The sequence below is a fragment of the Geomicrobium sp. JCM 19037 genome (assembly GCF_000698105.1).
Taxonomy (GTDB): Bacteria; Bacillota; Bacilli; order Bacillales; family Marinococcaceae; genus Geomicrobium_A.
In genome coordinates this window covers 1-46,744 of sequence record NZ_BAWZ01000033.1, presented here as the reverse complement: position 1 = coordinate 46,744, position 46,744 = coordinate 1, and the positions used below count along the sequence as shown (strand labels likewise).

The following is a 46,744-nucleotide window of genomic DNA, read 5'->3' as shown; positions in this document are numbered from 1 at the left end:
CACGACTTTTTGCCCTTCGGCAAACGTTTTTCGTGTTGCCCGCAACCCTTGCAGTGACGAACAACGATCGGCAACGAAGTTGTCCAAGTGCAACAAGATGAATTTCAACAGCCAATATGCAAGCACTCACCAGCAAAGACCCATCTCGGTCATCCGATTCAATGAATTTCTTTAGTTCAACTTATCTAGTTTGCTCTTTTCAACGATTTTTAGTGCTCATTTCTTAAAACTTGCGCGCAGTTTGTTCCAACTGGAGCGCAGATTGGACTAAACCTAACACCTTATGACCGATCGGCCGCTGGGGCCGAACCTAAATCGGTTTCGGTTCGGCGCGACTCGCGCCGACAGAATTTTGTGTTTTCAAATCAGTGTTCGGGACAAGGCGTGCGACTCAATCTTCATGGCGGTGTGATGACGAATGTGAACATCGCTTTGGAACTAGATTGCTGTTCATTGTCTTTAAAGTGCTGATTCTGATTCCATTAGCGGTTGTTTGGAAGGAGATGTCGATCGATTGGAAGCAGAACGACGCAAAACGATCACCTATGAGTGATTCTGATTCCAATCGGTAAACTTTGGGAACCCTTTCTGGGGTTCGGGCAACTAGCGGGTTGGGAGTGCACCAAATCCCATCATAAAAACGTTGAATAGTACGAGTATTCGCCTTACAACCTCCCCTTTTCAGCGCCCAGCCATCATCCATGCTACGCACCGTGCAAGGTGTAGGTTTAAAATCTTACCATAGAATCTACTATGGTAAGATTTGAGCTAAGCAGCTTCATAAATGGAAAATCATACCACATCCAGGAGCCACTCCCAAGTGTGCTACGTAAAAGCGCCAAGTCACTAAAAAAGCGTATCACTTTCTACACGACCCAACCTACTTCGGTTATTCAATTTCCAAATTCTCATTGTCCTCGTCGTTAGACCGAGGAGGCTCATCCGGCTCTCCCCGCTCTAGAAAACACGGTGGGCGTCTCTTGACCACTCATGTTGCACTTGTATCTGGAGTACATAGAAAAATGGCTGTGCCCAATGTCCATTCTAAGACCTTGGGCACAGCCCCGTTCTTTCATTCAAAAATCCAATCAAACACGGACCATCCTAGGCCTCCGATGATAGCGACAATTAAAGAACCAAGTAAGTTTTCAGCTGTTATTTTTTTTATGTTTAGACAAATCAATTAACGTCCACCCAATAAAGATGGCAATTCCAAAAAATATAGCTCCCATGTTGCCTCCCACCTACAAATATTACACTAGCTTCTCTTCAACTTCTTTTACTAACAACACCCCTTCACGCACATATTTTTGGTCTACAAAAGCATCTTTCTCTTCTGGTGAAGAGAATTGGTTGAACACAGCACTGTAAGCTGTAATCCCATCATGCTCGATACCAGACTCATAACGATGTGCGAGAAGAAAGGGCGTACCGATGACGACTTCAGCGTGTCCGCTACCGATTTCACCTACAACTGCCGAAAAAGGAATCCTTAAAAATGTGTACCCTTGACCATCGTCGTCCATTTGGTAATCCATGTAGCCATGGTCATACTCCCAATTCCCACCCATTGAAAACCCGAGGGGCTCGATTTTCTTTTCAAGCTCACTTAATGATAGTTCGACACCGGAAATGCGCGATTGCAATTCGAGCACGATATTCGCCTCCTTTAGGCTTTACCGTGCCTCATTCACACCAATTCATGCAACGTTCCCCTCGGAAGTTATTGGCAGATTACGTGAGCAGTCGTTCCTGCAACTGTTGTCTCCGTTCTTCAAATCCTTCTTTTCCTAAAAGAGCAAACATGTTCTGTTTATAGCTTTCAACCCCCGGTTGGTCAAATGGGTTTACACCAAGCAAAGTCCCGCTGATCGCACACGCTTTCTCAAAGAAATAAATGAGCGCACCGATGTGGCTTCATCAAGTTGCTCCACTTCAATTTGCACATTTGGAACGCCACCATCGACATGTGCGAGTAACGTTCCATCCATCGCCTGCTCATTCACTTCGTTTAGCGATTTTCCAACAAGATAATCCAACCCATCTTCATTGCTGTCTGAGTATGGAATGGTCACATCCTTTGTTGCTTCTTTGACTCCAATAACGGTTTGAAACAAATGACGTCGGCCTTCTTGAACGTATTGCCCTAATGAATGTAAATCCGTCGTATAGTGTACAGAGGCTGGAAACAAACCTTTATGGTCTTTTCCTTCGCTCTCGCCAAACAACTGCTTCCACCATTCAGAAACTTGTTGGAGTTTCGGGTGATAGCTTGCGAGCAATTCAATTTGCTTTCCTTTGGCATACATTAACGTTCGAAATGCCGCATATTGATAGCTTTCGTTTTCAAGAAGGATTGGATGATCATACTGCTGCTTTGCAGAACGCGCGCCATCGAGAAGCGCATCGACGGAAAAGCCTGCAGCCGCAATCGGCAAAAGGCCTACTGGGTCAATACAGAGAATCGTCCCCCTACATCATCAGGTACGACGAAGCACGTATACCCGTTTGCATCGGCAACCGCTTTTAGTGCGCCTTTGCTTGCATCGGTCGTCGCAATGATGCGACTCGCTGCCTCACTCTGTCCGTAGCGTTGTTCCATCCAATGCTTTATGAGTCGAAAAGCAATTGCAGGCTCTGTTGTTGTCCCTGATTTTGAAATCACATTTACGTATACACTCTTTTCATGTAGCGCATCGAACATCTCTTCAATGTACTCACCGTTTAGGTGATGACCGGCAAAAATCACATCTGGCGCGTCAGATTTTTTCATGAAGGAATGAGACAAAGCCTGAATGACGGCTTTTGAACCTAAATACGAACCGCCAATGCCAATGACGATAAGCACGTCAGCGTGTTCTTTAATCTCGGAAGCTTTCTGTTTAACGCGAGACAATTCATCTTTATCTGCTGTCGGTAAGTCCAGCCACCCTAAATAATCTGCGCCCGGTCCTTTCCCAGTATGTAGTTGGTCATGTGCAGTTTTAACCGCAAGCTCCATCTGATCAAACTCATGTGTTTCAAAAAAGTCTTTTGCATAGTTTGTCGTGAACGTAATCATGTTTTCCCTCCAAAAAATATTACTGGAAACCCTTCCTTTGATTCATTGTCATAGTCCTCCTTTAATTGTATCAAGCTATATGTATTAGGAACATACCTAGATCACGAAGGAGGTGAGTTTTTCATGAGTGGTTTGCAACGAGTCGCTCTCATTGTCACGATTATTGGTGCGATCAACTGGGGTCTTATTGGTTTTTTTAGTTTTGATTTGGTTGCTGCGATTTTTGGCGGTCAAACAGCAGCATTGGCGCGTGTCATTTATGCCGTTGTTGGTCTCGCGGGTTTGTATAGCCTATCCATTTTGTTTACACCGAATGAAGAGTTAGAAGAAAGTCCGGCGCCCGAACGGCAATAAAAGAAAAACCCGGACAAAGCCAATGAGGCTACGTCCGGGTTCATTTTATTCGTGTTGGCAATTATTTACGTGCTCTCTTGTTGAGGTCTGCATGAATTTCATTTGACTGCTTTAACCAGTCCTTCAACTTGTCCTCAAGCGTATTAAACCCTTGATTCTTGTTGTTGTTGCTACTGAAATTCTTCGGTCCACGGTTACCACCGCCGCCACCGCGTGGTCCGCGATCGCTTTTTTGCTCAGACCCTTCAGGGCAGGTTGTGTCGCACGAATCGATAAAGAAATCTTGCCGGAGTCGCTGTCAACTGACTTGACTTTGACTTTCACTTCTTCACCAACGGAAAGAACTTCATTAATGTCTTTCACATATCCGTGAGCAACCTCCGAGATATGAACCAACCCTTGGTTCTTCTCATCTAATGCAACAAATGCACCGAACGGTTTAAGACCGGTAATCTTACCTTCAACAATGCTGCCAACTTCGTATTGTGTTACAGACATTCAAACATCCCCTAATCATTTATTAACTCATAAATCATACCATATGTTTTGCAAACAGGCAAAACAAAGTTCGCGGTAAATCTTGTGAATTCACGAACCGAACCATGAAAGTACCATTGACATTAAAGAAACGTCTGATTACTGTTAAACATAACACTTTACTACATATAAGAAAGCAGTTGAGAAAACGATGCAAAAAGAAAACTGGGGAACGCGTTTAGGATTTATTCTTGCAGCTGCAGGTTCTGCCATCGGACTAGGGACCGTCTGGCGTTTACCATACGTTGCTGGGGAGCAAGGCGGAGGATTGTTTTTCTTTATTTTTATCGCCCTTCTACTCACCGTCGGCACAAGCCTTTTGCTCGCTGAATTTGTTCTTGGACGCAGTACAAAAGAAGGAGCCATTGAAGCGTACCGAAAAGTCGCACCAAAAGGACAGTGGCATTGGATTGGAATCATCGGCATGGTTGCCGCGTTTTTACTCCTATCTTTTTACAGTGTTGTGGGTGGCTGGATCACAACGTACTTTGTCCGGAGTTTTACCGGCAATGTAACAAACCCACCTGACGGGGATCATGGCGCATTGTTTGAATCGATTACTGCTAATCCTTGGGAGGTTGGCCTTGCCCACCTCGCCTTTATGATTATGACGATTCTTGTCGTGCAAATGGGCATTAAAAAAGGCATCGAAAAAGCAAGTTTGTACATGATGCCTGCACTATTTATTATCTTCTTGATCTTAATGATTCGCTCGCTCACACTCGACGGCGCTTGGGAAGGTGTCGTTTACTTTTTACAACCCGATTTTAGCGCTGTTTCTAGTGAAACCTTCCTCTTTGCACTCGGTCAAGCGTTCTTCTCTCTGAGCCTAGGTGTGAGTGTAATGGTGACGTACAGTTCTTATTTAGACAATAAAGCCAGCTTGCCTGGTTCGGCCTGGTCGGTTGTGCTTTTAAGTGTTCTTATTGCCTTTATGGCAGGTCTTGCAATTTTTCCAGCGATTTACGCTTTCGGTCTACAGCCTGATGAAGGTCCAAGCCTAATCTTTGTTGTTATCCCTGCTGTTTTTCAACAGCTTGCCTTCGGCGAAGCGTTCTTTATGATCTTTATGCTACTCATGTTGTTTGCAACGCTCACTTCTGCGTTCTCACTTATTGAGATTATCGTGACCCCATTCGTACGAGGGAAGGAACACCTTAGAAAGCGCGTCACTTGGGCAGTCGGACTCTTAATTTTTGCGATGGGAATCCCATCAAACTTATCGTTCGGTTTGCTTGCAGACTTCCACATATTCGGTCTCACTTTTTTTGATGCTGTCGATTTCTTAGTAAGTAATATATTGTTACCACTTGGTGCTCTACTCATTTCTCTCTTTGTTGCGTATAAAATGAAACCAAGCATCATGCAAGAAGAACTTCTACGCGGGAGCCGATTTGGGAAAGGATTCTATTTCATTTGGCTCATTATGATTCGCGTCGTCGTCCCTCTCTCCATTATTGTAGTGTTTGTTTCACAACTCATTCTATAACGAAAACCGCCCTTTCCGGGCGGTTTTTCTTTTGTCCAATTCATGCGGTAGGCGTTGAGGGGGAGGGGAGCCAAGTTCAACGTGCCATTTTGCGCGCTAGTTTTCCTAGTTTAACGATTTTGGCACTAATCTCGCTAAACTCCTGCGCAGTTTGTTCCAACTGGAGCTCAGATAAAATGCCCATAAGCGAGCAACCTGTCTGAAGCCAAATCGGACTCGGTTCGCGCGATCCGCGCCGACGTCTTGTAGGTACTTCAGGGCGGGGATGTACACGTAACCCGGTAATCTGTTACCGAGTTTGCTCATTCTGTTACCTAGTTTATGGGGATATACCGCTTTTCCTGCGATCTTCCTAAACTTGAGGACAGTTCGATCGCAACTCGTGCAAGGTTTCCACTTTACCAAGCTATCCATTGGTTCTTAACGAACTTCTTTCGTTCAACTGATATAAATCGCGAGAGTCCAGTATACTCCAAGCACTACGTGTAGACGCTATGCGTCTCGGACAATTCTGGACTAACCGATACTTTAAACGTGTTAGGCGTGTGCTCAGTTAACAGTTTGTTGTTACTCTATTAGCATTTGAACCTTAGCTCGTCCTCCAGAGAAACACCGCCGTGTACGAGTTATTCTTTTTTATGTCGCTGAACGAAGCGAGCCATTCTCTCCATCGCTGTCTGCAGGGCATCCATTGATGTCGCATAAGAGCAACGAACATGACCTTCTCCACCTTCACCGAACACAGAGCCTGGAACGACGGCTACTTTTTCTTCTCTTAACAATCGCTCTGCAAATTCGTGATCATCCATGCCTGTAATGTCTACAGAAGGAAATGCGTAAAATGATCCGCCTGGCATCTCGCAAGATAGCCCCAACTCATTTAATGAGTTAACGATATAGTTTCTTCGACCATGGTAGCTTTTCACCATCGTTTGTACGTCATTTTGTCCGTTACGCAAAGCTTCTAATGCACCGTGCTGCGCTTGTGTCGGTGCACACATAAGTGTATACTGATGAATCTTTAACATTGCGGCTGAAATGTCAGCAGGGGCGCAAACAAAGCCTAGTCGCCACCCTGTCATTGCAAAAGCTTTGGAAAAACCAGAGATGAGAATCGTCCGATCTTTCATTTTTTCAAGTGCTGAAAAAGCAGTATGGTCTTGATCATAGCTCAACTCGGCATAGATTTCGTCTGAAAAGACGAGAAGATTATGCTGCTCTACAATGGACGCAATGTTCTCCAGCTCTTCACGACTCATCACCGCTCCTGTCGGATTGTTTGGAAACGATAGGATAACAGCTTTCGTCTTATCCGATATCGCAGCTTCTAACCGCTCGGGAGTCAGTTTAAAATCGGTCGATTTGTCCGTTAACACTGGAACAGCTGTGGCTCCTGCAAGCTCAATGAGTGGACTATAGGAAACAAAGGACGGTGTAACGACGAGCACTTCGTCACCGGGATCGATCGTCGCTCGGATCGCAAGATCAATCCCCTCACTCGCGCCGACAGTGACAATGATTTCTGAATGTGGTTGATAGCTTACCGAAAAAGATTGTTGCAAATACCCAGCGATTGCTGACCTTAATTCAATTAGACCCGCATTGGCCGTATAAGAAGTAAACCCTTGTTCTAAAGACGTCATACATGCCTCACGAACGTTCCACGGGGTAACAAAGTCAGGCTCACCTACACCTAATGAGATGCAATCGTCCATCGTTGAAGCAAGCTCGAAAAAACGGCGAATGCCTGAAGGCTCAATTCGAGTGACGGCTTTTGATAATCTTCCGGTTTGTTGCTGAACTTCCTGCACATCTTTCATGGAGAGACCACCATTCTATGGTCTTTTTCATCTTCACTAAAAACAACGCCGTCATGCTTATATTTTTTCAATCGAAAATGTGTTGTCGTTGATAACACTGCTTCGAGTGTTGATAACTTATCGGATACGAACCGAGCAATTTCTTCCATCGTTTGTCCTTCAACCATCACAGATAAATCGTAAGTTCCAGACATTAAGTATAGTGCACTCACTTCTGGAAAACGTTGGATGCGAGCAGCAACCTCATCGAAACCTACCCCACGCTGCGGAGCGACTTTCACATCGATCATTGCGGCCACATGGGCATCTTTTTCAATGCGGTTCCAATTCACAACCGCTCCATAACTAAGAATGATCTTGTCTTGCTCCAGACGCTTAATGGTTTTTTTGACGGTTTCTTCGTCTTCATTTAACATCTTCGCTAGTACTGATGTATCAATTCTGCCATTCTGCTCTAAAATACGTAATAATGCGGCTTCTTGCTCTTTACTCATCGTTCACTCCCCTTGTATCGTTAAGCTATCTTTAATTGTCATATTATCTTATCACAGTTCGGAAATGTCGTGTTTGGAGGGAATTATGAAACCACGTTTAGCACTGCTTATCATTGATATGATGAATGACTTCCAATTTGAAGAAGGGGATGAACTTGCTTCTTCTTCGGTCACGATCGCCAAAAAATAGCTACTTTAAAAAAAGCAGCTAAAGAGCAAGCCATTCCTGTAATTTACGTGAATGATAATTACGGAAGGTGGCAAAGTGATTTCAATGAAGTAATCCAACATTGTAAAAATGCCAGCTCTTCTGCAGAGCAGATTATACAGTGGCTGCAGCCAGAAACTAGCGATTACTTTGTTTTAAAACCGCAGTTCTCTGGCTTTTTCTATACACACTGGACCTATTACTACGGGAATTGGATGTCCGTTCTTTACTCATCACAGGTATTGCAGGAAACATGTGTGTGCAGTTCACAGCGAGTGACGCATACATGAGAGGGTTTGCACTGAATATTCCAGAAGACACGACCGCTTCGTCCACAGTTGACCAACATGAGCGCTCGATTGACATGTTTAAGGATGTGCTAGGGGCAGATACAACCGCTAGTGATCAATTAAATTTCATCCATCTGCTCAAACGAGCAGACGAGCACTATGCAAAAACGAATTAAAATAGCCCTGAAATAACACCGTCATCACTTAGATCAATCTGCTCGGCTGCCGGTTGTTTTGGTAAACCAGGCATGGTCATGACAGCCCCAGTAACGACGACAATAAATCCTGCACCTGCACTCAACTTCACATCTCGCACACTAATAGCAAACTGTTCCGGAGCTCCCGTTAGTGTGCGGTCATCACTAAATGAATATTGGGTTTTGGCAATGCAGACAGGTAGTTCACCAAAACCTGCGCTTTCAAATTGCTCAATCTTTTTCAAGACTTGTGCCGACCATTTTACGTCTTTGCCCCGATAAACACTCTCAACAATGGCCTGCACTTTTTCGGTCATCCGGTCTTCATTTTTGTATGTGTACGTCAGTTTCGACGTTTCTGTTTCCACAAGATTAATGACAGCTTGTGCCAATGGTTCTACACCTTTTCCTCCTTCTGCCCAACCATTTGATATTTCGACTGCGTACCCGTGATGCTTACAAAGACTGCTAACCTTCTCAAGCTCTTCATCCGTGTCGGTTGGAAAACGGTTGATTGAGACAACCGTAGGAATGCCATACACGTGCGTCATATTATCCAAATGGCGGAGAAGGTTTGGCATGCCTCGTTCAAGAGCAGAGACATCTTCTCGGTCTAAGTCAACCTTTTCTACTCCACCGTGCATCTTCAGGCTCTGACTGTAGCGACAACCACTGCCGCTGCAGGTGTAATGCCAGACGTCCGACATTTAATATTCACAAATTTCTCTGCGCCAAGATCGGCACCAAACCCTGCTTCTGTCACCGCATAATCCCCGAGCTGCATCGCTGTCTTTGTAGCAATTACAGAGTTGCACCCATGTGCAATATTCGCAAACGGCCCTCCGTGAATAATGGCTGGGTTATTCTCAAGCGTTTGGACGAGGTTCGGTTTAAATGCATCCTTCAAAATTGCAGCCATTGCACCTGCAGCACGTAAATCACCTGCCGTCACCGGTTTACGGTCATAAGAAAAGCCAATTACAATACGTTCTAACCTCGTTTTTAAATCGTTTCGATCTGATGCTAAACAGAGAATCGCCATAATTTCTGATGCTACCGTAATTTCAAAACCGTCTTCTCTAGGGATACCATTCGTTCTGCCTTGCAACCCACTGACAACATGGCGTAGTTGCCGATCGTTCATATCTACACATCGTTTCCATGAAATTGATTGGGGTTGTATGTCCAATTCATTTCCTTGGTAAATGTGATTGTCAATCATGGCAGCGAGTAAATTGTTAGCTGCACCAATCGCATGTAAATCACCTGTAAAATGGAGATTGATATCTTCCATAGGAACCACTTGACTGTGCCCTCCGCCAGCTGCCCCACCTTTCATTCCAAAAACAGGACCAAACGATGGTTCTCTTAGCGTAATGACTGTTTTTTGCCTAGACGATTCAGCGCATCACCTAGCCCAACTGTTGTCGTTGTTTTTCCTTCCCCTGCAGGTGTTGGCGTGAGCGCGCTGACAAGAATCAACTTGCCCGCTTTGCCTTTATGTACAAGACGATCATTAATCTTTGCTTTATGTTTTCCATATAACTCAATGTCTTCTTCTTGAAGCTGCAATTTTGCAGCAATGTTTAAAATGTTTTCCATCTTAGCATTGTAAGCGATTTCAATATCTGAGTTCCCCATCGTATCATCCTTTCTTATTGGTGTACCATTTTTAGTATAACGAAGCTGTCCTCGTTCTGAAAGGTGATTTTTCATATCGCAGTTTTCACCTTAAAGCATAATTCAGCTGCACATGGTAGGCATGCCAAAAGAAAAGACATGAAGTGAACACTTCATGTCTGCGAACTAAAATACCGTTTCTAATGTTTGACGATCTTGTTGTAACCAGTAATTCATCCACTTCTTCGCTTCGTCCAAGTCATGTAGCTTTGCTTGACCGCACTCCAGCTCCGTTGCAGCTGGAACGTAATCATATTCTAGACCCTTTTGAATCGTCTTCTCCAAAATATCAATGATTTCTGGCACCGTCGCTTTGCCGTCAACAATAAGATAAAAACCTGTCTGACAACCCATTGGTGACAAGTCAATGATCTCAATATGATCGTAGGGCTCTGCAAATTCGCGAATGTGGATAGCTAACAAATGTTCCAACGTGTGGATTTCTGGTGGATTGAGGTTGGTAATATTCGGTTGAGCGAAGCGAATATCAAATTTGTGAACAACACCATCGGTACCGACGTGCTGTACGCCTGCCTGACGGACATACGGCGCTTTCACTTTTGTATGATCAAGCTCAAAGCTTTCGACTCGTGAACTCATATTGATCATCCCTCCATAAAGTAATACGTACTTTTCATTCTACGTAACTGCACGGTCTTGCGCAATCATAAAACATTACCATAAAACAGAAGGAAGCTCTTCTTCAACTGCTAATTCTACACCGATGGCTCCGAGTACACTACCGAGTGCCTGTGTCCAAGCACCAAACGTATCCAAGCGTGACCCATCCCCACCTGCCAACTCTTTTTTTGAAGAAATAATTTGGATGACATTCCCCGTAATTTCAATTAATAAGCCGTAAAACACAAGAATGTCCGGTTTGGTTTTCTCTAAAGGCACAAGGTCAGTTAGTATAAGGCTACCGCCTAATGCTTGCAGACCATTACCTTGAATGTTGAAGACAAGATTATCTTCTTCAGACACGTCACGTAACAATCCTTGAAGAATTGTCAAGTTCCCGATGGTTAACAGTGTCGATCCTACTTTTTCGGCCGGTTCATCTTCACTTATTAGTTCCACAGCGAGCGCATCTCCACCCGCTTGTAATGATACGCCCACCAATTCAAGTTGTTCGCGCCGCTCATCCGTTAAATCAAATCTTTCCGTACTTGCCACAGCTTCTATAATTGTACCAACTGCCACCGTCCACGCAGCAAAAACTTCAGACCTGCTAGACATTGCGAACCCCTTTTGAATCGTTTTGCCAATAGCCTATGCTCGGGACAGGATTTCCGGTGACGATTATTTCTTAAAATACTGCTGGTCTTGAATGATATTTTTGGCTAAAACGACATCGTCAGTAATGAGGCCATCCACATTTAAGTCGAGCATTTGTCGAATCGTCTTCTTTTGGTTCACCGTCCAAATGTATAATGGCACGTTGAGATGATGAAGCTTTTTAACGTAGCGATAGTGACTACATACTACATCTACATCGACTGTTTGAAGTTTCTTTATTCGCCTTCGATCTCGAAGCCAGTGCCGCTTACTCCCAACAATTAGACCGGTAGTCACCCGAGCACTAGCAAGCCTCACCTTTTTCAAAACGGATAACTGGAACGAGGATACTAGCGTGCTTTCCATCACGCCATGTGTAGCGAGCACATTGACTACCTCATGTTCCATTTTTGTTTCTTTTAATTCAAGGTTCAATCGAATTCGGCCTTTACAGAGCACAACGGTGTCTTCTAACGTCGGAACGTCAAAGCCCTCTTCCTTTGCCAATTTACGCAATGCTGAGTACGTAAGGTGACGGATTTTCTTACCTTTAAATACCCGGTCATGAAAACATACCAAATGCCCGTCCGCAGTCATCTGTATATCTGTTTCGATATAATCCGCACCAACGACAATCGCTCGTTCGAATGCAAGAAGAGTATTTTCTTTAATTGTACCTTCACTGGCACCGCGATGAGCAATCACAATGGGACATTTTCCTTTCACCGATCGTGTCTCCCCTTCCATCCTTCTATAGCATACGTGTGAATTTCTTTATCGAGAAGAGTAATTCACAGTTTATACAAAAAAAGCTGTTGAATTTCAAGTAAAATCGTTGAGCAATATCTTTGACGCATTCAAAAATTAACGGTAATATTTAGATATACGAAATAAAGTGCAATCCCTCTGTTTTCTTCCTGATCGATTCTTCTTAACTCCTCACGAACGTGCACGGTTATTTTTTATGTACGACAAACGAAGGTGATCTCATTAAAACTGAAAAAAGAAATTTATTGATTATGTGGTTTGCCAACCTATTCGTTGGTGCCAGCATGACGATGGTTCTGCCATTTCTGTCTTTATACATTGATTCCTTTGGCGGATACACTCAAGAAGAGGTGCAACGTTGGGCTGGGCTTGTTTTTGGTGTCTCATTTCTTGTTGCTTTTTTAGTCTCTCCACTCTGGGGGAGGATTGGAGATCGATTTGGAAGAAAGAAGATTTTAATTGGTACAGGGTTCGGGATTGCTCTGTCAGTCTTTCTAATGGGGTATGTTCAGTCTGTTGAATCCCTCTTCATACTGCGCATCTTCATGGGGCTTGCGACTGGTTTTATTCCTGCCTCTATGGCGTTAATCTCTGCGCAAAGCGATAAGCGAACCGCTGGTCAAACGCTAGGCACACTCCAAACGGGTACTGTATCTGGCGGGTTGCTCGGCCCACTTATGGGTGGATTCATTGCCGATACTGTTGGAATGGAACTGACGTTTATTATTACTTCAACCGTACTCGCATTTGCAACATTGCTCGTCATTGTCGGTGTGAAGGAAGTTCTCTATCAGGAAAAAGGCGAATCGAACCGCAAGTACCATTGGAAAGAAGTGATTCGCCATATTAGTACGTCGCCGATGCTCATTGTCATTATGGTCGTTGCCCTGCTCGTTCAGCTCGTCAATTTTAGTGTGCAACCGCTTCTTGCCTTGTACGTTGATGCGCTAACCCAGACGGAGAACCTTGCTTTTATGGCAGGTATGGCTTTCTCTGTAACTGGCCTTGGTAACCTCGTCGCCACAAGAAAATGGGGACAAATTGGAGATCGTATTGGGCACGAAAAGATTATGTTGCTTCTCTTAATCTTATCGGGAATATTCTTCATTCCACAAGCTTTTGTTAGTGAACTATGGCATCTGATTGCGCTCCGTTTTCTCTTTGGTATTGCTGTTGGTGGCTTAATTCCTTGTACAACTGCTTACATTAGGCAAGTGTGTCCTCTTTCAATGCAAGGAGAAGTACTCGGATACAACCAAAGCTTCCGTTTTCTCGGTAACGTCATCGGCCCCGTGTCCGGTGGTTTTATCGCTGGTACCCTTGGCATTCCAGCAGTATTCATCATTACAGGCGCGCTGTTTTTCGTAGCCGCTCTTTGCTTAAAAGTTGTACTTTCCCAAAACAAAAAATCTGTCGATATGAATGTGAAACCGTCCGGTCCAGAAAAAACGACGTAGACGCTTGCCGCACAACAGTGAAGAGCTCTCATTGTTGTGCGGCTTTTCGCCTCTCGATTGTTAACCTTTTATAAATGATGGTTGACAATTAACTTTCTACTCGCTAAGCTGAAAACAGAAAGGGAGGTTGAGTATGCGCGCATATGACATGATTTTGGTCAGCATGTTTGTTGCCTTAATGAGCGTCGGTGCGAATATTACGAGTATGTTTCCATTTTTAGTCATATTTGGCGTTCCATTAACGTTTCAATCGTTCATTGCAATACTTACCGGTGCAATTCTAGGTAGCAAACGCGGCGCCTTAGCTATGGGCCTCTATGCACTTGTTGGACTTGCAGGCGCTCCAATATTCACACAATTCCACGGGGGGATGGGCATGCTCGTCCGCCCAACATTCGGGTTCGTACTATCCTTTATTGTGCTTGCATTTGTAGTTGGCAAGATAATTGAACGTAAGCAACATCCATCATTTCTTACATATCTCGTTGCGAGCATGGTTGGGCTTCTCATCAACTATATCATAGGAACAAACTGGATGTATGGGATGTATTCATTAGGCTTTCAAGCCCCGGACAACTTCACCTATTCCCTCGTTTGGTTATGGATGTTGTTGCCGTTTGTAAAAGACATTATTTTGACAATCATGGCCGCTTCAATTGCTTATAAGCTCGTAGCCATTCTTCCGCAAAGGACGGCATCAACCGCCAATTAATGTTTTTGATTTCCAACTTCTTTCTCATGTGTAGATGGGCATTGACTGTGTTATAATATGTAAATGCTCACCATCCAAACATTTACTTTGGCGGAGGCCGTCCATTTGTTTGAACTGGAGAAAGGACGTTGGCAAGAGTATGGAAATATTTATGAATTATCCTCTTTGGATGGCGATTTCTGCAATTGTGCTTGCACAGCTTGTTAAAGTCCCCATTGCCTTTATAGCCACTAGAAAAGTCGATCTCTCACTCATTACGAGTACGGGTGGCATGCCAAGTTCCCACTCCGCTGCCGTTACTGCACTGGCAACGACGATTGGGATTGAATATGGGTTTCATTCCAGCATGTTCGCACTATCAGCGATGTTTGCGATTATTGTGATGTACGATGCTACTGGTGTGAGACGACATGCAGGCTATCATGCCACGATGTTAAATCAACTCATGAATGACTTTAATAAACTGATCACCGAAGCAAAGAACTGGCAGAATAAAGAAGAAGTTGAGAAACGAGAAGAACTAAAAGAATTGCTCGGACACAAACCAATTGAAGTATTCTTTGGTGCCCTGCTCGGAATTATTTTAGCAATTACTGCATACAATTTCATAAATCCAACATTGTATTAAGAAAACACCCCGAAGCGAAAACCGCTTCGGGGTGTTTGTGTTAGATCGGGGGTGTGAAAACTTCTAATGCTCGATTTTCGTTAAGCGAATCAAACTCTTCTTCTGAAAGTGACCCTTCTCCGTATTGCATAATGTAGACATTAATGTCTTTTTTCCCCACTCATTATAGACGTCATTAACGGTTTCATAATAAAGATCAATAATTTCTCCTTGGATCGCAGATCCTGTATCTGCGACAACTCCGTACCCATACCCTGGGACAAATAGAATCGTACCAATTGGAAACACATCCGGATCAGCAGCAATTGTAGAATAGACATCCCGCGAAACAGGAACACCAGAAAACGTAATGCCGTATGCCGGATGACCAGGCTCTTTTCCAGTCGATTCGCTACCTGCGGTATAGCCCGTTGCGGTTACGTTCACCGCTGGAAACTCGTCCAGGTCAATATTGGCTTCAATTTGTGCAGCTGCTTCTTGTACCGTAGCATCGTCATCAAGGACTTCAGCGGCTTGGACTTGAGATCGTATCGCCCATTGATGAATCTCATCGTCACTCGCATTCACCTGTTTTCCTTGCTCGTCTGTCCAATCTTTTGTGGATATGCCCGTTAATTGTGTATACGTTACATATAGCGCACACAATACGAGAAAGGCCATGAGAATCCTTTTTAACCCCGTAGCATACTTGGACATGCAATCACCTGCTTTCTACTTACGACAGCATGCCCAATCTAGTCTTTCGTTATTCGCTGCTTGAAACAAAAATGACCTCACGGTCTTTAAAAACCGTGAAGTCATTCCTTATCCATGCCATGATGTTTAATCTAAAACATTTGATAGCCTCGCACGCGTAACATACGGATCGCAACACCAGCAATAATGGCCCCGATAAAACCTGACAATAAAATCACGATATCAGCAATTCTAAGCGCTGCAAATTCAGCAGGAATTGCAGAAAATGACTGAATCGGAGCAGTGAAATACTCTGTAAATGTGGCAGAATTAACGATCCAAATGACAATCACCGGGTAGATGACCGCCATCATCCACGTGGATCTTAATACCATGTTTAATAGGAATCCAATTCCAAAAAACAGAATTAAAAACAACATCATGGAAATGATTAATTGCGGCAAGCTCGTTATGCCCAAGCCGCTCACCTCCAACCTTCTTTCTTAGTGTACAAAAGCCCTCGATGATCGTCAATTTGCACACTGCCTGTTCATAAATTGTGCACAAATTAGCCAAGAATAAATCCGGAAGAGATCAATTCTCCTCCGGATGAATGAGTCCTAGAATGGGTTTCTCCCTTTTGTAAGAACAAGACCGATGCCACCAAGTTTCATGAGGTAGCGATTGTCACTCATATGTTTCATGAAATAGGCAGACCTACCGTATAGTTTCTTCCCTTTTAGGAAGGAAACATTCACAGTGCCCATCGCTTCTTTTCCGCCTAATGATGCAAGTGTCCCGAGAATTTCTGGCTTGAATGCGGAAGCCGATCCTCCCTTAATGAGAGACAAAATGTTCTCGGCAACTGCACTACCTTGTTGCATAGCAATTTGAGCGGTTGGTGGGAATGGTCTTTCTGTTTCTTCGTTAATCATTAACGAGCAATCTCCAATAATAAAGACGCTTTCTTCACCAGGTGCACGAAGATCTGGGTCGACTTTCACACGACCTCTCATCGCTTCAAATCCAGCTTCTTCGATGAGTGGATTTCCACGAACTCCCGTTGCCCAAACGATCGTGCTTGCTGGGATTTCCTCACCATCTTTAAGGATGACGAGGCTATCTTTCACTTCAGAAATTGGTGTGTTAATCTTAAATTCCACGCCCCGGTGCTCAAGCAAGTTCATAGCGTATTCGACCAGCTCTGGATCAAACCCTGGAAGCGCTGTTGGTGCTGCTTCTATCACGTACATCTTAACTTTTTCACGAGGTACATCATAAAACTCACAAAGTTTTGGCACGCGCTCGCTTAATTCTCCGATAAATTCAATACCAGTAAACCCTGCACCTGCAACAACAAATGTGAGGTCTTTATCATGATGAATGGATTCGTTTCGATATTTAGAGAATTGGAACTCAATATGATCTTTGACTTCCCGTACACCATCAATTGTCCACTTGTGGTAAGAGTGATCAAACACGCCTTCAACACCAAACGTTTCGGCTTTGGCTCCAACCGCAATGACGAGATAGTCATAATCAAACACTTGACCATCTTGGAGTGTGACTTTCTTTGCTTCTTTATCAATGCTTGAAACTGTGCCTTGGACGAACGATGAACGATTCGAGTTTAACACCTTTTCAATTTCAATTCTTGCGTCATCTGGCTTCATTGTGCCTGCAGCCGGCTCATGCAACCACGTCGTTTGGTAATGATACTTATGCTTACTAATTAGCGTAATGTGCGCCTCTCCAGACCCCATCTTCTTCTGAAGCTGACTTACTGCCATCATTCCACCGTAACCTGCTCCGAGAACAACAATTTGTGGTTTTTTCGCCACGGTACTCACGTCTCCAATCCATTGGTATGTCCAGTTGTTTTTGAGTATGTGATTACTTTCACATACTCAAACAAATTAATGTCGTTAAACGTTCACATTTCTACACTCTTTATTATAGCCAGTTGCCGCACACATTTCAATACACAAATCACTTTTTTGCAGAACTTGTCGCAAAATGTCTCGTATGCTTTTATTTCCCGACACACCGATGCAATGTTATAATGGTAAAGTTGTTTCGTGTAATCATATTCTTGGAGGTGTACGCTCGTGGAAGACCATTCTGTCGAACTTTACGACATTACAATAATAGGCGGAGGCCCAGCAGGTCTTTTCGCTGCTTTTTACGGAGGTATGCGTCAAGCAAAAGTAAAGATCATTGAAAGCATGCCTCAGTTAGGCGGTCAACTGTCCGCATTGTATCCAGAAAAATACATCTATGATGTTGCCGGCTTTCCTAAAGTGGGTGCACAGGAATTAGTGGACAATTTGCTAGAGCAAATGCAAATGTTTGATCAAACCATTGTGTTAGACCAAACGGTTAACATGGTCGACAAGCTAGCAGATGAATCATTTCGCATTGAAACCGACAAAGATGTCCATTACTCCAAAACCATAATCATTACCGGTGGTGTCGGTGCATTCCAACCGAGAAAACTTGCCGTTGAAGAAGCCACTCAGTATGAAGGTAGCAATTTGCACTATTTTGTGAACAATTTAAGTGCTTTTAAAGACAGAAACGTTTTAATCTGTGGGGGTGGAGATTCTGCTGTTGACTGGTCACTCATGCTTGAAAAACAAGCGAATGTGACCCTCACGCATAGACGAGATAAGTTCCGAGCACACGAACATAGTGTTTCTGAACTTCAAGACTCCAATGTAAATTTACTCACCCCTTTTGATATTCAAGAGTTGCGCGGTGATGGAAGGCGAATTGAGCAAGTCGTATTGCAAGAAGTCAAAGGTGAACGTCAAGAAATTATTGATGTAGATGATGTAATTGTTAATTACGGGTTTGTCTCTTCGCTTGGTCCAATTAAAAACTGGGGACTCGATATTACGAAAAACTCGATTCTTGTTAACACAAGAATGGAAACAAACATCCCAGGGATCTATGCTGCAGGTGACATTACTTCTTACGAAGGAAAAGTAAAGTTAATTGCCTCAGGTTTTGGTGAAGCTCCTACAGCCGTGAGCAATGCAAAAGCCTATATTGATCCAAAAGCAAGACTTCAACCTGGACATAGTTCACATATGTTTTAACACCAAACGCTCGAAAATTATTTTCGAGGCGTTTTTTCATGACAAAATACAAATTTCGGTTTATATTATTAGTACATTTGATCGATTCCTTAAGTCACCATAGATTGGAGGAGCTTCGCATCCAACACGATGATAACCATAAGCTAACATTTGTTCACACAGCACAAGCGTATTTACGTATTAGCTCAATTCAAGATGAACCGACTACGACAAGAGAAACTGTCATTTGGATTTCTTCGTTTAACTGGGACCGATTAGAATTCACCTCATCACTTCATCTTCCAGAAAGAAGTGATGTCCACTATGCCATCACCGTTCGTTTTATTGAATTGTTCACCTTGTTTGGCCATATTGAAAAGCGTTCCTTATCCAGCCCAACATACACATACACCTTTCAGTTAAAAGCCAGTACCTCACAAGCACTACTAACGAAACACCTATTAGATATTAAAAATGACCCTATCTTTAAAGCCGTTGGGTTCCACCCAGGAATTGATTGCATTGTTAACTGACCGTTTCATACCCAATACAAACAACGGCAAGATCATACCTTTTAACCTAGCATGTGGAATGAGGGGAGTACCGACAAACAGTTTCTATACATATAGTGCGCCAGCTCATTTGTTGCAAAAAAACTGTCCACACCACAATGTGTAAACAGTTTTTTTATCCTTCATTTTCGGTAATAATCTTCCGAATAAATTCCTCTTGTTCATCCTCTGTGTGCGACTCATCGAAAAAGGTCACCAAATAGCTATAACCATTAAGCGTCCATTGATAACTTCCGCGAGGATTCGTTGTACTTTCATACACTGTGTGATCAGCAATTGTATGTTCGATACGATCGGATTCATCTGACATTTGTACGTCTTGATTAAACACTTGAAGATCAATGATCGTATCGCCTTCATACGTACCGTAAATCGTCTCTGTTGCAAGCTCAATGCCCTCTTCTTCTGCTAAATCTTCAAGTTCCGTCGATGGTGTGTCCGATGTAGCAATTCCATAACTCATATATAGAATTTCTAAACCTTCAGATTCCTCTATATAAATCGATAGTAAGTCGTAGTCGTTATGCTCAGGAATTGTCATCGTAAAGGCTGTCTCGTCAAGACGTTCTTGGGCTTCACTTCCTCCACTATTAGAAGTGGAGGAGCAGCCCACTGCTAATAAACTCATCAATACAATAAGCGAAAATTTCATTTGTACACTCCTCAAAAAAAAGAGGCGAGTCACTCGCCTCTTTACATCGGTTTAGCAATTCTCTGGGTTGCCGGCATTTTGCGCCGTTCTAAACGAGGCTCCGCAACCGCAATTTGCAATCGCATTCGGATTATCAATCGTAAACCCGCCACCCATCATATTTTCTTTATAATCAATGAGTAAACCTTCGACAATCGGTTTGCTCTCTTCATCGACAATGACATCAATGCCAGATTGTTGGAAATGAACGTCGTCATCATTCGGATTAGCATCAAAACCAAGTCCGTACGAAAGACCACTACATCCGCCACCTTTTACTCCAACCCGCAGTAAAAGCTGGGTTTCCTTCTTCTTCTTTCATTGACTTAATTCTTGAAGCTGCCGCTTCTGTAATCGTGATCATGTGTCTTCCTCCTTCCAAGGCTCACAAATCATGAGATTACATGTATTGTAACAAAAGACGAGCATTCAATCCAACAGACGTCTTCTCGATTAACATGTTACCCAATCGGAGCGACGTCGGGGTTGTCTGGTTTCGTCTTCATCATATTGGAATGACGTGTGTCTATTTGGCGGCTATAATGCATAACGAGAGGATGGGCAAGTCCATGCTGTTCGGCAGCAGTGACCATCTTCGCACGCAACATCTCCAGCTGTTCATAGTCGGCATGTTTCTCTTGAGCCATGCGATACTCCTTCCTGCTCAATCGCCTGAGCATATCCTTCTGTGAGATGCATTTTCTTTATTTCTTCATTCTACTAAAAAAGCTAGAGAGAAGCAAAACATTCCGCAAATCTTTCGAAAATTTTCATACATATAAATTTAGGGAGACACTGTCACTTTCCAATTCTTACTGCGGAATGTATAATAGATGAGGGAAACGACCGTATTTTCCATCACCGCTGTTTTACGAAGGAGGTTTTTATATGGCTATACTGCTGAACGACCCAAAGCTATCTGCCATTAGTGAAAAAGTCAGAAACGGTGAACGATTGACAATTGAAGACGGCCTTACTTTATACAATACTCCCGACTTGTTATCTGTTGCTCAACTTGCCAATGAAGTAAATCAACAGAAAAATGGTGACAATGTATACTTCATCGAAAATATGTACATCAATCCAACGAACGTATGCGAAGCAAGCTGCTCCTTTTGTGGATTTAAGCGTAAACCTGGGGAAGAAGGCGCTTATACGATGGACTCAGATGAACTGCTTCGATACGTAAATGAACGTTGGAATGATAATATTAACGAATTTCACATCGTGGGTGGCCACAATGTGGATGTGACTTTTGATTATTACTTAGACACCATTCGCACACTGAAGAAGAATTTCCCAAATACAACGGTAAAAGCCTACACAGGCGCAGAAATAGAGTCTTTGCTCGTCATGCAGGTCTAACGATGCGTGAAGTGTTAGAAGAACTTATTAAAGCGGGTCTTGATACACTACCTGGTGGCGGTGCAGAAATTCTTACAGAGAGATATCGTGCGAAGATGAGCCTGACAAAGCTTCAACAGATGAATGGCTAGAAGCTCATGAAATTGCACATGATCTTGGACTTCGCACGCATGCAACGATGCTTTATGGCTCGATCGACACTTATGAAGAACGACTCATTCATATGGATCACTTCGTCAACTCCAAGATAAAACAAACGGGTTTATGGTATTCATTCCACTAGCCATGCAGCCCCGTAAGCAAAGTGCCGGTTTAACGAGGCGTACATCTGCATTTGATGATATGCGCACCATTGCAATCTCACGTCTTATGCTAGATAACTTTGATCACATTAAGGCGTATTGGATTAATATTGGACCTCAGCTTACTCAAATGGCGCTCACGTACGGCTCTAGTGATATCCACGGGACGTTAATTGAAGAAAGAATTTCACATTCAGTAGGTGCCTTAACATCCCAAGGCATTACGAGAAAAGAACTGATCCACATGATCAAGGGTGCAAACAAAACCCCTGTAGAGCGTGATACATTCTACAACGTCATCAAAACTTACTAATAATTGCTTTTCTAAACGACCGGGGAAATCTCGGTCGTTTATTATAATTGGCTTAACATCGAAAACAATGATATGATAAGGGGTAGCGACTTTACAGCCAACAACGTGTATACGTTTAGGATACATTCTACATTGAAAGGAAGATGACGCTTGATTACTTGTGAAAATGTCGGGCTAAGATACGGGGATAAGAAATTATTCCAAGAAGTAAACATCCAGTTCAACCCAGGCAATTGCTATGGTCTAATTGGCGCCAATGGCGCGGGGAAATCCACATTCCTCAAAATTCTCTCTGGAGAAATCGAATCCCAAGATGGGCATGTGCATTATGCGAAAGGCCAACGTCTTGCTGTACTAAAGCAAGACCACTTTGCCTATGAGGAATATGAAGTTTTAGAAACGGTCATTATGGGTCATAAACGCCTATACGAAATTATGAAAGAAAAAGATGCAATTTATATGAAGCCAGACTTTAATGATGAAGACGGCATGCGCGCTGCAGAGCTTGAAGGTGAATTTGCCGAGATGAATGGGTATGATGCTGATAATGAAGCAGCCCAACTTTTAAATGGTCTTGGCATTGGTGCAGAATATCATTATAAGAAAATGTCAGAGCTTGAAGGTGGAGAAAAGGTCAAAATTCTTCTCGCTCAAGCACTATTCGGCAGCCCTGACATTCTCCTTCTCGATGAGCCGACAAACCACTTGGACATTCAAGCGATTCATTGGCTTGAAGAATTCTTGATTAATTTCCAGAACACTGTCATTGTCGTATCTCACGATCGCCATTTCTTGAATAAAGTATGTACCCATATTGCTGACATTGATTACGGCAAGATCGAACTGTTTGTCGGAAACTATGATTTCTGGTATGAGTCTAGCCAGTTGGCAAGAAGAATGGCGAAGGATCAAAACCGTAAAAAAGAAGAGCAAGTGAAAGAACTGAAAGAATTTATTGCGCGCTTTAGCGCCAACGCTTCCAAATCAAAGCAAGCCACATCTCGAAAGAAAACGTTGGACAAAATTGAACTTAACGACATTAAACCGTCTTCCAGAAAAACACCATATGTCGCATTTAAGCCTGATCGCGACATTGGAAACGACTTGTTAACCGTTGAGAACTTGTCAAAGACGGTTGACGGGAAGAAAGTTTTGGATAATGTTAGCTTCACATTGCAGCCTAATGAGAAGGTCGCTTTTGTCGGAAGTGAAGAAACCGCAAAAACGACGCTGTTCCAAATTCTATCAGGTGAACTTGAACCGGATGAAGGAACGTACAAATGGGGTGTAACAACGAGCCAATCGTACTTCCCGAAAGACAACTCAGCGTTTTTTGAAGGTGTTGATCTAACACTTGTTGACTGGCTTCGGCAGTACTCGCCAGAAGATCAGACAGAGAGCTTTATTCGAAGCTTCCTCGGTCGCATGCTCTTTAGTGGTGAAGAAGCGTTGAAAAAAGCTAAAGTATTGTCAGGTGGAGAGAAAGTACGTTGTATGCTTTCAAAAATGATGCTTAGCGGGTCTAATGTTCTCATCTTAGATGAGCCAACGAACCACTTGGACCTTGAAGCGATCACAGCAGTGAACCACGCACTGATTGACTTCAAAGGATCCGTGCTGTTCTCCTCTCACGATCATCAGTTTATCCAAACTGTTGCAAACCGTATCATAGAGTTCACACCAAATGCGGTGCACGATAAGCAAATGTCTTACGATGAGTATTTGAAAGAAATGAACCTCATTGAACAATCCTAAAATGACGATAACGGCTGGCAAAGGGATAAAAAGCCCCTTCGCCAGTCGTTTTTTATTTCGATTTGCTAACTTTCTACGCTCGACGTAAAGAAGTTGACCTCCTTTTCCGTCCACCAATTGGCTTTACTTCACGAGAATACCGACTTAAAGCGACTGCCACTTAAGGACGATCAGAGCATTTATGTGACAATGGCAATATTCCCCCACTCGGTCTTGCACGTAACTGGAAACAGATCTCCCACCTCTCCAGTGCAGTAACCCTTCTTTATTACAATAATGTTACAACATTAATATAAATGTAATATTTCGAGTTTATACATTTGGCTACCGGGTATAGATAAGTAAGGCCAGAAAGAAAAATCATTAGAAAGGGGCAATACTGATGAAACCGCTCATGCTTGTAGCAATGGGAGTAACGGCTTTTACACCGATTGCCGCTGATGACACTAACGAAGAGACGACACCATTCACTGCCGACACATTTGAAATGCAGCCTGAGGAGCTTGTCGAAGAATTATCTCTCGTTCAAGAACATACGATGGATATTCTAATGACAGATGATTACGCGTTCCTAGATGGGAGCTTGAAAACTTCTATACACCTGAGCTTTCAGCAACGCTTCATCACCAATGGAATGAAGATGCTTATATTCAGCCGTTTCAATGGGAAGATTACACCATCGTTGACCAACTTCTTCATAATGATGTTGAAGAAGTAACTGTTACGACTCCACATTGGGTGGACGGAGAACAAGTTGCGACCGTTGACGTTACAACTTCGTCTATTGAAGATGGAGCAGGAAATCGCGCATATTTCGATGAAACGTATGAGTTTATTTATGACCAAACGACCGGGAACTTCCTTATTACTGACATTGTCATTGAACAAACGTGGTAACTAAACTTATTAAAACTAACACGATACGAAACGACCTGAACTTTATGTTCAGGTCGTTTTTACTTTTTTAACAGAGTGTTCAACATCTTATTACGAAATTTAAATCCCCTCCATTTGTACTCAACACTTGTTGTTTACAATGTAACTAGAAAACTTATTGGAGGGATGCAACGTGGTTACATTTTCAATCATTGGAGACTTACACTATTCAATTGGTGAAAGCGAATCAGAAGAAATGATGGAACTAAAGAATCGTTTTTTCCAACACTTCCTAACTGAATTTTTCTCCTTACAATCTGATTTTCACGTGTCTATTGGTGACCTCACACATCACGGGAAGCGAGAGGAAATACAAAGTATATACGCAAAAATCAATCATTTATCTGCTAGCTTTCAACATGTACTAGGAAATCATGATCTCTATGAGCTGACTAAGGATGAAATTGCACAGCTTACAGGTAAGCCACGCTATCATGCCTATTCTTGCAGTGAAGGGCGCGTTATCCGCTTGGACTCCACACGTGAGAAGCGCCCAGATAACTGGAGTGGTGTTATTGACAATGAGCAGTTTTATTGGCTGAAACAAGAAATAGACTCCCATCAAAATGAACCACTCATTATTTTCTCTCATCACCCTCTCTACAACACAACAACACGTTCAAGTGAGTTTAACGGTTCTATTATTAAAGAAGACCCCATCCACGAATTACTCCAAAATCATAAACCAGGCGGTTATTTTTTCTGTGGTCATTGCCATACCCACTCGATTTGTCGAGAAGATAATTGGTGCTACATTCAGACAGCTGCAGTTTATGATCACCCCGTTATCAGAACGGTCTCCATAAAAAATCGTACATTAAAAACCACACTCCATGAAATTGATGATATTGAACTGAAGAAAAATGCTAAGAAAATACACGATAGCTTGTATGAAAAAAATACACCTTTTGATCCTTATGGGCATTTTACAGATCGTTCCCGTAAACTCGTACTCATTTAGGAGGCATCGCGCGATGGCAAAAATCACATTTCATAATATCACGAAAAAATTTGGGGATGAAACCGTCATCCCTACTATGAACATGGAGATAAAAGATGGCTCATTTACTGTGCTCGTTGGTCCTTCAGGTTGTGGAAAATCAACGACTTTACGTATGATTGCTGGTCTTGAAAAGCAGAGCAGCGGAGATATCTTCATTGGTGACCGCTGTGTAAATGATATCTCAGCAGGAAAACGAGACGTGGCCATGGTCTTTCAAAATTACGCGCTATATCCAACAATGACTGTTTGGGGAAATATAGAATTCGGATTAAAAAACAGAAAAATACCTAAATACGAAAGAAAACAACTGATTGAGGAAATCACCGAGATCGTTGGGCTGACTCCGTATTTACACAAAAAACCACAAAAATTATCTGGTGGACAACGTCAACGTGTTGCCCTTGCACGAGCGATGGTAAAAAAACCAGAAGTATTCATACTTGATGAGCCGCTTTCAAACTTAGATGCCAAACTCCGTCATCAAATGCGGGCTGAACTTGTCCAGTTACACAAGAGGCTAGGAACGACTTTCATCTATGTTACACACGATCAAGTTGAAGCGATGTCAATGGCAGACGAAATCGTTTTGCTCGATAAAGGTGAAGTCCAGCAGATTGCTGCCCCACTTACGATGTATGACTACCCTGAAAATTTATTTACCGCACAATTTATCGGTACACCCCCCATGAATATTATTGACACAACAATGCTGCCCGCAGCGACATGGAAGAAAAGCACACCTACTAAAATTGGGTTTCGGCCTGAAAAAATAATGCTTGCACCTCAACCGAGCCCTATGCACTTCTCACTGCCCTGCACCGTCCTTACTCGTGAAACACTGGGCACAGAAATCATTTACCAACTCGACACCTTTGCCGGCATCTTATTTGCAAAAACTTTTCAACAACCAATAATCAACTCGAAAAGCCTTTACTTAACTGTGAAAGAAGAAGATATTTACTCCTTCAAGAAAAACAATTCATGCATTGCACCCCCTAAAGGAGTCGATCGAGAAATAAAAGGAATCGTCCAATGAACCACTTATGGATGGCTCTCCGGCCGTATACGATGATCGCGCCCGCATTGATTGTTTTTTGCTGTTTTTTATCTATCCAATTGGCTATATGGTATATCTAAGTTTTCATGATTGGAACTTCGTAAGTCCCGATAAAAACTTTGTAGGGATGAATAACTATCGTGAATTATACGATCATCCAGAATTTCTCCAATCTGTGGAGAACACCGTCATATTCACATTATTAAGTGTGGGGATCACTACGGTTATTGCACTTTTGCTTGCACTTTGGATCAACAAACCAACGAAGCTATATGGATTTGTACAAGGCGCAATTTTCAGCCCCCACATTATCTCTCTTGTCTCCATTGCTATGCTTTGGATGTGGTTAATGGACCCGCAATATGGGTTATTAAATTGGCTCCTTGACCTTTTTGGACTACCCCAATCAGAATGGTTAGCTTCCCCAGACACTGCACTGTATTCCTTAGTCATTGTGGCTATTTGGAAAAGCGTCGGATTTAATACACTTATTCTTATCGCCGGTCTTCAGAGCATACCTTCGTACCTTTACGAAGCTGCCGAACTTGACCAATCAAGTCCATTTACATCTTTTTTAAAGATCACATTGCCGTTAATTTCACCAACGCTCTTCTTTCTAGTAATTATTAATGTGATCAGCAGCTTTCAAGTGTTCGAAACGATCGACATTATGACGCAGGGCGGACCTTTAAATTCAACAAGCACCCTCGTTTACTTCATATATGAATATGGGTTTCGTTTCTTTCAGCTTGGCTATGCTTCTGCAGCTGGGGTCGTACTTCTTATCGTACTTTCAATCTTTACCGTTCTTTACTTCTTACTCGTTAGTCGTCGCGTTCATTATCAATAAAAGGCAGTGGTTGTCGTGAGAATCCATCAATTGTTTTTTAAACTGTTGAACGTCACTGGTCTCGTTTTGATTATTTTCATTTTCGCTACGCCCTTTGTTTGGATGGCTGTAACTTCGGTCAAGTCGCTGAGTGAAACGATTACGTTTCCACCCGTCTGGATTCCTGAAACCATTCGTTTTAAAAATTTTGCCCTAGCATGGGAGTCCGGCCCTTTTTTTAGATACTTAATCAACAGCTTAATCGTCACATTTTCCATCCTTATCCTACAATTTCTAACCATTGTCCCTGCGGCGTATGCGTTTGCTCGTTATCAATTCTTTGCAGATCGTACATTGTTCGCGCTAACAATGATTACACTTATGATTCCAACACAATTAATCTTTTTACCTGTGTATCTACAATTTAGCTCTTGGGGAATTTTAGATACTCACCTCGCACTGATTTTACCATTCGCAGCCAATGCTTTTGGAATTTTCATGCTACGGCAAAGCTTTAAACAAGTACCTGAAGAATTACTAGAAGCCGCAAGACTCGACCAAGCAAGTGAATGGAAGATTATTTATAAAATTATGGTCCCTATGGCAAAACCAACAATCATTACCCTCTTACTTTTCAGCTTCATTACGCATTGGAACGACTATTTCTGGCCACTTGTCATGACAACCTCAGATGCAAGTCGAACACTACCTGTAGGAATCTCAGCATTGACCAATGTAGAAGGGGGAGTTGCCTGGCATATTATGATGGCTGGAAATATGATTCTTGTCGTACCGATTCTAATCATGTTCTTCTTTGCTCAACGTCAAATTATTCGTGCGTTTGTCTATACGGGCGTCAAATAATACAAAAAAGGAGCTACCCTAATGTGGAAACCTAATTTTTATGTACTCGTCATTTCAATGTCAGCACTCATGCTTGCAGCTTGTGGAGAAAGCGAAGGTGAATCACCGGAGGCAACCGCATCGCTTTCAAATGATCCGATCGAGATAGAATATTGGTATGCGTTTGGCGATAAGATTGGTGAGAACAACGAAGCGCTTGTGGAACAATTTAACGAAGTCCAAGATGATATCATTGTCACTGCGCACTATCAAGGCAATTATGAAGACTTGCATTCCCAAACACAAGCAAGTATTGCAGCAGGAAATGCCCCACATGTCACCCTTAATGAAATTGCTTCAATGGGGGCCTTTGCAGAAGCTGGTATGACCGAAGACCTTACATCTTATATAGAAGAAGACAATATTGACCTTAACGACTTTGTAGAAGGATTAATGGGCAACTCTTATATTGGGGAAGGCATCTACGGGCTTCCTTATCTACGGAGTACACCAATTCTATATGTTAACAAAACGATGATGGAAGAAGCCGGACTCGACTCTTCAGGACCTGAAACGTGGGAAGAGTTTGAGGAGTATGCGCGTGCATTAACGAATGACAAAGGCGGTGTCGGAATGACCATGCCGGTAAACATTTGGTTTTACGAAGCCTTTGTCAAACAAAGCGGTGGATCGGTGTTAAATGATGATGAGACTGAAGCTACTTTCAATGAAGCTCCAGGGGTTGCAGCGGTTGAGTTTATCCAAAGAATGTACAATGAGGGTACCATTAAAGTTCCTACAGGAGACGAAGCAGGGCAAGTCGCTCTTCAAGATTTCACTAATCAAAACGCTGGCATGGTGTTCAGCTCTACAGCTGATTTAACAAACTACCTATCTATAGCTGAAGAAGCTGGCTTTGAAGTGAACACCGCGTTTATGCCTCAAAACGAACAATACGGCACACCGACAGGTGGCGCAAACCTTGTCATGGTCTCTGGACATCCTGACGAAGAAAAGAAGGCAGCTTGGGAATTTATTAAATGGATGACAGAGCCGGAACAGACGGTTACTGCTAGTACAAACACAGGTTATCTTCCAATGAGAGAGTCTGCAATTGAAAGTGAGGAAATGCAGTCCTTATACGAGCAAGTTCCTCAATATAAAGTAGCTGTTGACCAACTTGAGTATGCAGGTCCTCGTCCACTAAACGCGAATTACGCCGAAGCTCAAAATATATTGAACGATGCAATAACATCTGCATTAATTGAGTACAATCAAACACCACAAGAAGCGTTAGATGAAGCAGCAGTACGCATTAACAGCTTATTAAAGTAGGAAAAAAGGGATCATCAGCTGATGATCCCTTTTTCTACACTTTTGAACCCTTTACATCTTCATACGTTTTTCGATTGGCGACGTAGTTTTCTTCGAAGCATTTGATATCGATGAGCACGGTGCGATCTTGTTGAAGCGCTTTTTGAAAGGCCGGCAGAAACTCATCTTTCGATTTCACTTCCATGCCAATCGCGCCCATCCCTTCAGCCACTTTTGCAAAGTCTACTTCTCCTAATGCTGTACCAATCACCTTATCTGGGTAGTACATTTCTTGGTGCATGCGAATGGTTCCATAATTTTGGTTATCAAATAGCAAGATGATGATAGGAGCTTTATGCCTGACGGACGTTTCAATCTCTTGAATGGTCATCATGCCTCCACCGTCGCCGTTAAATGATACAACCGTTCGGTGTGGTTCTGCGATTTTTGCTCCAATCGCTGATGGGATGCCATAACCCATGGCTCCATTCGTTGGACCTAAAAACAGGTGTGAGTCTTTAATGACGAGTTGGTTGTGCAACCATGTGGCAAAGTTTCCAGCATCACATGTAATGACGGCATTGGGATCCAATTCCTCATTTAACGTCTCCATCACGTGGCTATAAATTGAATCATCCGTTTCTACAGCCATCAACTCACTATGAGACTTTCGACACACTTTTTGCCAATCACTCCAATCCCCCTCTACCACAACGTCAGTAAAGGCTTGCAGCGCATTGACAGCATGAGAAACAATGCCTAAATCAGGTGGATAAACTTTTCCAATTGTATTCTCGTCTATATCAATATGGATAAGCGTTTGGTCCCATCGTAACAACGTATAATCTTGAGAAGTCGCTTCTGAAAGCCTTGTTCCTATCGCAATGACAAGGTCCGCTTCTTTAAAATGATCACAAGTGTTGGCGCTGCGGCAAGGCCCATATGGCCAATGTACGCCTCATGATCATTATCAATAATTCCTTGTCTACGAAAGCCAGCAATGAGTGGTAGTTTGAATTTCTCAACAAATTGACGTAATGCCAACTCGCCTTCTGATGAACTTACCCCACCACCTGCAATGACGATCGGCTTCTTAGCTGCTCCAAACAGGCGTTTGAATGTTTCGACTTCAATCGTTGAAGGAGAAGGAGCTGGAATGGATGTCGGGGGACCAAAATTCATCGTTGTCGTTTCTGTCAGCATATCTTCAGGTAACGAAACAATAACTGGACCTGGTCTACCTGTTTGCGCGACGCGAAAGGCTTTTTGAACGAGTTCAGGAACCCGGTGACTATCTCGAATTTCTGTCGTCCATTTGGCAATTTCATTGAAGTTATGATCAAAGTTCACTTCTTGAAATCCTTCACGGCCGAGAAACTCACGCTTCACTTGACCTAAGAAAACGACCATTGGTGTGGAATCTTGAAATGCAGTATGCACAGCGATGGAGATATTCGCTGCCCCAACACCTCTTGTAGCCATAGCAACGCCGACCTTGCCTGTGGATCTTGCGTACCTTCCGCCATAAAACCGGCACCGCCTTCATGCCTGTTCACGATCAATTCAATGCTCTCTTGTCCTTCAAGTGCATCAAGTACTGCCAAAAAACTTTCCCCAGGCACTGTAAATGCCCGTGTAACATTCTCAATCTTCATACACTCTACTACGGCTTCTCCTGCAGTCATTGTTTTTTGGTAACGCATGTGGGTTCCTCCTCTTAATAATCAAGAAAGGGGGTCACTGCACATGCATGACCCCCTTTAGATTAGAGCAATTCGTATTGCTTATGAAGATCTCTAACAGCCGCAACAAGCGCGTTCGCGGCCTTGCCTTTATAATACTCCTCGACGATTTCTCCGCTTCCTCTGGGCCTTCCCTAAGGCTAATCCCTTTAAGAAGGTCGTGGATGTACTGGCGGCCATGATCAGTCGCTAATGTACAAGAAGCTTCAAGGATCACGCCATACTTATAATCAACTTCCGCGGTAATGGTTAATGTGTCGAACACGCTTTTCGCTGCCATACCTTGTGGTAACTTTGCATGTCCTGCGATAAAACGAGTATGTTGAAATGCGATCGAGACCCTCTCCTTTGCGATTCGTCTACTGATCTAACGCCATTGTTGCCAATGTACGTACCATCACGCCAGTTCCACCTTTTGGCCCCATTGGCGTGACACGATCAAGGAATGATGTACCGGCAATATCCAAGTGAACCCATGGAGTGTCTTTTACAAATGATTGTATGAAAAGACCTGCCGTAATACTTCCTGCTAATCGACCTGGAGCATTATTCAAGTCAGCAACGTCTGTTTGCTTAAGCATCTCATAATAATGAGGATGTGTCGGAAAACGCCAGATCGCTTCTCCTGATTGTTTCGCTGCTGCTTCTGCTTGAGCATAAAAATCATCGTTATTCGATACCGAACCCGTAACGACGTCACCGAGGGCAACGACACATGCACCTGTAAGGGTTGCAACATCAACAATCTTCGCTGCACCGAGATGCTTTGCATAAGACACTCCGTCCGCTAGAGCAAGTCGACCTTCAGCATCGGTATTCGTCACCTCAATCGTTTGCCCATCAAAGGAGCCAATCACGTCACCGGGACGCATAGCCTGTCCATTTACCATGTTCTCTGTAGACGGGATGACGGCCATTACATTCACGTCTGGCTGAAGGTGACCCACGACTTCCATCGCACCAAGAACGGAAGCTGCACCACCCATGTCAGACTTCATCGTTTTCATACCATCCGCTGGTTTCAATGAATACCCGCCAGTATCATAAGTTAAACCTTTTCCGACAAAAGTGAGGGGTTCACTCCACGTTTCTTGCCCTTGATATCGAAGAACAATCATTTGTGCTGGCAGATCTGAACCTTTGTTCACTGAAAGTAACGCGTCCATACCCATTTCTTCAAGTTGTTCATTGCCCAACACATCAAATGAGAAATGGTCGAAACGGCTTGCCAATGCTCTTGCTTCACCAGCAAGCGCTACTGGCGTCAAATCATTGGCCGGAATGTTTACGAGTGTTCTCGCCAGATTTACCCCTTTCGCCGTCGCTGTACCAGCTACAATAGCCGCCTCATTCGCCTCACCGTTCGTATAGAATGTGATACTTTGATCTGGCTTTTCTTGTTTATTTGTTTTGTACGCATCAAAGGTGTATGTGGACACATGGCCCATCTCTGCAGCTACTTGTGCAACATCGGAAGAATCAAAGCGATCATTCGTAAATGTATCGATTAACACCGCTACTTTCGCATCGTCTGAAGCAGCTTGGAAACCTGCGCCTAATGCCTCTTTCAAAGATGAAATTTCCGTATCGTCCCCCTTGCCAACAAAAATAAGCGTCGTCCATTCACTTCCTGATGGGACCGTAAAGCTTATCACTTTTCCTTTTTGCTTTTTTATGTGGGAATATTTCTTGTTAAGCAAATCATGTAAATCCTTCGTTCCATGCGTTAATGCGTCTGGTAATCCGGCATCTTCCGTGCCGACACCAATAATTACCGCTGATTCGTTTGTTTCTAACGACCATTCTTTTTTATACGTATACATGCTGTTTCGCCCCCAACTGAAAATTCTCTGTACGCATAAACATAAAAACAAACGAAGGCTACTCCTGCATCTTCTGCAACAGTTAGCCACGTTTGTTCAATTGCACAGAGCAAAAAGCCTCTGTCTATATGATACCCTCTTTTTTAGATCATCAATCGTTTTTTGATCAAAATTAAACCATTCCGACAAAAATGACGTTGTATGTTCTCCGAGTGTGGGCGGTGCACTGTTGACATCTAGCGCATTCCCATCAGAAAGAATCGGGTTTCTAACACCTTTGTACATTCCAAGTGATGAATGAGAATGCTCAACGACCATGTCTCGATGTTTCACTTGGTCATGCTGGAATACTTGCTCAATGTTGTTTACTGGTCCACAAGGCACTTGATTTGCGGCCAATTTCTCCGCCCATGCATCTGCTCGTTCTGTCTTAAATACTGACTCAAGAATCTCTCTTAGTTCACCTCGATGAGCGATGCGGTCGGCATTCGTACGAAAACGGGGGTCCTCGGCTAATGACTCTTGACCAATGACGTTGCACAGTGCAGCAAACATCCGGTCGTTGCCTGCAGCGATCATGAGCGGCTTATCACGACAAAGAAAGGTTTCATATGGTGTAATATTCCCATGTGCATTTCCTGCCCGCTTTGACACATGTCCGTTCATTAAGTAGCTACTAGCGATGTTGGCTAGGGAACTCACTTGAACATCTAACAAAGAGAGATCAATGTGCTGCCCTTTTCCACTCTCGTCTCGTGAACGTAATGCCGCTAGAATGCTAATGCACACATAATGGGAAGTCATAATATCTACAACTGGTGTGCCGACACGTGTCGCCTCTCCATCTGCTTCGCCAGTGACATCCATAAGTCCAGCGACTGCTTGAATGACAGGGTCATACCCTGGCTGTTTATGATAAGGACCATCTTGACCGTACCCAGTCACAGAGCAGAGAATTATTTTCGAATTTATTGAAGTGAGATGCTCATAACTTAAGCCGAGTCGTGCGAGTGTTCCGGCTTTAAAGTTCTCAACGACCACATCGGCCTTTTGGACCATATCTTCAAACAAGCTCCGCCCTCGCTCACTTTTTAAGTTCAAAGTGATGGACTTTTTGTTGCGATTTGCCGACAAGTAGTACGTGCTTTCTTCCCCAGCGAACGGCCACCAGTGCCGAATGTCGTCACTTCCTCCAGGCTGCTCAACACGCACAACTTCTGCTCCTAAATCGGCAAGCAACATCGTGCCGAGCGGTCCTGCTAATACTCTAGAAAGATCGAGGACTTTCACACCTTTTAGTGCTCCTTGCATCATCTACCTCCTGTATGAGTTAGTCTTGTGCGACTGTTGACTTTTCAAAAGGCCACGCAGGTAACATCTTTCGGAGTGGTTTATCTTCTGTATACCCTAGCGCATATCGTGCTTGCATCAGTGTATGAATTTCACGCGTTCCTTCATAGATTACTGGAGCTTTTGAGTTACGTAAATACCGCTCAACAGGGTACTCATTGGAATAACCGTATGCTCCATGTATTTGAACAGCATCATTCGCTGCTTCGTTTGCAAAGTTACACGATTGCCATTTGGCAAGCGATGTTTCCCGAGTATTCCGAACGCCTTCGTTTTTCAATTCCCCTGCCTTGAAAACGAGCAAGCGACTGATTTGTAGGTTGGCTTCCATGTTGGCAATCATCTGTTGGACGAGTTGATGCTTCCCAATCTCTGTACCAAATGTCTTTCGTTCATGGCAGTAAGACACAGATGCTTCAAGGCTTGCCATAATGAGACCACATGCGCCTGCAGCGACAGTGAAACGACCATTATCCAACGCCGACATTGCAATTTTGAACCCTTCTCCTTCTTCACCTAACAGATTTTCTTTTGGAATCTTTACGTTGTCAAAGAAGATTTCGCCTGTATTTCCTGCACGAATGCCAAGCTTGCCTTTAATCGCTTTCGAGCTGAAGCCTTCAAAATCACGTTCCACGATGAATGCCGATATGCTGGAATGCTTTTTGTCTTTCTCGCCGGTATACGCAAATACGATAAATGTGTCTGCTACATCACAAAGGGAAATCCATGTCTTTGACCCATTCAGCACATAGTGATCGCCATTTTTCTTCGCTGTTGTATTCATCGCAGCCACGTCAGAACCTGCATTCGGTTCTGTCAATCCGAACGCGCCAATCTTCTCGCCTTGCGCTAGTGGCGTTAAGTATTTTTGTTTTTGTTCTTCGTTCCCCCATTGTAAAATCGTCATGCTGTTGAGACCGATGTGTACAGACGCAGCCGTCCGAAACGCGGTATCCCCACGCTCCAACTCTTCACATACAATGGCAAGTGTGTTGTAATCCATACCGCTTCCACCATATTGCTCAGGAATACAAATGCCCATAAATCCAAGGGTGGACATTTGGTCAACTACACTGCGTTCAAAGTGCATGTTCTCATCCCACTCACCGATGTGCGGAATAATCTCTTTATCCACAAAATTGCGTACCGTTTTCTGAACCATTTTTTGTTCATCGCTTAATGTAAAATTCATCGTATACCCTCTCCATTCTCATTTGTAGACGCAAAAAAGCCAGTCTACTCCCATTAAAAGTAAACTGGCTGACAGTCTTAGAGATCACCATGGCTAGGCAGCATAAGACTTGAACAGTTCATCATTTGGTCACAATTATATGACTAGTTTGATCATTTGTCAATTCTTTCAGAATTATTCTGCGATCACATAGGCTTTTGCCATCAGCTCCAAAAACCGATGGATGCTGTCCTCCGTGTGAACCATGCTCTTTAGAATTTGATGGACTTCTTTTAAGTCTTCATCCGAAGCCATCAGAATTTCCCCGATAATATAATCGCTTTCCATCCAATGAAAAACCCCGTCTAAAAAAAAACGTATAGACACGGGGCTCTTCAGGATATTGGCTGAAAAATCGCTGAATGTATGTTACATATTTCTCTCCATCCATGCTGCGTTGCCCCTTAGCTTTGATACTTTAAACTATGCAGCAACGAAGTAAGAGTGACGCCAAATGACTGGATTTCAAAAAGTTAATGAAGATCACTAGAAATAGAACTCTCCTGAACAGATGGTCGCGGCTTTTCCACGCATCCATACATGATCATTTTCACTCGACCACGTAATGTAAAGGTCTCCACCTGGCAAATGAACGGTTACTTCCTCGTCTTTCTTACTTTTCCCATTCAAGACGGCCGCCACAACTGCAGCACATGCACCGGTGCCACAAGCTTGTGTGATGCCACTGCCCCTTTCCCATACAGCGAAATCAATCTCTTGTTCAGTTTTCATCTGAATAAATTCTACATTTGTTCCTTCTGGAAAAATTGCCGCTTGTTCAATGAGCGGACCGACGGTTTGCACATGAGCCGTGTCTAAATGGTCAGAGAAAAGAACCACGTGTGGATTGCCCATTGATACCGCTGTGAGAGCGTGCACTTGTTCGCCGAAAGAAATACGTTCATTTATGACTAGTTCATCTTCGTTTCCTCGCATAGGGATCGCCGCGCGTTCGAGTGCAGGAATGCCCATGTCGACGGTTACTTCATCCACATGACCCTTCTCTGTTGGATGCACTTCTGCAGTGACGATCCCTCCTAACGTTTCAATCGTGAATGTGTTTGACCGGACAATACTCGCTTCATACACATATTTGGAGACGCATCGCAACCCATTCCCACAGTTTTTCGCCTCTGATCCATCATTATTGAACACGCGCATACGAACATCCGCCGTATTTGAAGGCAATATTAAAATCATTCCGTCTGAGCCAATGCCTGTGTACGGATTGGCGACGCGAATCGCTGTGTTTTTTAATTGTTCTTCTTTAGGGATTTCATGATGAAATCGTCTACATAAATATAACTATTGCCCAGTCCATGCATTTTCGTAAATTTCACAAGCAGTTCCTCATTTCCTTAAACGTTCCGTCGTCCAAAAATAGTCATCATCAGCATGCATAATCACCATAGAATAGTTGCAACATGGCAAAATCAATGTCGTTTTCACACCATCAAATGCATCGCGCAATTGTTTTTGTTTCATATAGGTTAACACATTCGGCTCACTGCACTTTGGGCACTCGTCAAAATAGACGTCCCCACCGATGCGATCATACGGCCACGTGTTCTGAAACGGAAGCAACTCCATTCTCTCATCTTCTCCCTTACATTATTCAAGCAATGTTTACGTAACGTGCAGAGCATGTTGCACAAACTGCAACAACGCTCGTTTTTGTTTGACAATCTCTTCTTCTGGAGGAGCAGCGTGTAAATAAGCTTGTTCTGCACTGCTTTCAATAACCCCAATCACAAGCTCGCACTACTGCTCGGCTCAACGTGTTCCCCGATCATCTCGTTTCTTTGTGATTCTTCCAGCCGCAATGTCATCCATGCATAGAACGGCTCGTAAATCTCTTCCCACTCGCGCAAATGCTCGGTAGATGCGAGCCCTGCGTAAACGAGGGCGTGAAGCTCCCGATATTCTTTTAGATTATCATAGACCGTTGCTATAATATCTTCGAGCTGCTTCGAGAAGCGTCCCTTTTTATCGACGGTTTTTTCGAGTTTCTTCACAAGGGTGTTGACTAGCTCTTCCGCAATGGCTGGCATAACGGAGAGCTTAGAAGAAAAATACAAATAGTACGTGCCCTGTGCTATGCCTGCAGCTTTGACGATATCTGATACTTTCGTACGCTCAATCCCGTTCTCTTTGAACACGTCAATGGCAGCTTGTACGATACGCTCCTTTTTATCCAAACGGTTCACCTCTAAATAATTCATAATACATCATCATGGCTATATCCAATCATTGTCTTCAAGTTCTTTATAGATCTTCTCAAGCAGCTCATCTGCAGAGCTACCAGAAATTATTTTTCCTTCAACGATGGCGTAGTTTTTCTTGGCACAAAGGGTGCATTTCCCTAAACATCCATATTCTACCACATCTATATCTGCATCTCTTTCTAACGCCTCTAGTACGGGATGGGTACCTTCGGCAAGGTTGCTCATACAAAATTCTACAATAGGGATCAAACGTCTTCACCATCCTGCCTTTGTGTCATCGTATCCAATCCCTATAGCTACCGTCAATCTTTAGACTAGATCAACGGTTTTGAAACTACTTATAACAGTTGTTGTCAGGATTGAAGAGAATCGTTATACTTTAAGAGGTGCAATCCTTACGAAATGATTTTTACATAGATTCTGTTTTCAGCGAGCGATTTAACGAGAGCCGATCACGCGAATCGCTCAACCAGTGTCATTTTTCAACAAAAGGGGTCCTTCACTATGAAAAAACTTGTCATATTGGGCGGCGGTTACGGTGGCATGAAGATTATGCAACAGTTAAGCGCAAAAGACTTGCCTGAAGACTACGAGATTGTTCTCGTTGACAAACTTCCTTACCATTGTATAAAAACGGAGTATTATGCGCTAGCAGCAGGCACAGAATCAGATCACGATATTCGTGTTCCTTTCCCAAAACATGTGCGCAGACACTTTGGACACGTTCAACACATTGATGTTGAATCAAGAACGATAACGCTTTCTGGTGATCAGCACGACCCAGAGACTTTAAGCTATGACAAGCTCGTCATCGGTCTCGGTGCTGAAGACAAATACCACGGTGTCCCAGGGGCTAGCGAGCATACACATAGTATTCAAAGCATGGAAAGCACAAGGAAAACTTACGAAGCCATTAGTAACTTACCACCTCGCGCTACCGTTTCAGTTGTCGGAGCCGGACTTTCTGGCGTAGAGTTGGCCGCTGAATTGCGTGAGAGTCGCCACGATTTGACCATTCATCTGTTTGATCGAGGAGAAACGATTCTACCGATGTTCCCATTACGGTTAAGTACCTATGTTACTTCTTGGTTTGAAAAACATGATGTCGATATCGTTAGCAACTCCAATATTACGAAAGTGAGCGACGGTGCGCTCTACAATCACGATGAACGTGTACAGTCGGATGCCGTCATTTGGACTGCGGGCGTGCAGCCTGTTGAAGTCGTTCGGAATATGGAAGTTGAACAAGACCGTAAAGGACATATTATTTTAACAAAGCATCATCACATTCCAAATCACCCCGATGTATTTGTCGTTGGAGACTGTGCAAGTCTTCCGTATGCACCGAGTGGACAACTTGCTGAAAAACAAGGTGAGCAAATTGTGATGATCCTTAAAAAGCAATGGGCAGGAGAGCCTTTACCTGAAACGATGCCTGAAATGAAACTAAAAGGAACCCTCGGTTCTTTAGGAAAGAAAAAAGGCTTCGGTGTGATGGGCGACAAAGCTTCTGTTAAAGGACGTGTCGCGCGGATATTAAAAAGTGGCGTCCTCTGGATGTATAAATACCATAGCGGCGTTTAAAAAGGAGACGGGGCAATGTTGCCCGTCTCCTTTTTCTATACTGCTTCTCGGTTAATAATGTCGTCAACTGTACGATAAATGACTTTTAGCTTTGGATCTCCTTCAGCAACAATTTCTCCATTAATCGTCACAAGCGGATAAAACCGATCCTCTTCAATAATTTCTTCAGCCATTTGTTCATAACCTTGTTTCGGTTGCCCAATATCAATGTACTCAAACTGAAACAGTTGTTCAGGATACTTCCGGTGTAACAAGGCTTGGAGCCACTCCATCGTCTCTTTGGATGAAGGCAAGTTCACACAACTTGCGCATTTTTTTTCGGCGCCGTAAACCGCAACCTCAATTCCCATAAAGACCGTCCCCTTTCCAGTTGTGACTCCATTTTACAACGAATTAGAGAAAAAATAACCCTAAACATGGATTTTTACACCTTTGGGTATTATAATAGGTGGTAAAGAAAGGAGTGTTTATGATGACAGAAACAGTAGATATCACAGGTCAAGTACAAGAAGTACTTGAGAAACTCCGCCCGTTCCTTCTTCGCGATGGTGGCGACGTTGAGCTCGTCGATATTGAGGATGGGATTGTGAAAGTTCGTCTCATGGGCGCTTGCGGTACTTGCCCTTCATCGACAATTACGCTAAAAGCAGGCATTGAGCGTGCGCTCGTTGAAGAAGTCCCAGGTGTAGTGGAGATTGAACAAGTATTCTAAATGCCTGTTTACAGGATTTCATACAAAAAACCACGATGAGAATCGTGGTTTTTTTGATTGATGGGTACATCACTTACGAAACTTTCTTCAAACAGAAACATAGGCGGCCTTGCTCCGTCTACAGCAACCGTGGGCCTAGCAATGTGTATTTCCCCTAGCCGAGCTATGACTGGATAAGCTTATAAACCTCCATTTGTGAAAAGGAGAGGGCTGAAAAACGACTCACCCTCTACGTTACTTGTGACCGGGGCCGATCTATGTGGGAATTTCACCAACATGGAGCGTTATGATCGTAAATTATTCCATCATTAAACGGTCTATGTTGGAAGGTAGCCTTTCTACGCGGGGATCCCAGCAAAAAAGGGTATCTCATTTAAGAAAATCCCATCATAGACATAAGCTATGTGGAATTTTCTACTTATAACAACCGAAACATTGTTATATGTTTTTCAATATCCCTTTTTCAGTGAGCCGGCGAGAAGAACGTGAGTACTTCCACGAAGCGCTTCTTGGATTTATTTATTGCCCCCACTTTAATTCCATTGATAATGTACAGCAATCTGATTGTGGGTTTTGCGCAGGTAAGAATAGCTGTACAGCGATTCCAGTTGGTGTATAACTCACGTTTGTTCGTGCCGTAAACCCTGGTATCGCGTGGATAAGGTGGTCCACATGTTCATCTTGCCCTTGTTGGGCAGCGTTAATGACTTGATATGAAAACTCCTGATTTTCAAAGGCGTGAAGTAACGTTTGACTTTGTTGGAGTAACAGTTGAATTTCCTGGACGGACTCAGTCAACATCGTTGGGTCTGCAGGTGGGTAATTTCGATAAGCAGGATTGTGCTGATAAAAATGGTACGGACGATACCATCTCTGCATCCATTTTCCCCCTTTTTTACCATCGTATGTGCACTCCAATGATGATGTGCTAATGAGCAAATTTGAGCAGAAGATGGCGAACCACAGGAATCCGTTCACACCCGTGACAATTTGGAACCCTTCTATAAACGTCTGGCGAGTTGGGGGTGGGGTGCGTGAGATTAACCCTTTATAGTACGATTCTCGATGTTTTGTAACGTCTACAACTGAAAAATCGCACCATAGAAACTAAAAATCTAACCAAAGATATGTCTATGGTTAGATTCCTGCTAAATAAGAGCTCATGGTTCGTCCATTTGTCACCCTTTACTCGTATGCGCTTCGTTGATAAGTCATGGACATCGACCGTTTTCGGTTACTATACGCACTTTAAATCGAAGTTCACCGTTCAATACTCTACCGATAGCATCCACACACATACTGGGCACACGCTAAAAAGCACAAGAACGATGTGACTAGTTCTTGTGCTCGAGCTTTCCTCATGATGAAAGAGCGATATTGAATGAATTCTGTTCAACTACCACGCCTTGGGCACACGGCTTTGCCGCTGTCACTTCATATTGCGGATAATCAATTGCAATTTGTTCAGCGATTTCGATTCCTTTTCCAAAAGGCGCGAGACCTAGAATTGTAGGCCCTGCACCACTCAATGCCGCACCGTAAACACCGTATGACTTGACGTCTTCAAGCGCTTCTCCTAGCCCTGGAACGAGTCCAGTTCTATACGGATGGTGATAACGGTCTTGATTCATCATCGTCCCTGCAAGTTCGTAATTCTCAGCAAGAAGAGCGGCGACTAGCACATTGGCACATGCACTGCCCCGAATGGCTTCCTTGTAATCAAGCTGGTCTGGCAACACTTGTCGAGATTCTGACGTTAGTAATTCCTCAGAAGGGACCATAAGCACAAGGTCTAAACTTGGAATTTGCTGCAGTACGACTCGAGTAAATTGTTCAGTGTGCATACCGACAGTCAATCCCCCGTACAAACATGCACCAACGTTATCGGGATGACCTTCAAGAACACTAGCAAACCGGAGCTTCTCTTCACTCGTCAGCTGCAAGTCTGCCAACTGGTTCGCCAGTTCAATTGCGGCAATAATTGCTGCTGCTGAACTACCCAACCCCCGGGCTAATGGAATATCTGAGTGCATATGCACGTGACAAGCTGGCAATTCTTTGCCTTTCGTAGCAGCAAGTGCTCGCGCCACTTTGTATACCATGTTCTTCTTACCTTTAGGAATGTTCGCCAAGTGGATAGATGAGGATGTAAATTTCCATTCCTCTGCCGCGTACACTTCCAGATGCAAATATCGATTTACCGCCAATCCAATCGAATCAAACCCTGGACCGAGATTCGCAGAACTTGCTGGTACTGAAATTTTCATCAGTGGCTTGGCTTCAGACGATGGCAAGGTCTTGTTCTTCCAAGACATTTACAACCCCACCTTCCACACGATAATGATTCATCACCTTTTCAACGACGTCGAGCTCATTCAATTCCTCGATCAATTGGTCAAATACCCCGCGTGTCGTCTCGTGCGTAACAATGACGACTTCGGCTATTTTTTCTTCCGCATCCAGTGGGCTTTGCATTAGCTTTTCAAAGCTAACTCCATGTGCTGTGAACTGTGAAGTAATCGTCTTGAACGCACCACGGACATCTTGTGCGTACAGCCGAACGTAAAACTTTGCCTCTACATCGTCAACTTCCTTTACAGTCGCTCGTTTCACAACATTCGCATCAATTCGTGATGAATCACGGGAAATGACATGCCGGGCAACGTTAACAAAATCGGAGGCAACAGCAGATGCAGTCGGCAACGAGCCCGCACCAGTCCGTAGAACATTGTCTCCCCAACAGCTTCCCCATAAACATAAACCGCGTTATATTCATCGTTTACCGAAGCAAGTGGATGGGCATTGGGAACAAACACCGGCTCGACAGACACTTCCAATTCATCTTCGCTACGACTTGCTAGACCGATCAGCTTCATCGTGAACCCTAACTGTTTGCCGTAATCAATATCCTCAGGTGCAACACCAGTCATGCCCCTCACATACACACGATCCAAATCAATGGATTCAGAAAAACCAAGGCGAGATAAAATAACCATTTTACGAGCAGCGTCAAGACCGCCGACGTCTGCGGTCGGGTCGCTTTCTGCAAATCCCTTTTCTTGTGCTTCTTTTAACGCCTCGTCATACGTTAAGTCCTCTTTTGACATTTTCGTAAGCATATAGTTTGTCGTTCCATTTACAATTCCGATCATTTTTGTAATGTGATCAGCGACAAGCCCTTCGTTTAACGTTCGCAAAATCGGGATGCCACCTGCCACACTCGCTTCATACAAGAGCAAGCAATTGTTCTCTTGTGCTTTCTTCAACAACTCTTCACCGTGTAGGACAAGTAAATCTTTATTCGCCGTCACCACATGTTTCCCTTGATCAAGCGCCGTCTCAATTAAGTTTTTCGCTTCATCTATTCCACCCATTACTTCAATAATAATATCAATGTCAGGGTCAGTGACAACCTCTTGGCCGTCAGTCGTAAATTGCTCAATGGCAATGCGTTGATCTCTTTCTTTACGCGGATCACGAACCAGGACTTTGCGAACAATGATCTCTTCTGCCCCGGTTTTCGTTTGCAACTTCTCCTTGTGGTGAGTGAGGATGTGCATCATCCCACTCCCTACTGTACCTAACCCTAGCAGTCCAACCACAATTTGTTTGCTACTCATCAATGTCCACCCCTGTTCCGATCACTTGACTACCTCTCTTGTTCACTAGAGAAAAACAAATGTCTATTTAATATGGACATTATAGACCGAATAGGAAGACTTTACAAGGGGGAAACTTACATTTTCATGCGAAATTTCTTCGAGTAAACCACGAACCCGCGGTTGTTGAGGGTAAATGTTCCATCAAACATTGTGCGGTGTAGCGTAAATACCGTTCTTCTTGGGCAAGCTCCCTTTCAAAGTTTGTAATGTCTGCTGAACGGTTCTCCGCATGCGTGCCTTCATTCATATAATGATTTTCAATCGTTTCGATATACGTAAGTGGAAGTAAAAGACGCGCACCGATGAGTGACCACGTTCCTTGAGAAAGTGTTCGACCATTTTGATACTCAGAAATAAAAGAATAGCCATCTTCAAATCGCCCTTCTCGATATTCCGCCCGTAAGCGTTCACCGAGATCTCTTGCTGGGTGATCATACACAAACTCTAACGGCAGCTTCACTTGAGTCGTCCGTTCGTTTGTAGCAAACCAAGACCGATTGGAGAACCTTGTATGATTAATTGAGCCGTCATATGATTGAAGCAACGGCTCTCTTCCTTCTTCAACGAGCCACTGCATTGCCGTCTCTGCTCTTCCTAAATAATATGGGAATGTGTACAAAAACTCCCGATCAAAATCGTTTTTCTGTCGCCGTGCATCCACTTGCTGATGCCAACTTTCAACCTGACCCATTCTCCGCTCCCAAATGTCTAACCACTGCCCTAAATAGTTTAAGTCAGGAACATTTGGTACCCAACCATGCTGACGTCGTGGATGTGGGCGAGTTGTCCTCCTTCTGTGAGAAGTTCCCCAGCTCGTCGTTCATCAAATTGCGGCAGCATGAACACGAGTTGTTGCGCACCATCAATCTTTGCCACACTTCCCCCACCTACTGTATTTACAGGCTGGGCAATTTCTGCAATCCCTGCATTTTGCAACTGTTTTGCCCATTCAAATTGAATAAGCATGCTGTCTTCTTGTCGAGAATAAGGTGTGACGAGATAAGAATGACCACCAGAATCAAACCCTTCATACGACCAAGTTGCCACCGCTCATCACAATGAAAACCGTACTGATCGTATATATTTCTTTCAAACATCTGACCACCTCCGCATATTCTTATATTCTATGATGAGGTGCACAAAGTTATTGATGATCCCGCACGTTTGTATTTCTCATATGAGGGTAAACATTACCATATTGTTTAAAGGGGCGTTTTACACGTGAAAACACTATCCATTGAATTAGCGATCGAGCGGTTAGAGTCTAGAGGGGTAACTGTTGACGATATCACAGATCTCGTCTTTGATTTACAAACCCCTTATGTGGAGAATTTAACGAAAGCGACATGCAAATATAATGTCGTTCGCGTATTGTCCAAACGGGAAGTGCAAAATGCACTGCTCACAGGAATAGAGCTTGACCAACTCGCCGAAGAAGGCAAATTACAACAACCGCTACAAGACATCGTGGCGTCCGATGAAGGGTTATATGGCATTGATGAGATCATCGCCTTAGCGATCGTTAATGTGTACGGTTCCATCGGACTCACAAACTTCGGCTATGTCGATAAGATTAAACCTGGCATCATCGCAAAACTGAATGACCATGCTGATGGAAAGTGCCATACATTTTTGGACGATATCGTCGGTGCGATCGCAGCCGCGGCGTCCAGTCGACTTGCCCACTCAGAAGAAGGTGCTGAAGTACCGGACTAACTCTCCCTCGGCACAATGATCACCTCTTCAACGTTTTCGCTGGCACCTACAGATTATTCTTGCAACATATAAGAAACATACTTTGTGTAAAGGCATAGAAGAAGCGGACGTCCCATTAGAGGATATCCGCTTCTTTTATTCATGAGATATTCTAAATGGGTGGAGAAATCAATTCATATAAATATTAATGAACTGTTGCGCTAGAACGGCCTATGAATGAGTGAACTCGGTAACAGATTAACGGCTCACATGTACATCCTCGCTCTGAAATACCCACATGATATCGGCGCAAGTCGCGCCGAACCGAGTGCGGTTACATTTCGGCCCTGCGAGGCGTGTCGTTGGCACTTCAGCTAGAATCTGCGCTCCAGCTGGAACAGACTGCGCGCAAGATGGCACCCCGCACTGGTCTAACCCTCCCACACAACAGCGCAAATCAGGAAAACTTCACGTCCATTCTATATAGATCAGTTGAACGAAAGAAATGCACTGAACCTGTGAACGAAATCAGTCTTTAAGGCAAACGCCTAGCTAATAACTGATGAAGCCGATCTCACATCGACAATGTCGTTGCCGATCGTAGTGATCACTGCAAGGGTTGCGGACAACACGAAAAACGTTTGCCGAAGGGTAAAAAGTCATGACTAAGGTTCACCACCTGGCACAAGCATGTGATGACCTCTTACTTATGTGACAATCCAGATCTCAAACCGGGCACTTTCGGACCTCAACGGTCACTTATATCACGATTTGTGACCGTTGACTCCGTTTATGAGCGCATCCACGTTAAGAATGATGATTTTTCTTTCCCAAGTGTCACATATATGCATATATGGGGCATTTGGTCTTCTTTCCTCACACCGAAGCGTTGAGGTGATGTCTCACTTATGCTCTGGAGTACATAGAAAACACGGGGGGCGTACTTTGACCACCGATGTTGCACTTGTAGTCTGGAATACAAAGTAGACACAGCGAGCACAAGCGGAGG

General features: G+C 43.6%; 42 protein-coding genes and 11 pseudogenes. 21 read left to right on the top strand and 32 right to left on the bottom strand.

Annotated elements, in window-relative coordinates; genetic code table 11:
* Window positions 1–1,253: 1,253 nt before the first annotated feature.
* Both JCM19037_RS16730 and JCM19037_RS16725 read right to left on the bottom strand, forming a co-directional pair.
* Window positions 1,254–1,655: a YugN family protein gene (locus tag JCM19037_RS16730; RefSeq protein ID WP_042403159.1), complete on the bottom strand. Its 402-nt coding sequence runs from the start codon at window positions 1,653–1,655 to the stop codon at window positions 1,254–1,256.
* Window positions 1,656–1,734: 79 nt separating this feature from the next.
* Window positions 1,735–3,061: pseudogene (locus JCM19037_RS16725) on the bottom strand (glucose-6-phosphate isomerase).
* A 123-nt stretch (window positions 3,062–3,184) separates the two neighbouring features.
* On the opposite strand from JCM19037_RS16725, the gene JCM19037_RS16720 reads away from it, so the two are divergent.
* Window positions 3,185–3,415 carry a DUF378 domain-containing protein gene (locus JCM19037_RS16720; RefSeq protein ID WP_042403156.1) on the top strand — a complete coding sequence of 77 codons (231 nt, stop codon included), beginning with the start codon at window positions 3,185–3,187 and terminating at the stop codon, window positions 3,413–3,415.
* 61 nt (window positions 3,416–3,476) lie between these two features.
* Here JCM19037_RS16720 and yugI read toward each other — a convergent pair.
* Window positions 3,477–3,913, bottom strand: a pseudogene (gene yugI / locus JCM19037_RS16715) (S1 domain-containing post-transcriptional regulator GSP13).
* 190 nt (window positions 3,914–4,103) lie between these two features.
* Here yugI and JCM19037_RS16710 point away from each other — a divergent pair.
* A complete protein-coding gene (locus JCM19037_RS16710; protein ID WP_042403152.1) occupies window positions 4,104–5,441 on the top strand; it encodes a sodium-dependent transporter in 1,338 nt (445 codons plus the stop codon).
* A 626-nt stretch (window positions 5,442–6,067) separates the two neighbouring features.
* On the opposite strand, the gene JCM19037_RS16705 is transcribed toward JCM19037_RS16710, so the two are convergent.
* Window positions 6,068–7,261 (bottom strand): aminotransferase, encoded by a 1,194-nt coding sequence (locus JCM19037_RS16705; RefSeq protein WP_042403150.1) that lies wholly within the window; start codon window positions 7,259–7,261, stop codon window positions 6,068–6,070.
* The gene (locus tag JCM19037_RS16700) at window positions 7,258–7,755 is read right to left on the bottom strand and encodes an Lrp/AsnC family transcriptional regulator (RefSeq protein ID WP_042403148.1); all 498 of its coding nucleotides are present in this window, start codon (window positions 7,753–7,755) and stop codon (window positions 7,258–7,260) included. Before JCM19037_RS16700 ends, JCM19037_RS16705 begins: the two co-directional genes overlap by 4 nt.
* Window positions 7,756–7,992: 237 nt before the next feature.
* Between JCM19037_RS16700 and JCM19037_RS28710 the strand changes: the two genes are divergently transcribed.
* On the top strand, window positions 7,993–8,253 hold the full coding sequence (locus tag JCM19037_RS28710) for a hypothetical protein (protein ID WP_255357933.1): 261 nt from the start codon (window positions 7,993–7,995) through the stop codon (window positions 8,251–8,253).
* Window positions 8,175–8,429, top strand: coding sequence for a cysteine hydrolase family protein (locus JCM19037_RS28705; protein WP_052363982.1), 255 nt, complete (start codon window positions 8,175–8,177; stop codon window positions 8,427–8,429). The genes JCM19037_RS28710 and JCM19037_RS28705 overlap by 79 nt, the downstream gene beginning before the upstream one ends.
* Here the strand turns inward: JCM19037_RS28705 and JCM19037_RS16690 are convergent.
* From JCM19037_RS16690 to JCM19037_RS16675, 4 genes and pseudogenes are all read right to left on the bottom strand, one after another.
* Window positions 8,426–10,091, bottom strand: a pseudogene (locus JCM19037_RS16690) (formate--tetrahydrofolate ligase). The gene JCM19037_RS28705 and the pseudogene JCM19037_RS16690 overlap by 4 nt on opposite strands.
* A 165-nt stretch (window positions 10,092–10,256) precedes the next feature.
* Window positions 10,257–10,739, bottom strand: a complete 483-nt coding sequence (locus tag JCM19037_RS16685; protein WP_081829383.1) for an S-ribosylhomocysteine lyase — start codon at window positions 10,737–10,739, stop codon at window positions 10,257–10,259.
* A 66-nt stretch (window positions 10,740–10,805) separates the two neighbouring features.
* Window positions 10,806–11,369, bottom strand: coding sequence for a hypothetical protein (locus JCM19037_RS16680; RefSeq protein ID WP_042403144.1), 564 nt, complete (start codon window positions 11,367–11,369; stop codon window positions 10,806–10,808).
* Window positions 11,370–11,432: 63 nt separating this feature from the next.
* Window positions 11,433–12,134 (bottom strand): glycerophosphodiester phosphodiesterase, encoded by a 702-nt coding sequence (locus tag JCM19037_RS16675; protein WP_042403142.1) that lies wholly within the window; start codon window positions 12,132–12,134, stop codon window positions 11,433–11,435.
* Between the two features lie 293 nt (window positions 12,135–12,427).
* Between JCM19037_RS16675 and JCM19037_RS16670 the strand changes: the two genes are divergently transcribed.
* The 3 genes from JCM19037_RS16670 (at window position 12,428) to JCM19037_RS16660 (ending at window position 14,973) form a co-directional block, all read left to right on the top strand.
* Complete coding sequence (locus JCM19037_RS16670; protein ID WP_042403168.1) at window positions 12,428–13,633, top strand: MFS transporter; 1,206 nt, start codon at window positions 12,428–12,430, stop codon at window positions 13,631–13,633.
* A gap of 133 nt (window positions 13,634–13,766) precedes the next feature.
* Window positions 13,767–14,345, top strand: a complete 579-nt coding sequence (locus JCM19037_RS16665) for a biotin transporter BioY (RefSeq protein WP_042403140.1) — start codon at window positions 13,767–13,769, stop codon at window positions 14,343–14,345.
* Window positions 14,346–14,484: 139 nt separating this feature from the next.
* Window positions 14,485–14,973: a divergent PAP2 family protein gene (locus JCM19037_RS16660; RefSeq protein ID WP_042403138.1), complete on the top strand. Its 489-nt coding sequence runs from the start codon at window positions 14,485–14,487 to the stop codon at window positions 14,971–14,973.
* 40 nt (window positions 14,974–15,013) lie between these two features.
* On the opposite strand, the pseudogene JCM19037_RS16655 reads toward JCM19037_RS16660, so the two are convergent.
* The 3 genes and pseudogenes from JCM19037_RS16655 to JCM19037_RS16645 form a co-directional block, all read right to left on the bottom strand.
* Window positions 15,014–15,669 (bottom strand): annotated as a pseudogene (locus tag JCM19037_RS16655) (3D domain-containing protein).
* A gap of 131 nt (window positions 15,670–15,800) precedes the next feature.
* A complete protein-coding gene (locus tag JCM19037_RS16650; RefSeq protein ID WP_255343686.1) occupies window positions 15,801–16,121 on the bottom strand; it encodes a YuiB family protein in 321 nt (106 codons plus the stop codon).
* A 147-nt stretch (window positions 16,122–16,268) separates the two neighbouring features.
* Window positions 16,269–17,489 carry an NAD(P)/FAD-dependent oxidoreductase gene (locus tag JCM19037_RS16645; RefSeq protein WP_152549116.1) on the bottom strand — a complete coding sequence of 407 codons (1,221 nt, stop codon included), beginning with the start codon at window positions 17,487–17,489 and terminating at the stop codon, window positions 16,269–16,271.
* A gap of 267 nt (window positions 17,490–17,756) precedes the next feature.
* Here JCM19037_RS16645 and JCM19037_RS16640 point away from each other — a divergent pair, with 267 nt between their 5' ends.
* Both JCM19037_RS16640 and JCM19037_RS16635 read left to right on the top strand, forming a co-directional pair.
* Window positions 17,757–18,749, top strand: coding sequence for an NAD(P)/FAD-dependent oxidoreductase (locus tag JCM19037_RS16640; RefSeq protein ID WP_042403135.1), 993 nt, complete (start codon window positions 17,757–17,759; stop codon window positions 18,747–18,749).
* A 38-nt stretch (window positions 18,750–18,787) separates the two neighbouring features.
* On the top strand, window positions 18,788–19,261 hold the full coding sequence (locus JCM19037_RS16635) for a hypothetical protein (protein ID WP_042403133.1): 474 nt from the start codon (window positions 18,788–18,790) through the stop codon (window positions 19,259–19,261).
* 154 nt (window positions 19,262–19,415) lie between these two features.
* On the opposite strand, the gene JCM19037_RS16630 is transcribed toward JCM19037_RS16635, so the two are convergent.
* From JCM19037_RS16630 to JCM19037_RS16625, 3 genes and pseudogenes are all read right to left on the bottom strand, one after another.
* Entirely contained in the window at window positions 19,416–19,952 is a 537-nt protein-coding gene (locus JCM19037_RS16630; RefSeq protein WP_042403132.1) for a hypothetical protein, read from the bottom strand.
* Between the two features lie 51 nt (window positions 19,953–20,003).
* Window positions 20,004–20,355, bottom strand: a pseudogene (locus tag JCM19037_RS24555) (HesB/IscA family protein).
* 97 nt (window positions 20,356–20,452) lie between these two features.
* The gene (locus tag JCM19037_RS16625; RefSeq protein ID WP_042403129.1) at window positions 20,453–20,638 is read right to left on the bottom strand and encodes a Spo0E family sporulation regulatory protein-aspartic acid phosphatase; all 186 of its coding nucleotides are present in this window, start codon (window positions 20,636–20,638) and stop codon (window positions 20,453–20,455) included.
* A gap of 241 nt (window positions 20,639–20,879) precedes the next feature.
* On the opposite strand from JCM19037_RS16625, the pseudogene mqnE reads away from it, so the two are divergent.
* The 9 genes and pseudogenes from mqnE (at window position 20,880) to JCM19037_RS16585 (ending at window position 29,729) form a co-directional block, all read left to right on the top strand.
* Window positions 20,880–21,971, top strand: a pseudogene (mqnE, locus tag JCM19037_RS16620) (aminofutalosine synthase MqnE).
* Window positions 21,972–22,121: 150 nt separating this feature from the next.
* Window positions 22,122–23,726 (top strand): ABC-F family ATP-binding cassette domain-containing protein, encoded by a 1,605-nt coding sequence (locus JCM19037_RS16615; protein WP_042403127.1) that lies wholly within the window; start codon window positions 22,122–22,124, stop codon window positions 23,724–23,726.
* Window positions 23,727–24,108: 382 nt separating this feature from the next.
* Window positions 24,109–24,444, top strand: coding sequence for a hypothetical protein (locus tag JCM19037_RS16610; protein ID WP_042403125.1), 336 nt, complete (start codon window positions 24,109–24,111; stop codon window positions 24,442–24,444).
* 20 nt (window positions 24,445–24,464) lie between these two features.
* Complete coding sequence (locus tag JCM19037_RS25945) at window positions 24,465–24,623, top strand: hypothetical protein (protein ID WP_193744792.1); 159 nt, start codon at window positions 24,465–24,467, stop codon at window positions 24,621–24,623.
* Between the two features lie 172 nt (window positions 24,624–24,795).
* Complete coding sequence (locus JCM19037_RS16605; RefSeq protein WP_042403123.1) at window positions 24,796–25,623, top strand: metallophosphoesterase; 828 nt, start codon at window positions 24,796–24,798, stop codon at window positions 25,621–25,623.
* Between the two features lie 13 nt (window positions 25,624–25,636).
* On the top strand, window positions 25,637–26,701 hold the full coding sequence (locus tag JCM19037_RS16600) for an ABC transporter ATP-binding protein (protein ID WP_042403121.1): 1,065 nt from the start codon (window positions 25,637–25,639) through the stop codon (window positions 26,699–26,701).
* Window positions 26,702–26,708: 7 nt separating this feature from the next.
* Window positions 26,709–27,572 (top strand): carbohydrate ABC transporter permease, encoded by an 864-nt coding sequence (locus JCM19037_RS16595; RefSeq protein ID WP_238544771.1) that lies wholly within the window; start codon window positions 26,709–26,711, stop codon window positions 27,570–27,572.
* A gap of 21 nt (window positions 27,573–27,593) precedes the next feature.
* Window positions 27,594–28,415, top strand: a complete 822-nt coding sequence (locus tag JCM19037_RS16590; RefSeq protein ID WP_373901119.1) for a carbohydrate ABC transporter permease — start codon at window positions 27,594–27,596, stop codon at window positions 28,413–28,415.
* Window positions 28,416–28,436: 21 nt separating this feature from the next.
* Complete coding sequence (locus JCM19037_RS16585; RefSeq protein WP_042403116.1) at window positions 28,437–29,729, top strand: ABC transporter substrate-binding protein; 1,293 nt, start codon at window positions 28,437–28,439, stop codon at window positions 29,727–29,729.
* A 34-nt stretch (window positions 29,730–29,763) separates the two neighbouring features.
* Here JCM19037_RS16585 and JCM19037_RS25235 read toward each other — a convergent pair whose 3' ends face one another.
* The 11 genes and pseudogenes from JCM19037_RS25235 to JCM19037_RS16545 form a co-directional block, all read right to left on the bottom strand.
* The gene (locus tag JCM19037_RS25235) at window positions 29,764–30,321 is read right to left on the bottom strand and encodes a thiamine pyrophosphate-dependent enzyme (RefSeq protein WP_238544772.1); all 558 of its coding nucleotides are present in this window, start codon (window positions 30,319–30,321) and stop codon (window positions 29,764–29,766) included.
* A gap of 171 nt (window positions 30,322–30,492) precedes the next feature.
* Window positions 30,493–31,363: pseudogene (locus JCM19037_RS25230) on the bottom strand (thiamine pyrophosphate-binding protein); the annotation flags it as partial.
* A 110-nt stretch (window positions 31,364–31,473) separates the two neighbouring features.
* Window positions 31,474–31,730 (bottom strand): annotated as a pseudogene (locus JCM19037_RS24550) (DUF3870 domain-containing protein).
* A gap of 79 nt (window positions 31,731–31,809) precedes the next feature.
* Window positions 31,810–33,273, bottom strand: a complete 1,464-nt coding sequence (locus tag JCM19037_RS16575) for a leucyl aminopeptidase (protein WP_042403114.1) — start codon at window positions 33,271–33,273, stop codon at window positions 31,810–31,812.
* Between the two features lie 96 nt (window positions 33,274–33,369).
* Window positions 33,370–34,584, bottom strand: a complete 1,215-nt coding sequence (locus JCM19037_RS16570; RefSeq protein ID WP_042403112.1) for a CaiB/BaiF CoA-transferase family protein — start codon at window positions 34,582–34,584, stop codon at window positions 33,370–33,372.
* Window positions 34,585–34,603: 19 nt separating this feature from the next.
* Entirely contained in the window at window positions 34,604–35,818 is a 1,215-nt protein-coding gene (locus tag JCM19037_RS16565; protein ID WP_042403111.1) for an acyl-CoA dehydrogenase family protein, read from the bottom strand.
* A gap of 174 nt (window positions 35,819–35,992) precedes the next feature.
* The gene (locus tag JCM19037_RS25940) at window positions 35,993–36,145 is read right to left on the bottom strand and encodes a hypothetical protein (RefSeq protein WP_193744791.1); all 153 of its coding nucleotides are present in this window, start codon (window positions 36,143–36,145) and stop codon (window positions 35,993–35,995) included.
* A gap of 198 nt (window positions 36,146–36,343) precedes the next feature.
* Window positions 36,344–37,182: pseudogene (gene dapF / locus JCM19037_RS16560) on the bottom strand (diaminopimelate epimerase).
* A 25-nt stretch (window positions 37,183–37,207) separates the two neighbouring features.
* Window positions 37,208–37,447, bottom strand: a complete 240-nt coding sequence (locus tag JCM19037_RS16555) for a hypothetical protein (RefSeq protein ID WP_193744790.1) — start codon at window positions 37,445–37,447, stop codon at window positions 37,208–37,210.
* A 36-nt stretch (window positions 37,448–37,483) separates the two neighbouring features.
* Window positions 37,484–38,079, bottom strand: a pseudogene (locus JCM19037_RS16550) (TetR family transcriptional regulator).
* Window positions 38,080–38,094: 15 nt separating this feature from the next.
* On the bottom strand, window positions 38,095–38,331 hold the full coding sequence (locus tag JCM19037_RS16545) for a DUF1450 domain-containing protein (protein ID WP_042403109.1): 237 nt from the start codon (window positions 38,329–38,331) through the stop codon (window positions 38,095–38,097).
* Window positions 38,332–38,586: 255 nt separating this feature from the next.
* Here JCM19037_RS16545 and JCM19037_RS16540 point away from each other — a divergent pair, with 255 nt between their 5' ends.
* Window positions 38,587–39,666 (top strand): NAD(P)/FAD-dependent oxidoreductase, encoded by a 1,080-nt coding sequence (locus tag JCM19037_RS16540; protein ID WP_042403106.1) that lies wholly within the window; start codon window positions 38,587–38,589, stop codon window positions 39,664–39,666.
* A gap of 35 nt (window positions 39,667–39,701) precedes the next feature.
* Here the strand turns inward: JCM19037_RS16540 and JCM19037_RS16535 are convergent, their stop codons facing one another.
* Entirely contained in the window at window positions 39,702–40,016 is a 315-nt protein-coding gene (locus JCM19037_RS16535; protein WP_042403104.1) for a YuzD family protein, read from the bottom strand.
* Between the two features lie 119 nt (window positions 40,017–40,135).
* Here JCM19037_RS16535 and JCM19037_RS16530 point away from each other — a divergent pair, with 119 nt between their 5' ends.
* Window positions 40,136–40,378, top strand: coding sequence for a NifU family protein (locus JCM19037_RS16530; RefSeq protein WP_238554380.1), 243 nt, complete (start codon window positions 40,136–40,138; stop codon window positions 40,376–40,378).
* Between the two features lie 519 nt (window positions 40,379–40,897).
* On the opposite strand, the gene JCM19037_RS16525 is transcribed toward JCM19037_RS16530, so the two are convergent.
* The 5 genes and pseudogenes from JCM19037_RS16525 to JCM19037_RS16505 all read right to left on the bottom strand — a co-directional run bounded on the left by JCM19037_RS16525 (window position 40,898) and on the right by JCM19037_RS16505 (window position 45,087).
* The gene (locus tag JCM19037_RS16525; protein ID WP_042403101.1) at window positions 40,898–41,257 is read right to left on the bottom strand and encodes a hypothetical protein; all 360 of its coding nucleotides are present in this window, start codon (window positions 41,255–41,257) and stop codon (window positions 40,898–40,900) included.
* Between the two features lie 479 nt (window positions 41,258–41,736).
* Complete coding sequence (thrB, locus tag JCM19037_RS16520; RefSeq protein ID WP_238544770.1) at window positions 41,737–42,693, bottom strand: homoserine kinase; 957 nt, start codon at window positions 42,691–42,693, stop codon at window positions 41,737–41,739.
* Window positions 42,659–43,998: pseudogene (locus JCM19037_RS16515) on the bottom strand (homoserine dehydrogenase). Before JCM19037_RS16515 ends, thrB begins: the two are co-directional and overlap by 35 nt.
* Window positions 43,999–44,122: 124 nt before the next feature.
* Window positions 44,123–44,731 (bottom strand): hypothetical protein, encoded by a 609-nt coding sequence (locus JCM19037_RS16510; RefSeq protein ID WP_042403099.1) that lies wholly within the window; start codon window positions 44,729–44,731, stop codon window positions 44,123–44,125.
* Between the two features lie 38 nt (window positions 44,732–44,769).
* Window positions 44,770–45,087 (bottom strand): hypothetical protein, encoded by a 318-nt coding sequence (locus JCM19037_RS16505; protein WP_042403095.1) that lies wholly within the window; start codon window positions 45,085–45,087, stop codon window positions 44,770–44,772.
* 174 nt (window positions 45,088–45,261) lie between these two features.
* Here JCM19037_RS16505 and JCM19037_RS16500 point away from each other — a divergent pair, with 174 nt between their 5' ends.
* Window positions 45,262–45,756, top strand: a complete 495-nt coding sequence (locus JCM19037_RS16500; protein WP_042403093.1) for a phosphatidylglycerophosphatase A — start codon at window positions 45,262–45,264, stop codon at window positions 45,754–45,756.
* Window positions 45,757–46,744 lie beyond the last annotated feature (988 nt).

Excerpts from the sequence above, each read along its gene's own strand:
- JCM19037_RS16720 (WP_042403156.1), top strand. The coding sequence starts at position 3,185 with ATGAGTGGTTTGCAACGAGTCGCTCTCATTGTCACGATTATTGGTGCG.
- JCM19037_RS16710 (WP_042403152.1), top strand. The coding sequence starts at position 4,104 with ATGCAAAAAGAAAACTGGGGAACGCGTTTAGGATTTATTCTTGCAGCT.
- JCM19037_RS16705 (WP_042403150.1), bottom strand. The coding sequence starts at position 7,261 with ATGAAAGATGTGCAGGAAGTTCAGCAACAAACCGGAAGATTATCAAAA.
- JCM19037_RS16700 (WP_042403148.1), bottom strand. The coding sequence starts at position 7,755 with ATGAGTAAAGAGCAAGAAGCCGCATTATTACGTATTTTAGAGCAGAAT.
- JCM19037_RS16685 (WP_081829383.1), bottom strand. The coding sequence starts at position 10,739 with ATGATCAATATGAGTTCACGAGTCGAAAGCTTTGAGCTTGATCATACA.
- JCM19037_RS16680 (WP_042403144.1), bottom strand. The coding sequence starts at position 11,369 with ATGTCTAGCAGGTCTGAAGTTTTTGCTGCGTGGACGGTGGCAGTTGGT.
- JCM19037_RS16670 (WP_042403168.1), top strand. The coding sequence starts at position 12,428 with ATGTGGTTTGCCAACCTATTCGTTGGTGCCAGCATGACGATGGTTCTG.
- JCM19037_RS16665 (WP_042403140.1), top strand. The coding sequence starts at position 13,767 with ATGCGCGCATATGACATGATTTTGGTCAGCATGTTTGTTGCCTTAATG.
- JCM19037_RS16660 (WP_042403138.1), top strand. The coding sequence starts at position 14,485 with ATGGAAATATTTATGAATTATCCTCTTTGGATGGCGATTTCTGCAATT.
- JCM19037_RS16635 (WP_042403133.1), top strand. The coding sequence starts at position 18,788 with ATGACAAAATACAAATTTCGGTTTATATTATTAGTACATTTGATCGAT.
- JCM19037_RS16630 (WP_042403132.1), bottom strand. The coding sequence starts at position 19,952 with ATGAAATTTTCGCTTATTGTATTGATGAGTTTATTAGCAGTGGGCTGC.
- JCM19037_RS16625 (WP_042403129.1), bottom strand. The coding sequence starts at position 20,638 with ATGGCTCAAGAGAAACATGCCGACTATGAACAGCTGGAGATGTTGCGT.
- JCM19037_RS16610 (WP_042403125.1), top strand. The coding sequence starts at position 24,109 with ATGAAACCGCTCATGCTTGTAGCAATGGGAGTAACGGCTTTTACACCG.
- JCM19037_RS16600 (WP_042403121.1), top strand. The coding sequence starts at position 25,637 with ATGGCAAAAATCACATTTCATAATATCACGAAAAAATTTGGGGATGAA.
- JCM19037_RS16595 (WP_238544771.1), top strand. The coding sequence starts at position 26,709 with ATGGATGGCTCTCCGGCCGTATACGATGATCGCGCCCGCATTGATTGT.
- JCM19037_RS16585 (WP_042403116.1), top strand. The coding sequence starts at position 28,437 with ATGTGGAAACCTAATTTTTATGTACTCGTCATTTCAATGTCAGCACTC.
- JCM19037_RS25235 (WP_238544772.1), bottom strand. The coding sequence starts at position 30,321 with ATGGAGACGTTAAATGAGGAATTGGATCCCAATGCCGTCATTACATGT.
- JCM19037_RS16575 (WP_042403114.1), bottom strand. The coding sequence starts at position 33,273 with ATGTATACGTATAAAAAAGAATGGTCGTTAGAAACAAACGAATCAGCG.
- JCM19037_RS16570 (WP_042403112.1), bottom strand. The coding sequence starts at position 34,584 with ATGCAAGGAGCACTAAAAGGTGTGAAAGTCCTCGATCTTTCTAGAGTA.
- JCM19037_RS16565 (WP_042403111.1), bottom strand. The coding sequence starts at position 35,818 with ATGAATTTTACATTAAGCGATGAACAAAAAATGGTTCAGAAAACGGTA.
- JCM19037_RS25940 (WP_193744791.1), bottom strand. The coding sequence starts at position 36,145 with ATGGAAAGCGATTATATTATCGGGGAAATTCTGATGGCTTCGGATGAA.
- JCM19037_RS16555 (WP_193744790.1), bottom strand. The coding sequence starts at position 37,447 with ATGGAGTTGCTTCCGTTTCAGAACACGTGGCCGTATGATCGCATCGGT.
- JCM19037_RS16540 (WP_042403106.1), top strand. The coding sequence starts at position 38,587 with ATGAAAAAACTTGTCATATTGGGCGGCGGTTACGGTGGCATGAAGATT.
- JCM19037_RS16535 (WP_042403104.1), bottom strand. The coding sequence starts at position 40,016 with ATGGGAATTGAGGTTGCGGTTTACGGCGCCGAAAAAAAATGCGCAAGT.
- JCM19037_RS16530 (WP_238554380.1), top strand. The coding sequence starts at position 40,136 with ATGATGACAGAAACAGTAGATATCACAGGTCAAGTACAAGAAGTACTT.
- JCM19037_RS16525 (WP_042403101.1), bottom strand. The coding sequence starts at position 41,257 with ATGCAGAGATGGTATCGTCCGTACCATTTTTATCAGCACAATCCTGCT.
- thrB (WP_238544770.1), bottom strand. The coding sequence starts at position 42,693 with ATGTCTTGGAAGAACAAGACCTTGCCATCGTCTGAAGCCAAGCCACTG.
- JCM19037_RS16510 (WP_042403099.1), bottom strand. The coding sequence starts at position 44,731 with ATGGGTCAGGTTGAAAGTTGGCATCAGCAAGTGGATGCACGGCGACAG.